This window comes from Nocardia sichangensis (assembly GCF_047200615.1).
GTDB lineage: Bacteria > Actinomycetota > Actinomycetes > Mycobacteriales > Mycobacteriaceae > Nocardia > Nocardia sichangensis.
The window spans coordinates 57,672-115,342 of record NZ_JBJZOK010000021.1 but is presented as its reverse complement, the minus strand read 5'-3'; the positions used below and the strand labels follow the sequence as shown (position 1 = coordinate 115,342).

The 57,671-nt window shown below is 69.9% G+C and carries 27 protein-coding genes (2 of these 27 cut by a window edge); 16 read left to right on the top strand and 11 right to left on the bottom strand.

What is annotated here, in order from left to right; all coding sequences use genetic code 11:
• The 3 genes from ACL03I_RS26490 to ACL03I_RS26480 all read right to left on the bottom strand — a co-directional run.
• Positions 1-1,213 carry the 5' portion of a PucR family transcriptional regulator gene (locus tag ACL03I_RS26490; protein WP_355078416.1) on the bottom strand. The gene continues 50 nt to the left of window position 1, outside the view, so 1,213 of the gene's 1,263 nt are visible here — the first part of the coding sequence; the start codon lies at positions 1,211-1,213; its stop codon lies off the left edge, out of view.
• Positions 1,214-1,441: 228 nt separating this feature from the next.
• On the bottom strand, positions 1,442-1,570 hold the full coding sequence (locus tag ACL03I_RS26485) for a hypothetical protein (RefSeq protein ID WP_355078415.1): 129 nt from the start codon (positions 1,568-1,570) through the stop codon (positions 1,442-1,444).
• A gap of 331 nt (positions 1,571-1,901) precedes the next feature.
• Positions 1,902-2,699 (bottom strand): SAM-dependent methyltransferase, encoded by a 798-nt coding sequence (locus ACL03I_RS26480; RefSeq protein WP_355078414.1) that lies wholly within the window; start codon positions 2,697-2,699, stop codon positions 1,902-1,904.
• 326 nt (positions 2,700-3,025) lie between these two features.
• On the opposite strand from ACL03I_RS26480, the gene ACL03I_RS26475 reads away from it, so the two are divergent.
• Together ACL03I_RS26475 and ACL03I_RS26470 are read left to right on the top strand one after the other, a co-directional pair.
• Positions 3,026-3,247: a DUF397 domain-containing protein gene (locus ACL03I_RS26475; RefSeq protein WP_039797917.1), complete on the top strand. Its 222-nt coding sequence runs from the start codon at positions 3,026-3,028 to the stop codon at positions 3,245-3,247.
• 90 nt (positions 3,248-3,337) lie between these two features.
• Positions 3,338-4,225, top strand: coding sequence for a helix-turn-helix domain-containing protein (locus tag ACL03I_RS26470; protein WP_355078413.1), 888 nt, complete (start codon positions 3,338-3,340; stop codon positions 4,223-4,225).
• 158 nt (positions 4,226-4,383) lie between these two features.
• Here ACL03I_RS26470 and ACL03I_RS26465 read toward each other — a convergent pair whose 3' ends face one another.
• The 4 genes from ACL03I_RS26465 to ACL03I_RS26450 all read right to left on the bottom strand — a co-directional run bounded on the left by ACL03I_RS26465 (position 4,384) and on the right by ACL03I_RS26450 (position 6,536).
• Positions 4,384-4,611: a hypothetical protein gene (locus tag ACL03I_RS26465; protein WP_355078412.1), complete on the bottom strand. Its 228-nt coding sequence runs from the start codon at positions 4,609-4,611 to the stop codon at positions 4,384-4,386.
• Positions 4,612-4,905: 294 nt separating this feature from the next.
• Positions 4,906-5,208, bottom strand: coding sequence for a putative quinol monooxygenase (locus ACL03I_RS26460; RefSeq protein ID WP_043690427.1), 303 nt, complete (start codon positions 5,206-5,208; stop codon positions 4,906-4,908).
• A 64-nt stretch (positions 5,209-5,272) separates the two neighbouring features.
• Entirely contained in the window at positions 5,273-5,932 is a 660-nt protein-coding gene (locus ACL03I_RS26455; protein WP_355078411.1) for an SDR family oxidoreductase, read from the bottom strand.
• 34 nt (positions 5,933-5,966) lie between these two features.
• Entirely contained in the window at positions 5,967-6,536 is a 570-nt protein-coding gene (locus ACL03I_RS26450) for a DUF2599 domain-containing protein (RefSeq protein ID WP_412807195.1), read from the bottom strand.
• 117 nt (positions 6,537-6,653) lie between these two features.
• Here ACL03I_RS26450 and ACL03I_RS26445 point away from each other — a divergent pair, with 117 nt between their 5' ends.
• Positions 6,654-7,763 carry an alpha/beta hydrolase gene (locus tag ACL03I_RS26445; protein ID WP_412807216.1) on the top strand — a complete coding sequence of 370 codons (1,110 nt, stop codon included), beginning with the start codon at positions 6,654-6,656 and terminating at the stop codon, positions 7,761-7,763.
• A gap of 10 nt (positions 7,764-7,773) precedes the next feature.
• On the opposite strand, the gene ACL03I_RS26440 is transcribed toward ACL03I_RS26445, so the two are convergent.
• Positions 7,774-8,016, bottom strand: coding sequence for a hypothetical protein (locus tag ACL03I_RS26440; protein WP_355078408.1), 243 nt, complete (start codon positions 8,014-8,016; stop codon positions 7,774-7,776).
• Between the two features lie 344 nt (positions 8,017-8,360).
• On the opposite strand from ACL03I_RS26440, the gene ACL03I_RS26435 reads away from it, so the two are divergent.
• From ACL03I_RS26435 to ACL03I_RS26405, 7 genes are all read left to right on the top strand, one after another.
• Positions 8,361-9,536 carry a lipase family protein gene (locus ACL03I_RS26435; RefSeq protein WP_355078407.1) on the top strand — a complete coding sequence of 392 codons (1,176 nt, stop codon included), beginning with the start codon at positions 8,361-8,363 and terminating at the stop codon, positions 9,534-9,536.
• 232 nt (positions 9,537-9,768) lie between these two features.
• Positions 9,769-11,142 (top strand): lipase family protein, encoded by a 1,374-nt coding sequence (locus ACL03I_RS26430; RefSeq protein ID WP_355078406.1) that lies wholly within the window; start codon positions 9,769-9,771, stop codon positions 11,140-11,142.
• A 187-nt stretch (positions 11,143-11,329) separates the two neighbouring features.
• The gene (locus ACL03I_RS26425) at positions 11,330-12,394 is read left to right on the top strand and encodes a fused (3R)-hydroxyacyl-ACP dehydratase subunits HadA/HadB (RefSeq protein ID WP_355078405.1); all 1,065 of its coding nucleotides are present in this window, start codon (positions 11,330-11,332) and stop codon (positions 12,392-12,394) included.
• A 329-nt stretch (positions 12,395-12,723) separates the two neighbouring features.
• Positions 12,724-13,668: a helix-turn-helix domain-containing protein gene (locus tag ACL03I_RS26420; protein WP_355078404.1), complete on the top strand. Its 945-nt coding sequence runs from the start codon at positions 12,724-12,726 to the stop codon at positions 13,666-13,668.
• A gap of 85 nt (positions 13,669-13,753) precedes the next feature.
• Positions 13,754-14,704 carry a helix-turn-helix domain-containing protein gene (locus ACL03I_RS26415; protein WP_356968210.1) on the top strand — a complete coding sequence of 317 codons (951 nt, stop codon included), beginning with the start codon at positions 13,754-13,756 and terminating at the stop codon, positions 14,702-14,704.
• 139 nt (positions 14,705-14,843) lie between these two features.
• Positions 14,844-15,503, top strand: coding sequence for a TetR/AcrR family transcriptional regulator (locus ACL03I_RS26410; RefSeq protein ID WP_355078402.1), 660 nt, complete (start codon positions 14,844-14,846; stop codon positions 15,501-15,503).
• Positions 15,485-16,066, top strand: coding sequence for an Rv1733c family protein (locus tag ACL03I_RS26405; protein WP_355078401.1), 582 nt, complete (start codon positions 15,485-15,487; stop codon positions 16,064-16,066). Before ACL03I_RS26410 ends, ACL03I_RS26405 begins: the two co-directional genes overlap by 19 nt.
• 215 nt (positions 16,067-16,281) lie before the next feature.
• Here the strand turns inward: ACL03I_RS26405 and ACL03I_RS26400 are convergent, their stop codons facing one another.
• Positions 16,282-17,832: an acyl-CoA carboxylase subunit beta gene (locus tag ACL03I_RS26400; RefSeq protein ID WP_412807194.1), complete on the bottom strand. Its 1,551-nt coding sequence runs from the start codon at positions 17,830-17,832 to the stop codon at positions 16,282-16,284.
• A gap of 564 nt (positions 17,833-18,396) precedes the next feature.
• On the opposite strand from ACL03I_RS26400, the gene ACL03I_RS26395 reads away from it, so the two are divergent.
• Genes ACL03I_RS26395 through ACL03I_RS26380 form a run of 4 tightly spaced genes read left to right on the top strand, consistent with a single transcriptional unit; the run spans position 18,397 to position 22,449 of the window.
• Positions 18,397-19,341, top strand: coding sequence for a transcriptional regulator (locus ACL03I_RS26395; protein ID WP_412807193.1), 945 nt, complete (start codon positions 18,397-18,399; stop codon positions 19,339-19,341).
• Positions 19,342-19,398: 57 nt separating this feature from the next.
• The gene (locus ACL03I_RS26390) at positions 19,399-20,349 is read left to right on the top strand and encodes an acyl-ACP desaturase (protein ID WP_355078398.1); all 951 of its coding nucleotides are present in this window, start codon (positions 19,399-19,401) and stop codon (positions 20,347-20,349) included.
• A gap of 8 nt (positions 20,350-20,357) precedes the next feature.
• Positions 20,358-21,374 carry an alpha/beta hydrolase gene (locus ACL03I_RS26385; protein ID WP_355078397.1) on the top strand — a complete coding sequence of 339 codons (1,017 nt, stop codon included), beginning with the start codon at positions 20,358-20,360 and terminating at the stop codon, positions 21,372-21,374.
• Between the two features lie 40 nt (positions 21,375-21,414).
• Positions 21,415-22,449: an LLM class flavin-dependent oxidoreductase gene (locus ACL03I_RS26380; protein ID WP_412807192.1), complete on the top strand. Its 1,035-nt coding sequence runs from the start codon at positions 21,415-21,417 to the stop codon at positions 22,447-22,449.
• 15 nt (positions 22,450-22,464) lie between these two features.
• Here the strand turns inward: ACL03I_RS26380 and ACL03I_RS26375 are convergent, their stop codons facing one another.
• Together ACL03I_RS26375 and ACL03I_RS26370 are read right to left on the bottom strand one after the other, a co-directional pair.
• Positions 22,465-23,502, bottom strand: a complete 1,038-nt coding sequence (locus ACL03I_RS26375; protein ID WP_355078395.1) for a fused (3R)-hydroxyacyl-ACP dehydratase subunits HadA/HadB — start codon at positions 23,500-23,502, stop codon at positions 22,465-22,467.
• 44 nt (positions 23,503-23,546) lie between these two features.
• Positions 23,547-24,152 carry a YdcF family protein gene (locus tag ACL03I_RS26370; RefSeq protein WP_397074697.1) on the bottom strand — a complete coding sequence of 202 codons (606 nt, stop codon included), beginning with the start codon at positions 24,150-24,152 and terminating at the stop codon, positions 23,547-23,549.
• 1,655 nt (positions 24,153-25,807) lie between these two features.
• Between ACL03I_RS26370 and ACL03I_RS26365 the strand changes: the two genes are divergently transcribed.
• Together ACL03I_RS26365 and ACL03I_RS26360 are read left to right on the top strand one after the other, a co-directional pair.
• Positions 25,808-42,502, top strand: coding sequence for an SDR family NAD(P)-dependent oxidoreductase (locus ACL03I_RS26365; protein ID WP_412807191.1), 16,695 nt, complete (start codon positions 25,808-25,810; stop codon positions 42,500-42,502).
• Positions 42,503-42,555: 53 nt separating this feature from the next.
• Positions 42,556-57,671, top strand: partial view of a type I polyketide synthase gene (locus tag ACL03I_RS26360; RefSeq protein WP_412807190.1) — the 5' portion only. The gene runs 1,318 nt beyond the window's last position; the window shows 15,116 of its 16,434 coding nt (coding positions 1-15,116); the start codon lies at positions 42,556-42,558; its stop codon lies off the right edge, out of view.

The following is a 57,671-nucleotide window of genomic DNA, read 5'->3' as shown; positions in this document are numbered from 1 at the left end:
TCGCCGCCTGTGAGATGCCCGCCGAGGTCGCCAGGTCGATCGAGGTGAGCTGGGCGATGCGGCGTAGGCGGTAGTCGACGGTGTTCGGGTGCACGAAGAGCTGGCGCGCGGTGAGCTGCCGGTTCATGTCGTTGCCCAGGTAGGCGCGCATGGTGTCGAACAGCTCGGGATGGGCGTCGAGCGGGTCGAGGATGGTCGCGATCCGGCGCGTGGCCGGGCCGCTGCGGGTGAGCTGATACTCCACCGCCAGATCCGACATCTGGTAGAGACCGGGCGGCCGGACGCCGACGCGCACGAGATTGAGCAGCTCGTGTGCCTGATCGGCCGATTCGGGGATCTGATCGGTGTCGGTCGGCACCACGGTCGCGGTGAGCGGGACCTCGGCGGCGACGGCGAGCAGCTCGAGCGTGGCGGCCGTGAGCACGGTCTCGGCCTCGTCGCCCGACGGGATGAGCAGTGTGCCGCCCTTGGCGCTGAGCAGCGCGAGCGCGCGGGAGGCGAACACGGTGGCCAGCTCGGACTGTAGCCGTCGCAGTTTCCGGCGCGCGGCGACGTTCCCGTCGACGCGCGGATCGCGCTCGTCCGGATGCTCCGGAATCGACAGGGCGACAACCTGATACGCCTCCGCGATCGGAATACCCGTCTGGCGGGCCAGAGCCGAGCTGCCGCGCCCGCTCAGCAGCGCCGAGGCGAGCGTCTGCGCCGCCGTCTGATGCTCCTTGGCGACCAGGTGCTGTTCGTCGACGTAGGCATCGGACACCGCCGCGGTGATCGCCTCGAGCAGTTCGAGGAGCAGATCGGCTGCGACCAGCACCTCCTCGACGTCGTCGGCCTCGGCGGGCGCGGTGACCAGACCGAAGGCGATGCGCAATCCTTCGTGGTAGGCGCGCAGGATGGTGCTCAACGGCACTCCCTCGCGCGCCCAGCGGGCGGCGGCCGCGCGCACCGGGCCGAGTTGCTCCTCGTCCGGCACGGTGCGCCGGTCGAACATCTCGGCGGCGAGGTTCAGGCAGCTGCGGGTGAGTTTCGTGACGTCACCGCGGATCTGCTCGCCGGGCAGGGTGCGGCAGGGCGCCATGACGTTCTCGAAATATCCGACCATGTGCGAGGCCACGCTGTCGGTGTTCTGCAAAGGCACCGAAGCCGGCTGTCCACCGATTTCCAGCACCGGGTCGGACGAGTCGGCGGACAGATCCAACGCGGAGTAGGTCATGACGAGTTCGCTCCCCAATGCCACGTCGGGCGTGCGAGAAATCGCGCCCGAGTCGATCGATCACTATACGAAAGGGCTGTGTGGACCGGGAGTGATCTGTGAGATCGCTCGGGATCGCTCCGCATTCCATAGTGACCCGATGACGGACGCGCAGCACGCGGCCCGGATTACGGTGCTGGAGCAGGGTTTACGAAGCGGCGAGGCATTCGCGCGCCGGGGTGTGGCCTGTTATTCGTCGTCCAGCCCGGCTGACAGATACGCGGCTGCCGCCAGCCACTGCCTGCACTGCGGACCGTGGACCTCGTGGGCGTAGAGGATGTCGCGGGCCTGCCGGTAGGTGAGGCCGCGGGGCTCCACACTGCAATCCGTCGCGGCGAACTCGGGCGCAGGGTACTGACGGAAGGGCTCGGCGCCGGCGCCATCGATGACGGCAACCCGGGGGGAAGTTCGAAATGGCTCGATCATTCGACTACCCCTCGCGTCCGACGTGCGGCGGGGAGGCCGACGTACTGGTAGCGCAGACTCGAACTCCCTGCGTACCTCCCCGATTTCGAGTTCGAGTCTATTCCTCCGTCGCTTGCAAATGCAAGTACATCTGCACGATCGGTCAGAGAAAAAAACCGGCGGCGGCCGCCGGTGGTGACCGGCGACCGCCGCTGTGCCGCTTGCGGTTTGGCGTTCAGGGGCCTTACGGCTTGCGCGCGACAGCGCCGTAGGCGGAGATCGGACGGGACTCGCCCACCTCCGTGGCGCCCGAGCGCCACTGCGTGATGGACACGAAGCCCGGCTCGACCAACTCCAGGCCGTCGAAGACGGCCTTGATCTGAGCCTGCGGGCGGGGGACATAAGGAGTGCCACCGGTGCCGGTGTAGTTCTCGCACAAGGTGACATACGCCTTGCTGTCGTCGGTGCCGTCCCACATCACCAGGTAGCTGCCCGACGGCACGGCGTCCAGCACGGTGCGCACGATGCGCAGCAACTCGTCGTAGGTCTTGGCGTGGCCGAGCACGCCCATGAACATCACGGCGATGGGCTCGTTGAAGTTCAGGACGTGCTTGGCGTCGGTGATGATCCGCTCGGGATCGTGGTAGTCGGCGTCGATGTAGGTGGTGACGCCCTCCGGCGTGGTGGAAGTGAGCAGCGCCCGCGCGTGCGTGAGCACCAGCGGATCGTTGTCCACGTACACGATCCGGGACTCCGGCGCGACGCTCTGGGCGACCTCGTGGGTGTTCTGCATGGTGGGCAGGCCGGTCCCGATGTCGAGGAACTGGCGGATGCCCTGCTCCCCGGCGAGGTAGCGCACCGCGCGGATGAGGAACTGGCGCGACTGCACCGCCATGGTGGTGATGTCCGGATCCACCTCGATCCCGGCATCGCCTGCGATGCGGTCGATCTCGTAGTAGTCCTTGCCGCCCATCCAGTAGTTCCAGATGCGCGCGGAGTGGGGTATGTCGGTTCGGATGAGGGGGCTGTGGTCTTCGGTCATGGGGTTGTACTCCTAGGCAGAAACGGGTCCGCGGCACTGCCGTGCAGGTGGGTGCGTGGGGTTGTCGCGAATGACTGGTACATCCGATGTGCACTGTGACAGTACAAGATTCGCGCGCGTCCAGAGGGGTGGATCGGGGAGCTGATCTCGGTGTTTCCGGGTCGAGGTGATCGTGTTTCAGATCTGTCGCCCGATGACGCCGATCCGCGGGCGCACAGAGGGCGAACTTCGTGCTATCGTCCGGTGTCGGTGCAGATGCAAGAACGTTTGAACGTGCATCTGCACGAACCGAATCGCCTGACTGCGGTAACGGAGGAGTGGGGAAGATGTCGGATACATCCACCAACGAGATCATCGGAACTTGGCGAAAGAGTTCCTTCAGTAATCCGAGCGGCAACTGCGTCGAGGTGGCCGAAACGGCCAACGGCCAGGTGGCAGTACGTAACTCGCGGGACCCGGAAGGTGGGGTCTTGATCTACACGCGTCCGGAGATCGACGCGTTCGTCCGCGGCGCGAAGGCCGGGGAGTTCGACTATTTGACTAGCTGAGCGGTAACATTAGCGGTCGGTGCGGTGTGTCTCGCGACAGGTGGTTGTGACACACTGTGGGCAACCCCCGGAGTATCGGAGACGAACTCGATGATCGCTGAACCCGATGACGATGGTCATGTGCAATCCGTTGTCGCGGAACGTGGTCCGACCGTGCTACGCATCGCATTGGGCGGCCAGCTGCGCAAGCTTCGGGAGAAGAAGGGCATCACCCGTGAAGCGGCGGGTGATGCGATCCGGGGATCGCACGCCAAGATCAGTCGTCTCGAGTTGGGCCGTACCGGCTTCAAGGAACGCGACATCCGCGACCTGCTGACCCTTTACGGCGTTCACGATGCCGAGGAGCGCGAGTCGTTCCTCGAGTTGGCCAGGCAGGCCAACGAGCCCGGCTGGTGGCATCGCTACAGCGACCTGCTGCCGCAGTGGTTCGGCACCTACCTCGGCCTGGAACAGGCCGCGAGCAAGATCCGCACCTACGAGTCGCATCTTGTTCCCGGACTGCTGCAAACGCCCGAATACGCCCGGGCGGTCGTATCGCTCGGGTACGAGGACGCCGACACGGATCGGCGGGTCGCGGTGCGTCAGCGCAGGCAGGAAATCCTCTTCCGCTCGGACCCGCCGGTGGTGTGGGCGGTGCTCGACGAGGCCGCGTTGGTGCGGCCCGTCGGTGGCGCGCAGGTGCATCGAGAGCAGATGCTGCATCTGGTCCGGCTGGCGAAGCTGCCCAATGTGACGATCCAGGTGCTGCCGTTCACCGCGGGGGAGCACGCCGCGGCGGGCAGTTCCTTCAGCATTCTGCGTTTCGCCGAGGCCGAACTGCCGGACATCGTGTATCTCGAACAGTTGACCAGCGCGTTGTATCTCGAGCGGCGGCAAGACCTGGCGTTGTACCTGTCGGTGATGGACCGCCTCAGTGTGCAGGCCGAGCGCCCGGACAAGTCGATCGCGATCATGGAGAAGTATGCCGAAGGGCGCTGAGGCCACGCGGTAGTCTCGGCGCCGCCGAAGACCCGATACGCCGAGCGGCCACCTCCCAGATCGGAGGTGGCCGCTCGGTTTTTCTTTGCTGTCCAATCGCTCGGCGGTGGTAGCCGCCGAAAATTTCGTTATCCGCCGGGCTCGGACGGCGGGATGATCTACTGCTTGATGAAGCTGGAGGCGATTCGCCAGAATGTAGCGGGCTGCAATGCCTCGAGATCCCAGTCGTCGGCCATCGCGTGCGCGGTGGTGACGATGCGGTCGATATCGAAATCGTGCCGAGTCGCCGCCCCGGTGGATTCGACGGCATCGATCACGTATGCCACGGCGGTTTCTCGGGAAAATGCGGTATCGGTGTGGCCGCTGTGGGCCGATAATGTGCTCATATGTCTACCGTTCGCCGGCTGGTCGGCCAGTGCGGTGTCGGCTGATCCGAACCGGCCGCCGGTAAGTGGATGTTCCATTCGAATGCCCCTGTTTCTGGCGGCGGCAAACCCATGGCGGCTTCGGCCTTCGGCTCGCCCACGCGGCCTCCCCTGGTGGTCCCCTGTAAAGCGTTGCGGGACCGAGTTTATGCCGCCGTACCTTTCAGATGCAAGCACATCTGCACGATCGATTGCACGTGCGCACTGCGTATTTCGCGGCCGGAAGTTTGCGGAAACGGTGCCCGACGCGAAATTTCAGTCGCGGCCGAATAGGACGTCCGTGCTGTAATCGATCTGTGTACCCGGCTCGACGAATTGGTCCGCCGCGGCCCGCCAAGCAAGAAAATGTTCGGTGAAACGGTGTGCTTCCGCCGCCTCGTCGTCGGTGTAGAGCTGATAGAGAAAGAATCGGTGGGGGTCCACCCGATCTGCGCAGATGTCGAAGCGCAGACAGCCGGGCTCGGTCCGGACGGAGGCGTCGGCGCTGCGGGATATGGCTGCCAGGAACTCGGCGCGGGAGCCGGGGCGGATCTTCATCGAGACGATTCGACTGAACACGGTTGTTCTCCCATCGTGACCGTTGCGGTCGATCGGCAAGGGCGGTAGCGGGGTGCGCGACAGCTCAATCGGTCAGATGTGCAATTGCCTGGCTAATCGGAGTGTCACCCGAGACGAGTTCGAGGGTCAGCCCGTATGCGGGCGCGGCGGGCAGCAGTCCGGCCAGTACGGCCGCCACATCGGCGCGCGGGACCTCGCTGCGCCCGACCGGGGCCGGCGCGAGAGTCACCAGACCGGTGCCGGGGGAGTCGGTCAGGCGGCCGGGGCGCACAATGGTCCAGTCGAGATCTCTCTCGCGCAGATCGTCTTCGGCCTTGGTCTTCGCGTCGATGTACGCCGCCCACACGTCGTCGGAACCGGGAGCGACCGGCTGCCCCGCGCCCATCGTGGAGATCTGCAGGAAGCGGCGCACTCCGGTGCGCTCGGCGGTCTCGGCCAGCCGGACGGAGCCGCCCAGGTCGACGGTGTATTTCCGGTCCACGCCGCTGCCCTGCCCGGCGCCGGCGGCGAAAACCGCCGCGTCGCCGCCTTTTACGACATCCGCCACCTCGTCTGTGCCCGCCTTCTCCAGATCGCACAGCACCGGTTCGGCGCCGGTGGCGCGTACGTCGGCGGCGTGCTCGGGGTCGCGGATGAGGGCGGCGACCTCGTGGCCGTTCGCGGTGAGCAATGGGGCGAGCAGCAATGCGATCTTCCCGTGTCCGCCTGCGATGACGACGCGCATGGATCGCTCCTTCCGGTCGGGGCGGCGCCCGCGCTCAGCGCTCGGGGCCGCCGGGATTACAGCGCGCTTCGACGGTGGCCTGGTAGCCCACCGCCGGGCGCCACGGTTCCAGGTTCCAGCTCTGCTTGTCCGGCTGGACCAGCCGGGCCCACGCCCAGTGGCAGACGAACTGATCGCGCATGCCCGGTGCGTCCGCGTCCGCCGACTCGGCCACGACCTCCTGCCACGCCCGTTCGTCCGAGCCGGGAAAGGTGGTCCGCCGACCGGCCTGCGTCGGGAAGACGAGCAGCCGGGGTCCGTCGATCGCTTCGGTCCAGGCGACGTGATCGATCAGCGGCTGTCCCGCGTAGGGGTCGACGGACGGCACGGCGGCCGGCGGTATCGATATCGGCGCGGTCGGCACGGTGGTGGTCGTGGTGCCTGCGGTCGTGGTCGTGTCCGCCGAAGGATCGGGCGAATCGTTTCCACAGGCGATCGGCAGAGGCAGCAGCCCCGCCGCGAGCAGTACGGCGGCGCGGCGCCGGGTGACGAGGCGATACGGGTACCGCTGCGCCACGGTCGAGCCTCCTGTGTTCTCCTCGGCACCGGTTTCCGGCGTGCTCATCCGAGCCTAGCGAGCCAGGGCGGTCCCGGCGAGGTCGCCCGGCCGGGCCACCGATTGTGGTGGCTTGCCGGTGCGGCCGCGGCTGGGGATAGTCGGCCGGTGCGGTGTGGACGGTTCATGGTGGGGGCGGCGGGCGTCGTGGTCTCGGTGACGGTCGCGTTGGCCGGGCCCGCGGACGCCGGGGTGGACGAGGCGCCCGGCACCGTGACGGACCTGGCGGAACTGACGGACCGTCTGCACGTGGCAGGGGCGACGACCGCCGAACGGCTGACGTATCGGTCGCGTGGCCCGCGCGGGCCCATGCTGAGCACCGGAGTGCTCTATCTGCCCGAAGGCGCTCCGCCGCAAGGGGGTTGGCCGATCGTCGCCTACGCGCACGGCACTTCCGGGATCGCCGACGAGTGCGCGTTCACGCTGCGACCCCGGGACTACTACCTGACGTCGGTGTACCCGGATCTGCTGCGCGCGGGCTATGCGGTGGTGATCTCCGACTATGTCGGACTCGGCACCCCCGGCGTGCATCCCTATCTGGACGGTCCCGCCCAGGCCCGCAGCATCATCGACGGCGTGCGCGCGGCACGGGCGGTCGCCCCTTCGCTCGGTACCCGCTGGGCGGTGTTCGGTCAGTCGCAGGGCGGGCACGCGGCGCTGTTCACCGCCCATCTCGCGCCCGGCGACGCACCGGAACTCGATCTGCGCGGCGCGGCCGCGACCGGCGCACCGTCGAATCTGGACGTGGTGTTCCCGCTGGCGGGGCCTTGGCTGCCGCGGCTGCCGCTGCAGAAGACGACGACCTATTTCGGCATGCTGCTGGCCGGGTTGCGCGCCAGTGCGCCGGAGCTGGACATCGACGGCTACCTGACCCCGGTGGGCCGGGACGTCCTGCGCATCGTGGAAGCGGACTGCGCCGCCGAGGCGGACGCGCAGGTGTCCGGTATCGGCATCGGGGCCATGCTGTCGCGGCCATTGGACGACCCCGCGCTGCTGGCCGCGGTGCGCGCGATGTTGAAGGTGCCGACGAGCGGCTACTCGGTGCCGTTGTACCTCGGTCAGGGGCTGACGGATCTGGAGGTGCCCGCGCCGCTGACGCTCGAGCTGGTCGCCGAGCTGCGCTGCGCGGGCACCGATCTGCGGGTGGACTGGTATCCCGGCGATCATCTCGGCGCGGCGCGCGAGGCGTTTCCCGACGCGCTCGACTTCCTGCGTGGCGTGCTCGATCGGCCTTGAGTCCGCTCACTCAGCGCCAGAGCGAATGGCACGGTAGCCTGCGCAGGCCGGGACGGACCTGGCCGTCGACGGTGACGGTGAGCCCGGCGTGTGCGGCGGCCGAGGTGAACTCCCACGCCTCGGTTTTGGTGGCCGCGTATTCGAGGACCAGCGCGTCCTCGGGAGTGGGCCCGTCGAAGTAGACGGTGATACGCCGGGTCGGCGGTTCTCGGGTGTCGTCGCGGTCAGCGAGTCTGCGCACAGTGCCGTCCATGCCACTGTCTCCTTCCGGCCTGCGCGGCAGCCGCGCCGGTAGGACTGACGGTAAAGGGCCGCCACTGCTGAGAACATGTTGCAGGTTATCGGCTGGAAATGTCACAGAACGGACGCGGCGTCGTGGGGTACAGTCACCAGCCGGGGCGCATCGCGGGCACAGCCCGGGCGACCCAAACTTGTGAATTGTCAACATGATCGCGTCGGGCGGTACCCAGCGCGGGTGATGTTGCCGAGGATGAGCACAGCGTCGGACGATTCAGGAGGCACACGTCGATGAGTCAGGGCCCACGTTCGTTGGGTAGGGGAGTGGGGCGAAGACGTCTCGCACGTGCGATCGGAGCGATGGCCGCGGGGCTGGTGCTGATCGCGAGCATGGCCGGCGCGGCGACCAGCGCGCCGCTGTATCCCGAACCCGATCCGGATCCCTTCTACGCGACGCCCGCGGACATCGCCGACCGCAAGCCCGGCGACGTGATCGCGACCAGGGTGATGCCGCCGCTGGCGATCTTCCCGGAGACCACGGTGACCGTGATCCGGTTCCGGTCGACGAGTTCGGAGGGGAAACCGATCGCGGCGACCACCACGGTGCTGACGCCGAAGGCGCATCGCGCGGACGGTCCGCTGCTGTCGTTCCAGCACATCATCAACGGGCTCGGCTCGGAGTGCTCGGTCTCCCGGGTGCTCTACACCGGTGACCCGAACCTCGTCGTGCGGGAAGCGCCCGGCTGGAACGTGCTGCTGGCGCGCGGCTGGAGCGTCGCGCTGCCCGACCACCTCGGCCCGAATTTCGCCTACGGCGCCGCGAAGCTCGGCGGGCAGATCACGCTCGACGGGATCCGCGCCGTCAAGCAGGTCAACGAACTCGGGGTGCAGCGCAGCCCGGTGGCGATGGTCGGATACTCCGGCGGCGGGATGGCCACCGCGTGGGCCGCGGCTCTGCAGCCGAAGTACGCGCCGGAACTCGACATCGCGGGCGCGGCCATGGGCGGCGTGCCGATGAATCTGGTGAAGATGCTCGAGGGGCTGGGGCTCAACCCGCACCCGGTGTTCGGTCTGGCGTTCGCCGCCGGGTTCGGGCTGGAACGGGAGTACCCGACTCGCTTCCCGCTGAGCGACCAGCTGAACGAACGTGGTCTGGCCGCTCGCGCGCAGATCGCCAACAGCTGCACCAACGACATCCTCTCGACGGGGGCGGGTCACGGTGCGCTGGACTTCGCCAAGACGACCTCGATGATCACCGACAACACCGCGCGCGCCGTGGTCGAGGAGAACAGCCTCGAACTCTACGACGGCGTGCCGAAGACGCCGGTGTTCGAATGGCATTCGCCGATCGACGGCCTCATCCCGATCGACGCGGTGGTCAACACCGACAAGCGATGGTGTTCGGCGGGCGCCAGGGTGCAGACCGAGGAGATCCCGGTGCCGGACCATTTGACCGCGGCGGTGCTCGGTATTCCCGCGGCACTGAACTGGCTGGACGCTCGTTTCCGAGGGGAGCCGGCGCCGAGCAATTGCTGAGCGACGATACGAGAACGGCCGAGCCGGGACCCACTCTCCGGAAAGGGTCTCGGCCGGTTGTTGCGATATGGATACGCGACAACACAACTCGGACGCTTTACTGCGTCCAGTCCAGGGCGCTGACGTAGCCTGACGTCCTGGCTCCCGGTCTGACAGGGGACATTTCGGGGGTCGAAGGCCAGTGCGCCCGGGTGCCAGACGACGTTGCCGTTCGCACCCGAAGGCGTGTGCCATGAAGATTTCGCGTGCCATTGCTGTGGCATTGCTCGCCGCCAGCTCGGTCCTGGCCGTCCCCGCCGCCGCAGAGCCGCCGCCCGCGCCGCCGCCGGGCGGGTTGCTGCCCGCGCTACAACAACTCATCGATCAGGTGATCCCGCCGCCGCCGATCGCGCCGCTGCCGGAGCCGATTTCGCCTGCGCACGAGGCGACTACGCTGTCGCCGTCGCTGGCCGCGCTGCGCTCGGCCACGCTGCCCTCCGCCGTCGGCGACCCGATGTTCGACCTACGGCCCGCGAATCTCGACGAATCGGCCGAGGGACAGGTCATCGAGGTCCGCGACGTGCGCGCGACGGCCGCGCCGTTGCTGCTGCTGCCGATCCAGCGTGCGCTGCTGGTGAAGTACCGTACGACGGACGCGCACGGCGCACCGTCGTACGCCACGGCGACGCTGATCGTTCCCGCCGCACCGTGGCCAGGGCCCGGTCAGCGGCCGGTGGTGGTGAACAACCTGCCCATCGATGCCCTCGGCCGTACCTGCACGCCGGGATACACCCTCGCGCACGGGCTCAACCCCGATACCAGCACCACCGACTTCCTGCCGCCTACGACGCATCTGGCGGCGCTGCGCGGGTACGCCGTGCTGATCCCGGACCACGAGGGCCCTTCGATGGCCTACGCCGAACCCATCGTGGCCGGGCACGCCGTACTCGACTCGATCCGGGCGGTGCGCGGGCTGCTGCCGGAGGAGTTCGGCGCCGCGAAGTTCGGCCTGGCGGGATATTCCGGCGGCGCGATCGCGACGCACGGGGCGGTGAAGCTGATCGACGGCTACGCACCGGAATTGGCGGACGTGATCGTGGGCGCGGCGCTGGGCGGCGTGCCCGCCGACTTCGAGATCCTGGCCCGCAGCATGAACGGCAACCTCGCCTCGGCGATATTCATGGGCGCCGTGTTCGGCATCGGCCGCGAGCGGCCGGAGATCCTGGCCGGGATGAACAATCTCGCCCGATGGGTGGCCACCTCGCCGGTGAAGAACATGTGCGGCAGCAGCTTCGGAGCGATCGGCGTGCTGATGCTGCCGATCGACATCGCCGCGAATTTCCCCGATCCGCTGCATTCGGCGCTGGCCGCGGACATCTATCGGGTGACGAAGATGGCCGGGATGCGGTCGGCGACTCCGCTCTACGTCTACAACGGCGAGCAGGAGTTCTGGATCCCGGCCGAGGGCGCGCGCGATCTCTATCTGGAGCAGTGCGGCCTCGGCGTGCCCGCGGTGTACCGCAGTGTGCTGGGTGAGCACATCATCGCCGGTGCGCTCGGTTATCCGGAAGCCATGATCTGGCTGGACGACAGGCTGCGGGGAGTGCCTGCGCCAGACGAGTGCTGACCGTGTGACGGCGCTCGGGGGAATCCGGTAACGCGGTGCGCCCGCGATGGCGATCAAGACTGTGTCCCCCTTCGGCCCTTCGGTTGGTATGCCCAGATCTGGCGAGGGCGCTCCTGCGGCGTCGTCGCGGCTTCGGTACGGTGGGCCGGGCCGGTCGGGGGTGACGGCGGATTCCCGAGAGAGGCACATGAACGACATCACGACCACCGCGTCCGAACAAGCCAAGGCACTGGTGGGGCGGCAATATCGCCTGACCGACTCATACGAGGTGGGGCGCGAGAAAATCCGGGAGTTCGCGCGAGCGCTGCAGGACGGCCATCCCGCCCACCGGTACGAAGACGCCGCGGCGGAACTCGGCTTCGACGGGCTCGTCGCGCCGATGACGTTCTCGTCGATCGTGCTCATGTTGATGCAGCGCAAGATGTTCGAGTCCGTGCTCACCGGGTACGACCTCGGCCAGGTGCTGCAGACGGAGCAGACGATCCGGGTGCACCGGCCGATCGTCGCGGGCGACCAGGTGCGGTGCGAATCCTACATCGAGTCGTTCCGGCAGTTCGGTGACAAGGACTTCATGGTCACCAGGAACGTGCTGAGCAACCAGCACAAGGAAGTGTTGCAGACCGCGCACACCACGGCGGTGGCGCAGACCGGGGTGGACCTCGCCGCCGATCTGCGCGCGGCGGTCGAGGGCGTGATCATGACCGGGCAGTCGGCCGCCGACCGTGCGAACGCGGCGGCCGGGCGCGGGTCCGGCGACGACGGCGGGCTGGTCGAGAGCTTCGACGAGGCGTTGCAAGCGGACACCCCCGACGAGTCGCGCACGCCCCGCACCGTCCCCGCTTTCGAGGACCTGTCCGTCGGCATGGAACTGGCCCCGCGAACAGTGCTGCTGTCTCGTGGTGATCTGGTGAATTACGCAGGCGTCTCCGGTGATTCGAACCCGATCCACTTCAGCGACGTGGTCGCGCGCAGCGCCGGACTGCCCGACGTGGTGTCGCACGGACTGCTGACCATGGGCATCGGCGCCGGGTATCTCACCTCGTGGCTCGGTGATCCGGCCGCCGTCACGCGGTACGGGGTGCGGTTCGCCGGGTTCGCCCCGGTTCCGGCGACCAGGGCGAGCGCGATCGAATTCCGCGGTCGGGTCAAGCAATTGGACCCACAGCGCCGCGCGGCCACCATCGCTTTGACCGCGACCTGCGGTGACCGCAAGCTGTTCGGTCGCGCGACGGCGGACGTAGTGCTGCGCTGAACCGAGCGGCCCGCCGTCACCGGAGTCGGCGGCGGCGGGCACCGGGTCGTGCGGTCATCGCTTCGGTGCGCGGGTCGCGCAGCGGAACTACTCGGCCGCAATGGTTTTCGGTATCGCCGCGCGCCCCGCGGCCAACTCGTCGCTTTGCCTTCCGTAGTTCGTCTGCTGCCGGACCGATGGTCGCTGCTGGCGGTACTCGGGCTGCGGGACGAGCAGTCATCCCGGCGACCTTGAAAATGATCTTGCGGATGTGCTTGCACCTGCGCATACGCTGCCGTTCGTGGGGTTCGGTGCTGGAGTGCGGGCACCGCACATGCGAGACTCGGTACATGCGTGCTTCGGTAGTGCGGCCTCAGAACGAATCCATCGCTCGTGGAACGGCTCCCGCCGCCGAGGGCGGCCCGACCGCCCTACGGATGATCCTCGGCGGGCGGATGCGTCGGCTGCGTGAGGCGTGCGGCATCTCACTGGAGGAAGCGGGCGAGGCGATCCGTGGCTCGCACTCGAAGATCAGCCGCTTGGAACTGGGGCGTACCGGCTTCCGGGAGCGGGATCTGGTGGACCTGCTCGCGCTGTACGGCGTCACCGACGAGGAGGAGTGCGCGGAGTTCAAGCGGCTGGCCAAGCAGGCGAACACCTCGGGATGGTGGCATCACGACGCCGACTGGCTGCCGAAGTGGTTCGACACCTATCTCGGGCTGGAGCATGCCGCCCAGTTGATCCGCTGCTACGAGCCGCGGGTCGTTCCGGAACTGCTGCAGACCCCCGAGTACGCCCGCGCGCTGTTCGTGCTCGCTCATCCGCACGAGGACGAGGAGTCGATCGAGCGGCGCGTGGCCCTGCGGATGCGCCGCCAGGAGATCCTGACCAGGCCGGACCCACCTCAGATGTGGCTGATCGTCGAGGAAGCGGCGCTGCGGCGCAGAATCGGAGGATCGCAGGTGTGGTTGGCCCAGCTCGACCACCTGCTGCGGGTCGCGGACGCGCCGAACATCACCGTACAGGTGCTCGCCGATCACGTCGGCGGCCCCGCGGTCTCCGACGGCGCGTTCACCATGCTGCGTTTCGCCGAGGCGGATCTGCCGGACATCGTGTATCTCCAGCAGCTCACCGGCGCGCTGTACCTGGACAAGGACGCCGATCTCGCGGCTTACCGGGCGGTGGCGAATCTGCTGTCGGTGCACGCCGCGCCCCCCGAGTACACCCGCGACCTCATCGCGGCCTTGCGTGAGCGTGAGCCGCAGATCGTCGAGCTGCCGTCCGGCCCGGCCTGACCGGCCCGGTGGAACCACGAATGCGCGGCGGTACAGGGACTTTCGGCCGTAGATAACGACTGGGACAACATGGCAGACTCGGGGCATGCGTCCTTCGAACGTGCGACAGGCGGCCGATGCGGCGGGGTTCGGCGCTCAGCCGGTGTCCGGAGGCGGGCCGACGGTGCTGCGGATGGTTCTAGGCGGCCGGCTGCGTCGCCTGCGCGAGGACCGGAAGATCACCAGGGAAGCGGCGGGTGAGGCCATTCGCGGGTCGCATTCGAAGATCAGTCGGCTGGAGCTCGGGCGCACCGGCTGCCGGGAACGCGATCTGGTCGACCTGCTCGACTTCTACGAGGTGACCGACCCCGCCGAACGGGATCGATACCTGGAACTGGCCAGGCAGGCCAATGCGTCGGGCTGGTGGGCGCGAGACAACGACTGGTTGCCGAAGTGGTTCGACACTTACCTCGGGCTGGAACAGGCGGCCCGGCTGATCCGCTGCTACGAGCCGCGGGCGGTCCCCGAATTGCTGCAGACCCCGGAGTACGCCCGCGCGCTGCTCACACTGTCGCATCCGGGCGAGCCGCAGGACGCGATCGAACGCCGGGTCGCGCTGCGCATGCGCAGGCAGGAGATCCTCGCCGGTCCGCACCCGCCGCAGGTGTGGATGCTCATCGAGGAGGCCGCGCTGCGCCGCAGGATCGGCGGCTCGACCGTCTGGCGCGCGCAGCTGGACCGCGTGCTGCACGCGGCGGCGCGGCCGAACGTCACGATCCAGATCCTGGCCGATCACGTGGGCGGCCCCGCGCTCACCGACGGCGCGTTCACCGTCTTGCGCTTCGCCGAGGCCGATCTGCCCGACATCGTCTATCTCCAGCAGCTGACCAGCGCGCTGTATCTGGACAAGATCGCCGACCTGGACGTGTACTACACGGTGCTGAACCAACTTTCGCTGCTGGCCCCGTCACCGGAGCATTCCGGCCAGCTGCTCCAGATCTTGCGCGACGGCATTCCGCCGACCGTCGACGAACCGGTGGACAACCCGAGAAGCTGACCGGCCGCCGGCCGCCCTCCCGACGTCTTCCCGGGCGATTCGGCGCGCCCGAATCGGGCATCTTCTCTGCGAGGTGATGCGCATGCCGGGCAAGAGCAAAGTATTGTCCCATTGGGACAATAGGGGTATGCTCAGGTGCATGAGCGACGACGGTGTCGGTCTGGACGGCCGTCGGCTGCGCACTCGGCGCAGCCGTGAAGCGCTGTCGCGCGCGGCGTTCGACCTGCTCACCGAGCGGGGGCTCGACGCGGTGGCCGTCGAGGACATCGCGCTGCGGGCCGGTGTCACCCGGCGCACGTTCAGCAGGCACTTCGCGTCCATCGAAGAGGCGATTCTCGGCGATGTCGACCAGGATGTGCACCTGTTCAACGAAGCCCTGAGCCACCGTCCCCTTTCCGAGCCGCCCCTGATCGCCTACCGCGGCGCCGTCCACGACTGGCTCGCCACCGAGTACGGCGGGGCCCGTGCGTCGCTGCTCGCCCGCCGCTGGGCGCTGTTCCAGCGCTTCGAGGACGAACCGGAACTGTTCGCCGGCTATCAGCGCATCCGCATCGACGGGCAACGCGAGTCCGTCCGGATCATCGCGGCACGGCTCGGCGTGGATCCGCAGACCGATCCGCGTCCGGCCGTCGCCGTCGGCGCCGGTGCGGGCATGCTGCTCGCGGCGCTACAGAGTTGGGCGGCGGGCCCTGATCCGATGGGCCTGCCCGGCCTCGTCGAAGAGTTCTTCGACACCCTCGTCACCCTCACCGCCGAAATTCGCAACGAGGAGTCACCGTCATGCCTACCGGGTCGGTGAACATGTACCGCCGGACGTGCCGCCGCGTCGGCTTGGATCGCAATCCGCTGCGCCGCAGTGAAGATCGTGTGCAGACCGGTGTCGCGGTGCTGCTGGCCCTGGTGTTCCTGATAGTCGTGCCCATACTCGCGCTGACCGTCGGCGGCCGGGTGTACCGCGTCGAGACGGCCGCGGTACGGGCCGAGACGGCACGCTTGCATCGAGTCGACGCCACCGTGATCGAAACCGGGAAGGCGCCGCTGTACGCGCCGGTGGTGCCCGCGCGTGTGTCCTGGAAGGATGCCGACGGCGTGGCCCACACCGGCGACTATCAGTCGACCACGGTGGTCGAGCCGGGTTCCACCGTGCCGATCTGGCTGAACGAACGCGGCGCGATCGTGGAGCCGCCGTCGTCGACCCAGCCCGCCAGCAAGGCGGTGATGCTGACCGCCGGTGCGGTGTTCGGCGTTTCGATCGTGCTCGTCGGCAGCTATCTGCTGCTGCGCCGAGGTCTCGATCGGCGGCGGCTGCGCAGGTGGGAGACCGAGTGGGTGGCGGCCGATCTCACCTGGGGGCACGGCTGAGCCTTGGTGCGGCGTGCCCGCCGGGCGAGGGTAGGGAACAGGCGCAGCGGGCACGTCGCGTGCCGCGCCGCTACGCGGCGAACGAAGCGGGCCCGGCACTGACCTGAGATTAAGGCATCGGCGTGCCGGACGGCCCGGTTCGCCGCTGATCGCCGGAGATCCCACCACATAGACCCGGTTACGTTGTGACACAGCATAACCGGGTCCGCTGCGCCTCAGACCGGAAAAAGACTGTGCTTGCGGGGGTTGGGCTCGGCGCTCGCCTCTTTCTCGCGCAGCAGACGCAGCGCCCGGCGGATCTCCAGTCTCGTCTGCGAAGGCTCGATCACCGCATCGATGTAGCCGCGCTCGGCGGCGATCCACGGCGTGGCCACCGTCGTGTTGTACTGCTCGATCATGGCGTCGCGCACGGCCGCGCGGTCTTCAGGGGCCACCTGGGCGAGCTGCCGTTTGCCGACGATGCTCACCGCGCTCTCCGCACCCATCACGGCGATGCGCGCGGTCGGCCAGGCCAGGCTGACGTCGGAGCCGAGTTGCTTGCAGCCCATCACGGCGTAGCCTCCGCCGTAGGCCTTGCGGACCACGACGGTCACGATCGGGACGGTCGCCTCGATCACCGCGCGGAAGAACCGCCCGCCGCGCTTGATCACTCCGCTGCGCTCTTCCTCCACGCCGGGCAGCACGCCGGGGGTGTCCACGACGAAGATCAGCGGCAGCCCGAAGACATTGCACAGCCGGATGAAGTGCGTCGCCTTGTCCGAGCACTTGGCGTCGATCGCGCCGCCGAGGACCAGCGGCTGATTCGCGATCACCCCGACGCTGCGCCCGTCCACCCTGGCGAAGCCGGTGATCAGGTTCTGCGCGGTCGCCGCGCTGATCTCGTGGAAGTCGCCGTCGTCGAACAGGCGCAGCAAGATCTCGTGCATGTCGTAGCCCTGCCGATCGGAGTCGGGAACGATCGAGTCCAGCTCCAGATCGTGCGGCGTGACCTGCGGCTCCAGGCCCGGATTGACGACCGGGCCCGGCTCGAGGCAACTCGACGGCAGGTAGCCCAAATAGGTCCTGACCCAGTCGAAAGCGTCCTGCTCGGTGGCGGCGACATGGTGGACGGTGCCGTTGGCCGCCTGCGCCTGCGCGCCACCCAGTTCCTCCATGGTCACCTCCTCGCCGGTGACCTCCTTGATCACCTCGGGGCCGGTGACGAACATGTAGGACTTCTCGGTCGCGATCAGGATGTCGGTGTTGACCGGTGCGTAGACCGACCCGGCCGCGCATTTGCCCAGCATGATCGACACTTGCGGGACGAAGCCCGACAGTCGTTCCTGGCGGCGGCTCATCAGCGCGTACCAGGCCAGCGAGGTGACCGCGTCCTGGATGCGGGCGCCGCCGGAGTCGTTGATCGCGACGACCGGGCAGGCGTTCCTGGTGGCGAAATCCAGCGCCGCGGCGACCTTGCGGCCGAACATCTCGCCGACGGAGCCGCCGAAGACCGTCTGATCGTGGGCGATCACCACGACGGGCCTGCCGTCGATCCGCCCGCGGCCGGTGACCACGCCGTCGCCGTACATGGCTCCCGGGGTGCCCGGCTGGCGCACCAGCGCGCCGGTCTCCACGAAACTCCCCGGGTCGAGTAGCGCGCGCACTCGCTCCCGCGCGCTGGGAATGCCCTTGGTCTTGCGCTTCGCGATGCCGTTTTCGCCTGCGGGCTCTTCGGCCAGTTCCAGAATCCCCCGCAGCTCGTCCAGCTTGTCTCGCGTACCGCTCATATGTGTTGTCGCCCTTCGAAACTCGTCGCGACGCCGTACGGCAGCGCGGCGCTCGATGCTATCGGCGGTGCGATCTGCTGCACAGCGGTTCGGATGATCTGATGGAACAGCTCACAGGTTTGCCTTTCGATGCCTCGGTTCATAGCACGCGACGCCCCGGCTCACGGCGACGACACGGACTGTGTGACGTCCCAATCGTGGCCGTGGGTCGCGATGAACCGTCCCCAGAGCGCCGGAGGGGACTACTCAGGGCGGTGCCGACGGATCTAGGGTGATCTCGACGCAGCGCCGGAAATGCGCGGACGGCGCTGCGTCACACACTCCGGAAATCGGTGCGCCCGCGAAGACATCGGGCCGGATCCGAAAATAGCGGTGCCGCAGCGGTTCTGCCTGTGCGGGACGCGGGCTGCGCGAATTCCAGCGAAAGTTGTGATTGCGCCCAACGGGTCGGGCGGCCGCTGATGACTTACCCGATGCGGCGGAACATATCTCGATTCCATCACGATCCGACGCTAACCTTCGGGAGGCATGATGGGCAGGCAGTCGAGAACGAGTACCGAGACGTTGACATCGAAACTCGTCGCACACCTGGCCGGGCGCTCCGGCCGCGACGCGTCCGGCGATGTCGCGACGACCGCACGGAATTGTCTGGCGGCCGCTGTCGAACTACTGGCTCCGCGTCCGGCGCCCGCGACGGTCCGGCCGCCGGAGATCGCCGGTTTCGCCTCGCGCTGGGCGCGGGAGGGCATCGCACTGGAAACGGTGCTCGGCGCATATCACGAGGAAATCCGTAGCGGCCTGGAATTCCTCGCCGACGAGGTCGCCGACGAGCGAACCGATCATTTTCTCGCGGGTGCGCGATTGGCGGTCCACGTACTGGAGATGGTGACCGTGGCGGCGTCGACCGCTTATGTCGACGAGCACCGCGCGGTCGCGCGGGAACATCAGACCGCGGCTCAGACGCTGGTCTCCGCGCTGCTGGGCGGGCACGCGGTCGGCGAACTCGCCAGGGCGACAGGCATTCCGATCGCACGGTCGTATCAGGTCGTCGCGCTGGGCATTCCGGCGCATCCGGACGAGCGAAGACCCGGCACGGGCACGGACGCGGCCCGGCGCAAGCTCCGTCGCGTGCAGGCCGCGCTGGCCGGTCCGCTCGGCTCACGGGCCTTGTCGGTGCTGTCCGCCGCGGGCGGCACGGTGCTGGTGCCGCTCGACGACGTGCCCGCCCGCACCGGAACATTCACCATGACCGACGACGTGCTGGCCATCGTCGGTGAGGCCGCCGAGGTCCCGTTGACGGCCACGGTGGCCACCGGCCGCACCGCGCGCATCCCGGAACTGGCCGGTCGCGCCCACGATCTGCTGGACCGGCTGCGGGCGGCGGGCGGGCCGCCGGGGCTGTATCGGGTGGCCGACGCGGGCGATGCCCCGGCTTGTGAACTGCCCCAGCCGGGCCATATGGCCATCGTCACCTCGCCCAACGATCGCGTGATCGGCCGTTCTGCCTGATATTCCGCCGCTATCGTCGACTGTGCCCTGATCTCGAGGGTGAGCAAAGGAGTTCGAGTGACCACCGCGTTGACCGATCGCGATATTCTGCGCGAACTGGAGCCCACCGCCGAACGCCTGCTCAACGACCATCTGCGCAAGGCGAAATCCTGGAATCCGCACGATTACGTGCCGTGGGACGACGGCCGCAATTTCGCCGCCCTCGGCGGAATCGATTGGGAGCCGGGTCAATCCGCGCTTTCCGAGGTCGCGCAGACCGCCATGATCACCAATCTGCTCACCGAGGACAATCTGCCGTCGTATCACCGGGAGATCTCGGAGGCGTTCTCGCTGGACGGGGTATGGGGTACCTGGGTGGGCCGGTGGACCGCCGAGGAGAACCGCCACGCCATCGTGATGCGCGACTATCTGGTCGTGACCCGCGCGGTCGATCCGGTGCTGCTGGAGCAGGCGCGGATGGCGCATATGACCACCGGTTTCGCCACACCCGGCGAAGAGGAGCGGTTGCTCCATTCGGTCGCTTACGTCACGTTGCAGGAACTCGCGACCAGGATCAGCCACCGCAATACGGGAGCGGCCTGCGGGGAACCGGTCGCCGAGCGTATGCTGCAGCGAGTTGCCGCCGACGAGAACCTGCACATGATCTTCTACCGGAACATCAGCGCCGCGGCCCTCGACCTGGTGCCGAACGAAGCGCTGCGCGCCATCACCAGCGTGGTCACCCGATTTCAGATGCCTGGGCTGACCCAGCCGAATTTCCGGCGCAACGCCGTGCTGCTGGCCAAGCACGGCATCTACGACTTGCGTCAGCATCTCGATGTGGTGGTGCGTCCGGTGCTGCGCGCGTGGCACGTCTTCGAACGCGACGATCTGACCGGCGACGGCGAACGAGCCCGCGAGGAACTGCACGCCTACCTCGAAGACCTGGAGATCCGCGCGCGCCGGTTCGAGGAACAGCGTGAACGCGCCGCGGCCAGACAAGCGGAACGGGCCGCCGCAGCCGGATGAGCCCACGTATGCCGATCACCGCGGTGGCGATGGCCCTCATCGCCACCGCTGCCGCTGCGCCCGTACTCGCCGATCCGGTGCCGCAGACCCCGCCGCCCGCCGTCGACCCCGCCATGACCCGCACCGGGCTGCTCTCGATCGAGGACCTGGGCGGGGGGCACGAACGGCTGTCGATCGCCTCGGCGGCGATGCGCCGGATCATCACCGTCGACATCCTGCGCGGCAGCGGCGCGGCGCCGCGCCCGGTGCTGTACCTACTCGACGGCGTCGACGGCGATGCCACGTCCGCATGGCTGACCAAGGGCGCGGCAGCCGAGTTCTTCGCGGGCAAGCCGGTGGACGTGGTGCTGCCCGGCGGCGGCACCGGCAGCATGTACAGCGACTGGGTCCGGCAGGACGCCGCACTCGGACTCAACCGCTGGGAGACGTTCCTCACCACCGAGCTCCCGCCCATCGTGGAGTCGCTGCTGCGCACCGACGGGCGTCGCGCCATCGCCGGGGTGTCGATGGGCGCGCAGGCGGCGATGATGCTCGCCCAGCGCCATCCGGGCTGGTATCGCGCCGTCGCCGGGATGAGCGGGTGCTACTCCACCGCCGACCCGCTGGGGCACGCGGTGACCACCATCACGGTCGCCTCGCGCGGCGGCAACGTGAACAATCTCTGGGGCCCGCCGACCTCACCGGAGTGGGCCGCGCACGACAGCCTGCTGCATGCGGAGAACCTGCGCGACACCGCCGTTTACCTCTCGGCGGCCACCGGGCTGCCGACGGGAGCCGATCTGGTGTCGGTCGCGAACTCCCCGTCGGTCGCGGAAGCGCTGCAAACCGCAGGCGGCGGTGCTGCGCTGGAAGCGGGCGCCCGGGCCTGCACCGAGCGGTTCGCCGACCGCCTGTCCCAGCTGAACATCCCCGCCACCCTGGAGTACACCGCGGCGGGCATGCACACCTGGCCGGACTTCCAGGCGCAGCTGCCGAAGGCGTGGCGGGTGCTTGCGCAGGCACTGGGGCTGCCCACGCCGTCGTGAATCGGCGGAATGAGAACGGCGCGCTCGCGTTGACACCGACATGACCTCGGCGCTGTCCCCTGTCCGGTTCTCCGTTCTCGATCGCTCGCGCGTCCGGCGCGGTCAGAGCCATCCGGCCGCGTTACGGGAGACCGTCGAGTTCGCCCAGCTCGCCGAACAGTGGGGCTATCACCGTTTCTGGGTGTCGGAGCACCACAGTGTGCCCGGCGTGGCGGGCTCGGCGCCGACCGTGCTCGCGGCCGCGGCGGCGGGAGCGACCGAGCGGATCCGGATCGGCACGGGCGGTGTGATGCTGCCCAACCACCAGCCGCTGGTGGTCGCCGAGCAGTTCGGCGTGCTGGAATCGCTCTACCCGGGACGCATCGACATGGGTCTCGGCCGCTCGGTCGGGTTCACCGACGGCGTGCGGCGAGCGCTGGGGCACGACAAGCGCGACGCGGAGGACTTCGACGCCCAGCTCGCCGAGCTGCTGGGGTACTTCGCCGAGGGCAGACAGGGGGTGCACGCGTGGCCCGCCGAAGGGCTGCGTATCCCGGCGTTCCTGCTGGCCACCGGGTCCGGCGCCGAGCGGGCCGCCCGCTTCGGGCTGCCGCTGGTCATCGCCGCGGTCGGCGGGGAGGACCGCATGGTGGAGGCTATCGAGCGCTATCGTGCCCTGTTCCGCCCCGCCGCGGTGGGCGCGGCGCCTTACGTCGTGGTCTCCGCCTCGATCGTGATCGCCGACAGCACTCCCGAAGCGCATCGGCTGCTGCTGCCGGAGGCGTGGTCCGGCGCATACGCGCGCACCCATGGCGAGTTCCCGCCCCTGATACCGCCCGTGGAAATCGAAGCGCGCACCATGACCGATCGGGAGCGCCGGATCTTCGACGAGGGGTTGCGCGGCCACCTGTACGGAACCGAGGACGAGGTCGCCGGCCGACTGGAGCGGCTGGTGGGCAGGACGGGCGCCGACGAAATCCTCGTACACACCAGCACCTACGATCGCGACGCGCGGCTGGATTCGCATCGCCGCCTGGCGTCGCTCGTCGGCCTGTCGCGCGTGGCTGTCCGCGATCGGGCCGGTACGGCGGCCTGATCAGCCGGTGCTCGCCTACGGGAAGCGCACTTCGGCGGCGGCATAGCCGAACAGTCTGCGTCCCTCGGCGCGTGCGTCGACCGCGATGGTCGCCCGCCGCCTGCGCGGGTCGATGGAGGTGACCCGGCCGCGGAATTGGATCACGCCGGTGCCGACCGGTGGTATGCGCAGGTGCTGCGCGTTGTGCGCGAACTGCACACGAAACCGGGTGAGAGCCGCGGGGTCGCCGAGCCAGGAGCTCAAGAACGAGGTGGCCAGACCCAGTTTGAGCATGCCAGGAGCGACCACGGTCGGCAGGCCGCTGGCGACCGCGACCCTTTCGTCGAACAGCACCGGATTGGATTCGCCCGTCACCCCGGCGTAGTTGACCAGGTCGCCACGGGACAGGCGCATGGTGCGAAGGGGCAGTTCGGCGCCCACCGACAGGTCGGCGAAAGCGACGCGCGGACGCGGTATCCGGCGCAGCGGCGTCGGCGCGAGGTGATCCGCCGCGGCCGGGACGACGGCGCTGCCCCGAGCCGGTGCGTCCGGGGAGCGATGGCCCATGGCGACCTTGCGTACGGCGTCGGCCAACCACGGATCGCGACCGCCCACCCGGGCGAGCAATGCGCTGGAGCCGGTCTGCACCACGGTGCCGTGCTGGTCGATGAGCACGCTCTTGATCGCGAGGACGTCGTAATCGCCGAAGTGCCGGAACGATTCGAAATAGACGTCGCAGGTCAGGCGATCGCCCGCCAGCAACGGCCTGCCGAAGTCGAAAACTTGGTCCGCGTGCAGGATCCGGGTCGGGTCGTAGCCGGTGATCAGCGTGTCCAGAATTTCGCGGTGCACTCTGGTGAGGATTATCGAGCTGAATGTGGCGGGCGCGATGAGCCCGGGAAAGCCGAGTTCGGCCGCGGCGTCCTCGCTCCGATGCGCGGGATGGGAATCCTGGACGGCGCGGGCGAATTCCCGGATCTTTTCCCGTTCCACCTCATAGCGGAGAGTGGAACGGTAACGATGGTCGATGAGTGATCTGGCCTGATCGGCCGGATTCACCGCGGTCTCGTTCATGGTTGCTCCTGTATCGCGAAATGGTGGACGACGGCGCGCTCTCGTCACGAGAGCGGACCGAACCGCCAGACCAGGGGCGGCATCTGCTCGGGAGTCACGGTGCCGACGACGTCCACCCCCGCGTCGTGGAAGGTGCCCACCGCGCGGTCGAGGTGGTCGGCCGAGGTGATCAACACGACGTCGCGCGCGCCGATCGCGCGCATGATCGTCGCCGAGCGTTCGGCGTTCTGCACGGTCGTGGCCGCCTCCGGTTCCAGATGGATGCGCGCCGCGGGTACGCCGCGAGCGATCAGCCAGTCCGCCATCGCCCTTGCCTCGGTGACACCGTTGTGCGCGTTGCCGCCGGTCACGATGATCGGCGAGAAGGGAGCCAGCAACGCCTGCAGGTATCCGGCGTGCAGGCGGTCGACCAACTCCGGGCGCATGGCGCCGTCGGGCAGCAGCCCGTAGCCGAGCACGACGATGGCGGTCACCGGTCCGCGCGGTGTGGGCATGGGCGCGGGGACCGGCGCCTGTGGTCCGGCGGTCACGGATCCCCAGTCGGCGGAGCCCGAGCCCTCCGCCGCGGCGGAGGGGAGATGGGTCGCGGCGGCGGCGACGGCGACCACGCCCAGCAAGGTGCGGGCGAGACGAACCACGATGGCGGACATGGAATCTCCAAGCGGTTAGCCACCGGATGGCCACCGATGGCTGGGGTGCAGCGTCCGTCCATGATGCGGCCGCAGGCCGTTGCGGAACCGTAATCGTCTGGTGATCTGGACAATTCACCGTTCGCGAGCCGCTCGCTTGTGCCCGACGACCTCGTCGGCGAATTCCGGGAGTGGTCTTCTTCGCCTTCTTTGTGCCGCTTCCCTAGCCGCGTCGAGCACGTTCGTGAGGTCTCCAGACCCGGCCGCGGCGGGTGGGCGGGTCGTGTTCGCCAGTTCTAGCGTTGATCCGGCTTCGGTGCCGTCGATCGGCGTGAACGGCCATCGAATGACCTGTTTCCGTCGAGCGCGTGGCTCGTGCCCTGACTCGCCCGCGGGCTCGACGGAAGCACCGACCGCCACGCGTTTCGCTCGCCGGACGGGATCTCTCGACCCGCCTCTGTCCGGCGCGCACGTCCCCGGCGCGCGGCGGTGTGCCCACCGAGCGGATCCTCGCACCCTCCGCTCGGTGGGCATCGGGGCGTGCCGGTCCCGGCCGACCACGCTCGGCGGCTGCCGTGCCGAGTCTCCGCCGTCATGGCCATTCGTGTCCGAGATGTATCGATTCGATCGGCTCGAATTACTTTTGTTCAGGTGAACAAAACTGCGCTGCCATAATGTTGATGCCGACTCACCGCGACAACTCGGGTGTCGACCGGCGGGGTGGGAGCGTGCTTCGGTTATTCGTGCTGCACGCGAGTAATCGTGCAATGGCGGATATTAAATTCGGTTCGGACCCCGTACCTCTTCCGGCGCTTCCAAGTGGCCTCGTGGTATCTGTCTACTTCAATGAATTGATGGGGACCATTCGGTCGGTTCGAAAATGGCAATGGACTTTTCGGTTTTGATTTCGGTATCGGTGGCCAGCAACGGGGTTTGTTACGCTTCTTCGCCGGACGGTACGTAGACGGACCGCATGCTTCGCCTCGTCCCGTGCCGGGTCGATGCTCGGGAACCGCAGCGACGTCGAATGTCTCGGCGGTGGTTTGCCCATCGAGTCGGACGGTGCGCACTCGCGGCATTCACACACGACATCGATGCAAGCGGCCCGCTGCCGAGCATTCGCCCCTCCTCGTTCCGTGTGCCGGTAGGGGGCTCGATTCGCCTGCGGTGGCCCGGCCGGTCCGTGTTCGATCTGTGAAACACGGGAGGTCCGCGTATCACTTGCGGGAAACCGGAACGGCTGGCAGGCTAACGCTCAGCACGCGACTGGACGGTCGTCCTGTCGCTTTGCTCTGCCGAAGAAAGATTGTGCGTGTGCCATGGGTTCGTCTTCTCAGCAATGGGAAACAGAGTGTTCGCCGCGAATAAAGAATCGTGGTATATGAAGTGCTCTATGGTGTCGGATTTACCGTCAGTGAAGGTGGCCTCGAGATGTCCATCTCGGTAACCGCCGAGAAACATTCTCCTGCCGAAAAACGCGGTCGGGCCGGCGAGCACGGGCGAGCCAACCCGCTCGCGGGTACCTCGACCGGCTGCTTCGTCACCGATACCTGATCGAACTACTCGGTAGTTCTCGCCGACCCGCGCCGCTGCTCGCGACGCCGGGTTTCTTCGTCGACCCTGCGATACCCGGGATGTGAAACGTGGACTCGAGCGCTGGTGAATCGTCCGACCGCATGTTGGAGTACCTGAAGAAGGTCACCGTCGAGCTCATGACGACTCGCGACGATCTGACCCAGTTGCGGGAGAAGATCGACGAGCCCATCGCGATCGTCGGCATGAGCTGCCGCTATCCGGGCGGCGTCGAATCGCCGGAGCAGCTGTGGGAGCTGGTCGCGGCGGAAGTGGACGCGGTGGGCGGGTTCCCGGCGGACCGGGGCTGGGACCTCGAGGGGCTGTACGACCCGGATCCGGACCGCTTCGGCAAGGTGTACACGCGGGAGGGCGGCTTCCTGCGCGGCGCGGGCGACTTCGACGCGGGATTCTTCGGCATCGGCCCCCGGGAGGCGGCGGCGACCGACCCGCAGCAGCGGCTCCTGCTGGAGGCTTCCTGGGAGGCCCTGGAGCACGCCGGTATCGCCCCGACCTCGCTGCGCGGCAGCGATACCGGCGTGTTCGCCGGTGTCATGTACGAGGACTACGAGCACACCGCCAGGGCCGCCGGACCGATCGCGGAGGGCTACGCGGGTATCGGTTCGACGGGCAGTGTGGTCTCGGGCCGGGTGGCCTATACGTTGGGCCTGGAAGGCCCTGCCGTGTCGGTGGACACGGCGTGTTCGTCGTCGCTGGTGGCCATCCACCTGGCCTGCCAGGCGCTGCGGCGCGGAGAGGCGTCGCTCGTGCTGGCGGGCGGCGTCACGGTGATGTCGACACCGTTCCTGTTCGTCGAGTTCTCCCGGCAGCGAGGTCTGTCGCGGGACGGTCGATGTAAGGCGTTCTCGGCGGCGGCCGATGGGGTGGGCTGGGGCGAAGGCGTGGGCGTGCTGGTGCTGGAGCGCCTGTCGGATGCGCGGCGCTCGGGGCACGAGGTGCTCGCCGTGATCAGGGGCTCGGCGGTGAATCAGGATGGCGCGAGCAATGGTTTGACCGCGCCGAACGGTCCGTCACAGGAGCGGGTGATCGCCTCGGCGCTGGCCGCGGCGGGGCTGACGCCCACTGATGTGGACGCGGTCGAGGCGCACGGTACGGGCACGTCGCTGGGAGATCCGATCGAGGCGCAGGCCCTGATCGCCGCGTACGGACAGCAGCGGGACGAGCCGCTGCGAATCGGTTCCCTGAAATCGAACATCGGTCATGCGCAGGCGGCGGCGGGGGTCGGCGGTGTGATCAAGATGGTGCAGGCGCTGCGCCACGGAGTGTTGCCGAAGACGCTGCACGTGGATGCGCCGTCGCCGCACGTGGATTGGTCGGCGGGGGCGGTGCGGCTGCTGACCGAGGCGGAAGCATGGCCCGCGTCGGCGCAGCGGGTGCGCCGTGCGGGTGTGTCGTCGTTCGGGATCAGCGGCACGAACGCGCATGTGATCGTGGAGGAAGCGCCCGCGCCGGTAGCCGGGTCCGACGGCGAGTCCGCCGATACCGAAGCCGGTCCGGCGTGCGCGGCAACCGTCGTTCCGTTGCTGGTGTCGGCGAAGACCGATGACGCGCTCCGCGCCCAGGCGGCGCGGCTGCACGCGTGGCTGCTCGAACACCCGGACGCCGACCTGTGGAGCGTGGCGTCCGCGCTGATCGAAACCAGGGCGCAATGGAATCGGCGCGCCGCGGTGGCCGGTAGCGATCGTGACCAGTTGCTGTCCGGGTTGGCGGAGTTGGCGGCCGGTACGTCCGCCGGTGCGCTCGAAGGTGTGGCCGGATCGGGGAAGACGGCCTTCCTGTTCACCGGTCAGGGTGCGCAGCGGGTGGGCATGGGGGCAGGGTTGTATGCGGCGTTTCCGGTGTTCGCCGCGGCGTTCGACGAGTTGTGCGCCGAATTCGATCGCTTGCTCGGGCCGGGCGTCTCGCTGCAGGACGTCGTCTTCGGCGCCGCGGGTGCGGATTTGCTGCACCGCACCGAGTTCACGCAGCCTGCGCTGTTCGCGTTCGAGGTGGCGTTGTTCCGGCTCGTCGAGTCGTTCGGCCTCACTCCCGATGTGCTGATCGGTCATTCGATCGGTGAGTTGGTGGCGGCGTATGTGGCGGGTGTGTGGTCGACGGCGGATGCGTGCGCGTTGGTGGCGGCGCGTGGGCGGTTGATGGGGGCGTTGCCCGAAGGCGGCGCCATGCTCGCTGCGGCGGTCACCGAGCAGCGGGCCGTCGAGATCACGGCTGCGCACGAGGGTCGACTGTCGGTGGCGGCGGTGAACGGTCCGTCGTCGGTGGTGTTCTCCGGCGACGCGGACGCCGTCGGCGCGGTCGAGCGGCAGTTGTCCGATGCGGGGGTCACGGTCTGGCGGCTGCGGGTCAGCCATGCGTTCCATTCCGCGCGAATGGATCCCATGCTCGCGGAATTCCGCGCAGTCGCACAGCGGCTGACGTACCGGATGCCCACGATCGCGGTGGTGTCGAATGTCTCCGGGGCGCTCGCCGGGGCCGAATTCACCGACCCGGGTTATTGGGTCGAGCAGTTACGCGGTTGCGTGCGGTTCGCGCCGGGCGTGGACGCTCTCGTGGCCGCCGGTGTCCGCCGCTTCGTCGAAGTCGGCCCGGACGCGGTGCTGGCCGCGACGACACGTCGCTGCCTGGCCGAACACCCGCGGATCGAAGCCGAGTCGATGGTGACGGCCGCGTCGCGCCGTTCGGGCGACGAGGTGACGCAGTACATCACCATGCTCGCGCAAGCCCACACCGCCGGTGTCGAGGTGAACTGGCGCCCCCTTTTCAGCGGGCGGACACCAGAACGTGTGTCGTTGCCGACGTACGCGTTCCAGCGGCAGCGGTACTGGTTGGAGCCGCTCGCGATCGAGGCGTCACTCGAGTCATCGGATCATCCGATGCTTACCGGCGCCGTGCCGTTGGCCGGTCGGGACGAATGGCTGTTCACCGGTCGGCTGTCGTTGCGGACGCACCCGTGGCTGGCCGAGCACGCCGTTTTCGGGTCGGCGCTGCTGCCCGGCGCCGCGTTCGTGGAACTGGCGCTGACCGCGGGGGCCCGGCTCGGTGCCGGGTTCGTCGAGGAACTGCTGCTGGAAGCGCCGCTGTCGCTGACCGACGACGTCGCGATCGACGTGCAGCTGACCGTCGAACCCGCCGACGACGCGGGCGCGCGCCGGTTCGTGATCTATTCGCGTGCGGTGGCGCCCGGGGAAACCGAAGCGAGCGAGTGGATTTCACACGCCAACGGTGTCCTCGTCGCCGCCGCGGAGAGTGTGCCCGCCTGGGTCGAATCGGGATGGCGCGCCGCGCCGGAGGACGGGCGATGGCCGTCGAGCGGGGCCGAACCGGTGCCGGTCGACGGACTCTACGACCGGTTGGCGCGGCTCGGCTTCGGCTACGGTCCGCTGTTCCAAGGCGTCACCTCGGCTCGGCGCGACGGCGACGACCTGCTCGCCGAGGTGTCGCTCGCTACCGAGCCCGATGCTCAGGGACCGGCCTTCGGCATCCATCCCGCCCTGCTGGACGCCGCCTTCCACACCGCGATCACCGAACTGGCCGACGACATGCCCGCGGGCAGGCTGCCTTTGCCGTTCTCGTTCGGTGGGGTCCGGCTGTATCGCGCCGGGGCGACGGCGCTTCGGGTGCGTCTGGAACGGGTGGGGGCCGGACGCATCCGGGTGGCCGCCTTCGACGACACCGGTGCGCCCGTGCTGAGCGTCGAAGCGCTGACGGCTCGCCCGGTGGATGCCAAGGCACTCGAGGGTGGGGCCGCACGCCGCGCGTCCCTGTCGGACATCGAATGGGTGCCTGCGGCCGCCGTCGCGGGCGGCGCGTCGGGCACGATCGCGCTGCTCGGGGAGGCGAGTGTCGCGGGTGCCGATCGCCGCGGGACGGCACCGGCCGATCTGCTCGGCGACCAGGCGCCGCCGGAGATCGTCGTGTGGTCGCCGGACGGACCGGCCGATGGCGACGTGACCGCGCGGACGCGCACCTGGCTGCGGGCGGCGCTGGAGTTGATACGGGAATGGCAGGCCGAGGAACGATGGCACGATTCGCGGCTGGTGATCCTGACGCGGGGTGCCGCGGGCCTGCCGGGCGAGAACCCTGACCCGGCCGGGGCCGCGGTGTGCGGTCTGGTGCGCAGCGCCCAGGCCGAACACCCCGGCCGGTTCGTTCTCCTCGACGCCGCACCCGAGGACGACCTCACGACCGAAGTGATGGCCGCGGCGGTGCGGTCGGAGGAACCGCAGTTGGTCGTGCGCGGCGGAGAACTGCGCGTCCCGCGGCTGCGCAGGCAGCACGCGGCGGCGGACGGCAACGGTCTCGGTGCGGGTGCGGTGCTGATCACCGGTGGCACCAGCGGACTGGGAGCCGAGGTGGCGCGTCATGTCGTCGCCACCCACGGCGTGCGGCGGCTGGTGCTGGTGTCGCGGCGCGGTGAACAGGCCGACGGGGTGGCCGATCTGGTGAGCGAGCTGACCGCCGCGGGCGCGCGGGTGCGGGTGGCGGCCTGCGATGTGGGCGACCGGGCCGAAGTGGCGGCGCTGCTGGCGGATCTGTCGGACGAGTTCGCGCCCAGCGCGGTGATCCATTCCGCGGGCGTGCTCGATGACGCCACCATCGAGACCCTGACCGCCGAACAGCTCGACCGGGTGCTGGCGTCGAAGGCCGACGCCGCCTGGCATCTGCACGAACTGACCGGCGGCCTGGGACCGGCCGCCTTCGTGCTGTTCTCCTCGGTCGCGGGTGTGGTCGGCGCGTCCGGCCAAGGGAATTACGCGGCGGCGAACGCGTTCCTGGACGCGCTGGCAGCAGGGCGGCGGGCGGCGGGGCTGCCGGCGGTATCGATCGCCTGGGGATCGTGGAACCAGGGCATCGGCATGACCAGTGGGCTGGGCGGCGCGGCGATGGCGCGGATGGGTCGCCTCGGCGTGCGGCCGTTGGAAACGGCGGATGGCTTGACGCTGTTCGATCGCGCCGTCGCCGCGGCGTCGCCGGTCGTGATCGCGACGGAGTTCGACACCGAGGCACTGGCGGTGCAGGCCAGGGAAGGGTCGCTGCCGCGACTGCTGCAGTCGATCGTCACGGTGCCGGTGCGGCGGGCCGCCGAGACTAGTGGGACGTTGGCGCGGCGGCTGGCCGCCGCGCCCGCGCAGGAGCGTGCGGCGATCGTGCTCGACGTCGTCCGCGAACAGGTCGCCGGTGTGCTCGGCCATATCTCCGGCGACGCCATCGATCCGACGGCGCCGTTCACCGAACTGGGCTTCGATTCGCTCGCCGGTGTGGAGTTCCGCAATCGCCTCGCCAAGACGACCGGCGTGCAACTGCCCTCGACACTGGTGTTCGATCACCCCACCGCCGCGGCGGTGGCGGCCTTCGTGCGCTCGCGGCTGGGCGAGGCGACCGAAACCGACGCCGGGCGGCCCGCGCGGGTGACGCGCCGGATCCGTGCCGACGAGCCGATCGCGATCGTCGGGATGAGCTGCCGGTACCCGGGCGGTATCGAATCGCCGGATGGACTGTGGGACCTGGTGGCCGCCGGTGCGGACGCGATCGGCGCGTTCCCCGTCGATCGCGGGTGGGATCTGGATCGGCTGTTCGATCCCGACCCCGACCACCCGGGAACCTCCTACCTGGACCGAGGTGGATTCCTTTCCGGCATGGCCGATTTCGACGCGGGCTTCTTCGGAATCGGTCCGCGCGAGGCGGCGGCGATGGATCCGCAGCAGCGGTTGCTGCTGGAGGCGTCGTGGGAAGCGCTGGAGCACGCCGGTATCGATCCGTCGGTATTGCGCGGCAGTGACACCGGCGTGTTCACCGGGGTCTCCTATCAGGACTACGAGGAGATCGCCAAGGCCGCGGGTTCGGTAGCCGAAGGTTATATCGGTACCGGTTCCACCAGTAGCGTGCTCTCCGGTCGCGTGGCATACACCTTCGGATTCGAGGGTCCGGCGGTCACGATCGACACCGCCTGCTCCTCCTCGCTGGTGGCCATCCACCTGGCCTGTCAGGCGCTGCGCCAAGGGGAGAGTTCGCTGGTGCTGGCCAGTGGCGCCCAGGTGATGTCGACGCCGTTCATGTTCGTCGAGTTCTCCCGGCAACGCGGTCTTTCCCGGGACGGGCGGTGCAAAGCCTTCTCGGCCTCGGCCGATGGTGTCGGCTGGGCCGAAGGCGTCGGTGTGCTGGTGCTCGAGCGGCTGTCGGACGCGCGCAGGCTCGGTCACGACGTGCTCGCGGTGATCCGGGGTTCGGCGGTGAACCAGGACGGTGCGTCCAACGGGCTGACCGCGCCGAACGGTCCGTCGCAGGAACGGGTGATCGCGGCGGCGCTGGCCACCGCGGGGCTGGCTCCCGAGGACGTGGACGCGGTGGAGGCGCACGGCACGGGCACTCCGCTGGGCGACCCGATCGAAGCGCAGGCGTTGATGACGACCTACGGGCAGGGCCGGACCGAGCCGCTGTGGGTCGGTTCGCTGAAGTCGAATATCGGGCACGCCCAGGCCGCCGCCGGGATCGGTGGCGTGATCAAGATGGTGCAGGCGTTGCGGCACGAGATGCTGCCGAAGACGCTGCACGTGGACGCTCCGTCGCCGCACGTGGACTGGTCGGCTGGGGCCGTGCGGTTGCTGACCGAACAGCGGCCGTGGTCGGCCTCGGTCGAGCGGGTGCGCAGGGCGGGGGTGTCCGCGTTCGGGATCAGCGGAACCAACGCGCACGTCATCGTGGAGGAAGCGCCGGGAGCCCCGCAGCGCGCGGCGGTGACGAAACCGGCGGACGCTTCGCCGGGAATGCCGCTGCTGCTGTCGGCGAAAACCGAGGCGGGACTGCGGGCGCAGGCCGCTCGGTTGCGCGAGTGGCTCGCGGCCAGGCCCGACGCAGACCCGGTGGACGTGGCCCATTCGCTGCTCACGACGCGGGCCCGATTCGATCGGCGCGCAGCGGTGGTCGCGGGCGACCGCGCGGCCGTGCTGGCCGGGCTGGCGGATGTGGCGACCGGTGCGGGGTCGCCGGGAGTGGCCGAGGGCGGCCCCGTCGGCGGGAAGATCGCGTTCCTGTTCACCGGGCAGGGGGCGCAGCGAGTCGGCATGGGCGCTCGGCTTTACGCGACTTTCCCGGTCTTCGCGGCGGCGTTCGACGAGCTGTGCGCCGAATTCGACGGTCTGCTCGAATTTCCCGAGCCTGGAATGTCGCTGCGGGACATCGTCTTCGGTGCCGCGGGTGCGGACCTCCTGCACCGCACGGAGTACACCCAGCCCGCGTTGTTCGCCTACGAGGCGGCGATGGTGCGGTTGATCGAGTCCTTCGGGATCACGCCGGACGTGCTGATCGGGCATTCGATCGGCGAACTGGTCGCGGCGTACGTCTCGGGGATGTGGTCGACCGCCGACGCGTGCGCGTTGGTGGCGGCGCGGGGGCGGTTGATGGGCGCGCTGCCCGAAGGCGGCGCGATGCTGGCCGCGGCCGTCCCGCCGGAGCGAGGGGCCGAGCTCATCGCCGGATTCCGCGGCGAACTGTCGATCGCGGCGGTGAACGGACCCTCCGCGATCGTGATCTCCGGTACCGAAGGTGCCGTCGCCGAGGTGGAATCCGTGCTGACGGCGGACGGGATCAAGACGTCACGGTTGCGGGTCAGCCACGCGTTCCACTCGGCGTCGATGGAACCGATGCTGCCGGAATTCGAGGCGATGGCCGCCGGTCTCGACTACCGGAGCCCGCTGCTGCCGGTGGTGTCGAACGTGTTCGGCGTCGTGGGGGGCGAAGCGCTTTCGGATTCGCTGTACTGGGCCGGTCATGTCCGCGACACCGTGCGCTACGCCCCGGGGGTCGACGCGCTGGTGGACCTCGGTGTCCGGAAGTTCTTCGAGGTTGGCCCCGATGCGGTGCTGACGGCGATGACCCGTCAGTGCCTGCCCGACGAGGTCGGGTCCCGGTCCGTCGTGGCGGCGGCGAGCAGGCGCGGCGTCGACGAGGTCACCCAGTTCCTTGGCTTCCTCGGGCATGCCTGCAACGCCGGTGTCGAGGTGAACTGGGAGCCCTTGTCGGAGGGGCGGTCCCCCAAGCGTATTCCACTGCCCACCTACGCCTTTCAGCGTCGGCGCTATTGGCTGGACGTGGTCCGGCCGGTCGCGGCGGGCGCCGTCGACCATCCGATCCTGCTGGACGCAGTGCCGGTGGCGGGCAAGGACGAATGGCTGTTCACCGGGCAGCTGTCGAATAGCAGGCAGCCGTGGATCGCCGATCATGTGGTGTTCGGTACGCCGGTGGTACCGGCGACGACGTACCTGGAACTGATGTCGGCGATCGGCGATCGGCTCGGGATGCGCTCGGTCGAGGAGATGCGGCTGGACATCCCACTGGCCCTCGGTGAGCGCGCCGTCGACGTGCAGGTGTCGGTGGGTGCGGCCGAAGCGGACGGGCGGCGGAGCTTCACCCTGTACTCCCGCACCGCGGACCTCGACGACGCCGAGGCATGGGTACCCCATGCCGGTGGCGTGCTCGCCGCCGACCCCGGCCCCGAACTCGCCACCGGCTGGGATCGGGTATGGCCGCCCGCGGGCGCGGAACAACTCGACGACGAGGCGATCTATCGGCGGATCGCGCGTCTGGGAATGGAATACGGTCCCGCCTTCCGTGGGATGCGCGCGGTGTGGCGGCGCGGCGACGAGGTGTTCGCCGAGGTAGCGCTGGACGACGCCACCGCCGCGGCGGCGTCGGGTTACGGCATTCATCCGGCGTTGTTCGACGCCTGTCTGCACCCCGCGCTCGACTTCGTCATGGACGAGCTGCCCGCCGGGCGGGTTCCGCTGCCGGTCACGGTCGGGGGCCTGCGGCTGGCCCGGTCCGGTTCCGGGCCGGTCCGGGTCCGCGCGGTGCTGTCGGGCGACTACCGGATCCGGATGGATGTGGTGGACGAGACCGGCGCACCGGTGCTGGGCACGGAATCCGTCGTGGTGCATCCGGTGGAGCGGCGCACGGTGGAGCGGGTCCGGTCGAATACGGCGCCGGTGCCGCTGCACGGTCTGGAGTGGGTGCCGGTGTCCGCCGTCGCCGCCGAGCCGACGGGATCGATGGCGGTGCTCGGTGCGGGAAGCGTGGCGGGAATCGACCTGCGCGTCACCGACCTGAGCGAATCGATCGACGCCGATGAGGACGCGGCAACGATCGTCTGGGTGGCCGAGACCGCGGAAGCGGGCGCGGACCCGGCGCGAGCGGGCAGGCAATGGGTCACGCGGACACTGGAACTGACGCGGTCGTGGCTGACCGACACGCGGTACGACCGGGCGCGGCTGATCGTGGTGACGCGGAACGCGCTCGGATTGCCGGGCGAGTCGCCCGACCCGGCGGCCGCTGCCGTCGCGGGCCTGCTGCGCAGCGTGCAGGCGGAGCATCCGGGCCGGATCGTGCTGCTCGATCGGGACGGCGAGATCGATGCCGGAGTGGTGGCTGCGGCGCTGGCCGCGGACGAACCACAGGTCGCGGTGCGCGACGGCCGGTTGTCGGCGCCACGGGTGCGCCGGATCGCGGCCGCACCGGACCCGGGGGCGATGTCGTTCGGGACGGGTACGGTGCTGGTGACCGGCGGCACCAGCGGGCTGGGCGCGCTGATCGCGCGACATCTGGTGACCGAGCACGGAGTTCGGCGGCTCTTGCTGGTCTCGCGACGCGGTCGCGACGCCGCCGGGGTCCCGGAACTCCTCGCGGAGCTGTCGGCGCTGGGCGCGCGAGTGGATGTCGAGTCGTGTGACATCGCCGATCGCGACGCGCTCATCGCGGTACTGGCGTCGGTGCCGGAGCGGTTCCCGTTGTCCGGCATCGTGCATGCCGCCGGCGTGGTGGACGACGGCATCGTCGAGACCCTGACCACGGAGCAAGTGGATCGGGTGCTGCGCCCGAAGGTGGACGGCACCTGGCTGCTGCACGAGGCGACGCGGGACGCGAATCTTTCGGCGTTCGTGGTGTTCTCGTCGCTCGCGGGGCTGGCGGGCTCGCCGGGCCAGGGCAACTACGCGGCGGCCAACTCGTTCGCCGACGCGGTGGTCCGGCTGCGCGGTGCCGCGGGCCTGCCCGCGGTGTCGGTGGCCTGGGGGCCGTGGAACGCGGGCACGGGAATGACTGGCGACCTCGGTACGGCGGGGTTGGAACGACTGCGGCGCTTGGGTTTCCGCCCGCTCGGCGATACGACGGGACTATCCCTCTTCGACGCCGCACTCACCGCGGGCTCGGCGCTGGTGGTCGGCGCGGAATTCGATCGATCGGGACTGGCGGAGCAGGCCGAGGCGGGAGCGCTCCCGAAACTGCTGAGTGCGCTGGCGCCCTCGTCCACGCGGACCGCTCGCGCCGGTGGGGATCCGGTCGGTCGGCTGGCGTCGGCCGCGCCCGCCGACCGTGCCGAGGTGGCCCTCGCCGTGACCAGGGAGCAGGCGGCGGCCGTGCTCGGGCACGCCACCGCGGAGGCGATCGACCCCGATACCGCGTTCACGGAGTTGGGTTTCGACTCGCTGGCCGGTGTGGAATTCCGCAACCGGCTGGCCGAGGCCACCGGGCTGTCGCTGCCCTCGACCCTGGTATTCGACCATCCGAGTTCCCGCGCGGTGGCGGGTTTCCTCGTCTCCAGGCTCGGTGACGCTCCGGCCGCGCGACCACGTCCGGTGCGGGTGACGTCGCGGACTCGCACGGACGAGCCGATCGCCATCGTCGGCATGAGTTGCCGTTATCCCGGCGGCGTGAGTTCCGCCGAGCAGCTGTGGCAGCTACTGGTCTCGGGTACCGACGCGATCACGCCGTTCCCCACGGACCGGGGCTGGGACCTCGATCGGCTGTACCACCCGGACCCGGACGAACCAGGCACCACCTACGTGCGCGAGGGTGGCTTCCTCACCGACGCGGGCGCGTTCGACGCCGCTTTCTTCGGGATCGGCCCCCGGGAAGCGACGGCCATGGATCCGCAGCAGCGGCTGATGCTGGAGGCCGCCTGGGAGGCGTTGGAAGACGCCGGTATCGATCCGACCGCGCTGCGCGGCAGCGACACCGGAGCGTTCGTCGGGGCGACCCCGTCCGGCTATTCCGAGCGGGTGGTCGGCGCGTACGAGGGATTCCGGATGACCGGGAACTCCGACAGCGTCACCTCGGGACGGGTGGCCTACGTCCTGGGCCTGCAGGGTCCGGCCATGACGGTGGACACGGCATGCTCCTCCTCATTGGTGGCGCTGCACTTGGCCTGCCAGGCGCTGCGAAACGGGGAAACGTCGCTGGCGCTGGCCGGCGGTGTGACGGTGTCGGGCAGCCCGGAGCTGTACGTGGACTTCGCGCGGCAGCGGGGGCTCGCGCCCGACGGGCGGTGCAAGTCGTTCGCCGCGGGCGCGGACGGCGTCGGCTGGTCGGAAGGGGTCGGCGTGCTCGCCCTGCAACGGCTTTCGGACGCTCGGCGATCGGGCCACGAGGTGCTGGCGGTGATCCGGGGGTCGGCGGTGAATTCGGACGGTGCGTCCAACGGCCTGACCGCGCCGAACGGTCCCTCGCAGGAGCGGGTGATCGCGTCGGCACTGGCGGCGGCGGGCTTGGAGCCGGCCGACGTCGACGCGGTGGAGGCACACGGCACGGGAACTCCGCTGGGCGATCCGATCGAAGCGCAGGCGCTGATCGCGACCTACGGGCAAGGGCGGACCGAACCCGTGCGGATCGGTTCGTTGAAGTCGAATATCGGCCATTCGGTGGCGGCCTCGGGCGTGGGCGGCGTGATCAAGATGGTGCAGGCCCTGCGGCACGAGATGCTGCCGAGGACGCTGCACGTGGACGCTCCCTCGCCGCACGTGGATTGGTCGGCGGGGTCGGTGCGGTTGCTGACCGAAGCGGAGCCCTGGCCCGCGGGGCAGCGGGTACGGCGGGCGGGGGTGTCGTCGTTCGGGATCAGTGGGACGAACGCGCACGTCATCGTGGAAGAAGCGCCCGCACGCGACGAACGGCCCGCCGTGCGGGACCACCGCTGCGATCCGGACGGTGTGATCGCGTGGGTGGTGTCGGCGAAATCGGAGGCCGGTCTGCGGGCGCAAGCGGAGCGGCTGCGCGCCTGGGCGGCCGAGCATCCCGACGCCGACGCCCGTGCTGTCGGACGCTCCCTGGTGGAGACCCGCGCGCAGCTGGAGTGGCGTGGCGCCGCGCTCGGCCGTGATCGGCGGCAATTGCTGGCGGGACTGGCGGAATTGGCCGCGGGTACCGGTTCCGGCGTGGTCGAAGGGACGGCCGGATCGGGTAGGACCGCGTTCCTGTTCACCGGACAGGGCGCGCAGCGCGTGGGCATGGGCGCCGAGCTGTACTCGGCCTACCCCGTGTTCGCCCACGCGTTGGACGAGGTGTGCGCCGAATTCGATCGGCTGCGCGAGAACTCGGCCGACGCGGCGCGTTCGCTTTCGGTGGGCGATCCCGTGCCGTCGTTGCGGGAGGTGATGTTCGCCGATCCGTCGGGTGTGCTGGACCGGACCGAGTGGACGCAGCCCGCCTTGTTCGCGTTCGAGGTGGCGTTGTTCCGGTTGGTGGAGTCGTTCGGGATCACCCCGGACGTGCTGATCGGGCATTCGATCGGTGAGTTGGTGGCCGCGTATGTGGCGGGAGTGTGGTCGTTGCCCGACGCCTGCGTGTTGGTGGCGGCGCGGGGACGGTTGATGGGGGCGCTGCCGGAAGGCGGGGCCATGCTCGCGGTATCCGTCTCCGAAACCGATGCGGCGCGACTACTCACCGGCTTCGGCGACCGCGCGTCGATCGCCGCGGTCAACGCGCCGGAGGCGGTGGTGATCTCCGGCGACGCGGACGCGATCGACGAGCTGGAACGAACTTTCGCGGCCCAGGGCCGCAAGACGACGCGGCTGCAGGTCAGCCACGCGTTCCACTCCGCGCGCATGGAACCCGCGCTGGCCGGCTTCCGCGCGGTCGCCGAGAAACTGACCTACCGGGAACCCATGCTGCCGATCGTGTCGAATGTGACCGGAGCGGTGGGGGAGACCTTCACCGACCCGGAGTACTGGGTCGGTCAGATCCGCGCGGCCGTCCGGTTCGCGCCCGGCATCCGGGCGCTGGCCGACACCGGCGTGCGCCGGTTCCTCGAAATCGGTCCCGACGCCGTACTCACGACCATGACCCGCGGCGTCATCGGAGACGAGCCAGGGAGCGGATGGTTGACGGCCCCGGCGGCCCGTCGCGTGGGAGCGGAAGCGCGCCAGTTCGTGACGTTCCTGGCGCGTGCGCACGTCGCCGGAACGACGGTGGACTGGCGGCCGTTGTGGGAGGGCGGCTCGTCGCGGCGAATCCCCCTGCCCACCTACGCGTTCCGTCACCAGCGGTATTGGCTGACCGCCATCGAACACACCCCCGACGTGCGGTCCTCCGGCCTGGACGATGTCGACCATCCGCTGCTCGGCGCCGCGGTCTGGCTGCCCGACTCGCACGGTGTGGTGGCGACCGGCCGGTTGTCGCTGTCGAGCCATCCGTGGCTGGCCGACCACATGATCGGCGGGACGGTGCTGTTGCCCGGCACGGCCTTCGCCGAGCTGGCGCTGTACATCGGCGCGCTGACCGGCACCCCGCGCCTGGCCGAGCTCGTGGTGACGGCGCCGCTGGCGGTGCCCGCCGACGGCTCGGTCGAATTGCGCGTGCTGGCGGACGGCCCCGACGACACCGGCGCGCGTGCGGTGTCGGTGTATTCGCGCCCGCGTCGTTCCGGCGCGCCGGAACAGGCGGAATGGATCCGGCACGCTACCGGAACCCTTGTCGCGCAGACGCCGTCGGCCGAGGCGAACCCGACGACGGAAACCTGGCCGCCTGCCGGGGCGCAGCCGGTCGATATCAGCGATATGTACACCGAGTTCGCCGACCGCGGCTACGGGCACGGGCCGCTGTTCCAGGGACTGACCGCACTGTGGCGGCGCGGCGAAGAGGTCTTCGCCGAGGTGCGCCTGCCGGAACAAGAGCATTCGGCGGCCGATCGGTTCGGGCTGCATCCGGCGTTGCTGGACGCGGCACTGCACGCGATCCGGTTCACCGGGCTCACCGGAGAACCCGCTCCGGACGAGATCTACGTGCCCTACTCGTGGGAGAACGTGGACCTGCACGCCGTGGGCGCGGGCGCGGCGCGGGTACGGCTGACCGCGGCCGAGTCCGGATCCGGTGACCGGGACAACCAGCCGATCGCGGTGACGCTCACCGATCCGCACGGGGAGCGGATCTTCCGGATCTCGGCGTTGACCATGCGCCCGATTCCGATCGACACGCTGCGTTCCGCAGGCGCCGCCCCGACCGGGCACGACCCGTATCGGCTCGGGTGGGTCCCGGTGCCGGTGGCGGAACACACCGGACTCGTCGCGGACGAGCACTGGACACGCGGCGGCGCCGACGAGTTCGTGCGCGTCGACGGAGGTTCCGTCGCCGTGATCCAGGTCGAAGAGACACCGGTGGACAGCGATGTGCCCGGCGTGGTGCGCACCCGGCTCGCCGAGACGGCGGAACGGGTCACCGGACTGCTGACCCGCCACGATCGCGTCGTCGTGGTCACCCGCGGTGCGGTCGCCGTGACGCCCGCCGCGCCGGTGGACCTCGCGGGCGCGGCGGTGTGGGGCCTCCTGCGCAGCGGGCAGCACGAGAACCCGGGACGGATCGTGCTGGTCGACGTGGCGGACCGGTCGGGATACCGCCGTGCCGTCGCGGCCGCGCTGGCCATGGCCGAGGAATCCCAGGTGGCCGTGCGCGATGGTGCGGTGTACGTGCCGCGGTTGAGCCGGGGCGGGGCGGACCGGACACGGCCGCCGCGGCCGAATCCCGACGGCACGGTGCTGATCACCGGCGGCACCGGAAGCCTTGGTGCGCTCACGGCCCGGCACCTGGTCGTCGAGCACGGTGTGCGCCGGGTGCTGGTGGCGAGCAGGCGCGGCCCGGACGCGCCGGGTGCCGCGGAACTGGCGGCGGAACTGACCGAACTGGGCGCACATGTGGAGGTGCGGTCCTGTGATGTGAGCGATCGGGCGGCCGTCGACCGGCTGCTGTCCACCGTGGCGCCGGAACATCCGCTCACCGCGGTCGTGCACACCGCGGGCGCTCTCGCCGACGGTCTCCTGACCGACCTCACCTCGGCGCGGCTCGCGACGGTGCTGGGGCCGAAGGCCGACGCGGCCTGGTATCTGCACGAAGCCACCGCCGATCTCGAACTGTCGATGTTCGTGCTCTTCTCCTCGTTCGCGGGGACGATCGGCAGCCCGGGCCAGGCCGACTACGCGGCGGCGAACGCCTTCCTCGACGCGCTCGCCCAGCACCGGCACCACCGGGGATTGCCCGCCACGTCCATCGCGTGGGGACCGTGGCGCGCGGAGAGCGGCATGACGAGCACCCTCACCGAGACCGGCATCGCGCGGATGCGCCGTGAGGGCCTGATACCGCTGGACGACGACTACGGAATGGCGTTGCTGGACAGCGTGCTGGCCGCGGGCGAGCCGACCGGTGTCGGCGTGCGTCTCGATTCCGCGGTGCTGAACGCACTGGCCGCATCGGGTGCGTTGCCCAGGATGCTCGGTTCCCTGGTCACCGCGGCGCCGCGACGGGCAGGCGGGGTGCGTTCGCTGGCACAGCAGCTTGCCGCGACCGCCGAAGCGGAGCGCGCAGGCGTCGTACTCGCCGCCGTTCGGGAGCACATCGCAGCGAGTCTCGGCCACACTTCCGGCGACGTGATCGATCCGCGTGCTCCGTTCACGGAGTTGGGATTCGACTCGCTGGCCGGCATCGAGTTCCGCAATCGCCTCGCCAAGGCCACCGGGCTGGCGCTGCCGTCGACACTCGTCTTCGACCATCCCACCGGCGAGGCCCTGGCGGCGTACCTGGGTTCCCGGATCGCGGAGATGGTGCCCGTGGACGAGCCCGCCGCCGCGCCCGCGATACCCGTGGAAACCGGGGCGAGGGGTGCGCTCACCGAGCTGGTCCTGGCAGCGCACCGGCGTGGCCGGGTCGGCGCCGCGATACCGATGCTGCTGGAGAGCGCCGAACTCGTCGACACTTTCACCGCTGCGGCAGGGTCCGGTGATCCGGCGCCGATCCCACTGAGCAGGGGCGCCGGAGCGGCGACACTGCTGTGCGTTCCGTCGTTCGTGGTCGGCACCGGGCCGCACCAGTTCGCCCGGCTCGCCAGGGAACTCGGCGGCGATCGGTCGATCGCGGCGCTGCGCCTGCCCGGTACGCAGCCGGGCGAGGCGCTGCCCGAGTCGTGGGATGTGCTGCTGGATCACTTGGCGGCGGCGGTGCGCAACCGCGGAGACGACCGGCCGGTCGTGCTCCTCGGCTACTCGGCGGGCGGCGCGATCGCGCATGCGCTGGCGCATCGGCTCGAGCGGGACGGGCGCGGACCGTCCGCGGTGATCCTGCTCGACACGTATTCACCCGACGACCCGGAACAGAACCGCCGGGTGCTGCTGAGCGCGATCGGCTCCGTACTCGACCTCGGCCACGAGGTCACCGAGATCGGTGATCACGGCTTGGTCGCCATGGCGAGATACGCGCGCCTGTTCGAGCAGCGCAGGCCGTTGTCGATCACCGCGCCGACGTTCGACCTGCGGGCCGCGACACCGCTGCCGGGGCTCGACCTCGCCGAGCCGGTGCCCGCCTGGCTGCACACCGGCGAGACGGTCGAACTCGACGCCGACCACTTCTCGATCATCGGGGCGGCGACCTCGGCCGTCGCGGCCGAGATACGGCGCTGGCTGAGCGAACTCGATGACAAGGAGCCGATCCTCGCGCGGTCGGCGGCAGGCAGTGACGGAGATCCGCGATGACCGCCGGGCGGGCGTGGCACGCGGCATCGAAGCGGCGAGACAGAGGAAATCCCATGGTCGAAGCGGCGAATGACATCGCTATCGTCGGAATGTCGTGCCGGATGCCGGGCGCTTCCGACCTGGAGAAGTTCTGGCGGTTGCTGCGCGAGGGCCGCGATGCCGTCGGGCAGGCGCCCGCCGACCGGCCCGGTCTCGAGGAGACCGCGGGATTCCTCGACTCGGCCACCGAATTCGACGCCGGATTCTTCGGCGTCCCACCGAACGAGGCGAACGCCATCGACCCCCAGCAGTTGCTCGGGCTCGAGCTCAGCTGGGAGGCGTGGGAGGACGCCGGTCTCGGGGACGCGACGGGGGCGCGGGCTGGCGTGTTCCTCGGCTGCACCGGCACCGATTTCGCCGAAATCGTTGCCGCGCAGGGCAGCACCGGCGTCGGTCGGCATTCGCTGTGGGCCGTCGGACGAGGGGTCATCGCCAACCGGATCTCGAACTACTACGGGTTCACCGGGCCGAGCATGGTCGTCGACAGCGGGCAGTCCTCGTCCCTCGTCGCGGTGCACCTGGCCTGCGAATCGATCCGCGGCGGCGAATGCGAGGTGGCCGTGGCGGGCGGGCTTAATCTCATCCTGTCTCCGTTGAGCGGCGAACGGTACGAGCAGTTCGGCGCGCATTCGGCGTCGGGGAAATGCCACACCTTCGACGACCGGGCCGACGGTACCGTCCGCGGCGAAGGCGGCGGCATGATCGTGCTCGAGCCGGTGGAGCGTGCGATCGCCGCGGGACACCGGATCTACGCCGTGATCCGTGGCAGTGCCGTCAACAACGGCAACGAGCGGCAGGTATTGAGCGCCCCGAGCGGCGCTGCCCAGGCCGCCGTCATCCGGGCCGCGCTGACGGCGGCCCGGGTCGACGGCGCATCGGTGCAGTACGTGGAATTGCACGGCACCGGCACGCCCGCGGGCGACCCGGTGGAGGCGGCGGCGCTGGGCGAAATCTACGGCGCGGGCCGCCCGGCGGGCCGGCGGCTGGCCGTGGGTTCGGTCAAGACCAACATCGGGCATCTGGAAGGCGCCGCGGGAATCGCGGGATTGATCAAGACCGCACTGTGCCTGCGGCACGGGCAGCTCGCGCCCAGCCTGAACTTCCGAAACCCCAATCCCCGTATCCCGCTGGACGAGTTGGGCCTGCGGGTGCAGACCAGCACGCAGCCGTGGACAGGCGACGCGCGTCGCCGGGCCGGTGTCTCGTCGTTCGGGATGGGGGGAACGAACGCGCACGTGATTCTCGAGGAGGCGCCCGCGACGGCTGCCGTCGAGGTGACCGGCGAGACCCGGCCCGCGGTGTGGCTGCTGTCGGCCCGGAACCGGGAAGCCTTGCGGGAGCAGGCTGTTCGTCTGCGGGAGTGGCTGGCGGAGCACCCGCGAGCCGGTACCGCCGAGGTAGCGTACTCGCTCGCCCACACCCGGACGCCGATGGAGTGGCGGGCAGCGGTGGTGGGCTCCGGCGCCGATCGGATGCGTGCCGGGCTCGCCGTCTTGGCCGACCCGGCACCCGACCTGGTCGCCGCTGATCCCACGGTGGTGTCCGGCCGGGCCGCGGCGCGCCGGGTGGTGTTCGTGTTCCCTGGCCAGGGCAGCCAGTGGGTGGGAATGGGCGCCGGACTGCTGGCGTCGGACGAGGTCTTCGCGGCGTCGATCGCGGAATGCGAGGCGGCGCTGGCGCCGTTCGTGGACTGGTCGCTGACCGATGTGCTGCGCGGGACGCCGGGAGCCGCCTCGCTGGATCGCGTGGACGTGGTGCAGCCGGTCCTGTTCGCGATGCTGGTATCGCTGGCAAGGCGGTGGCAGGCGGCCGGTGTGCGGCCGTCCGCGGTGGTGGGGCATTCGCAGGGCGAGATCGCGGCCGCGGTGGTGGCCGGTGGACTGTCGCTCGCGGACGGGGCGCGCGTGGTGGCCCTGCGATCGCGCGCGGTCGCGGAACTGCTCGCGGGCTCGGGCGGTATGGCGTCGGTCGGCTTGCCGGGTGGCGCGGTCGCCGACCGGCTGGCGGCCTTCGGCGGCCGATTGTCGGTCGCGGCGGTGAACGCGCCCGGTCAGACCGTGGTGTCCGGGGCGGCCGACGCGATCGAGCGGTTCCTGGCCGAGTGCGCGGCGGAAGGGATCTGGGCGAAACGTATTCCGGTGGACTACGCGTCGCATTCGGCGGCGGTGGAACGTATTCGCGACCGCGTGCTGGCCGACTTGGCGCCGATACAGCCGAAAGCCGGTGCGATTCCGTTCTTCTCGACGGTGACGGCCGAGTTCGTGGACACCTCCGGCCTGGACGCGGCGTACTGGTATCGCGGGTTGCGCGAGCAGGTGCGATTCGCCGAGGCGATCGAGGCGTTGCTGCGCGCGGAGATGACGGCATTCGTGGAGACGAGTCCGCATCCGGTGGTCGCCTCGGCGATCGAACTGGTGGCCGAGGCGTTGGGCGCGACCGACCGAGTGGCGGTGTGCGGCACGCTCCGGCGTGGTCACGGGGGCCCGGAGGAGTTCGCCACGGCGTCGGCCCGGGTCTACTGCGCGGGTGTCGACGCGGTGGCGGCGGAATTGGCTCCGCCGGCCGCGCGAGTCGACCTGCCGGTCTACGCGTTCCAGCGCCGCCGGTGCTGGACGCCGGAGGTCGGCGCGGGCGCGGCGGATCTGCGCCGTGCCGGGCTGGTCGCGCCGGATCATCCGATACTGGGCGCTGCGGTGCCGGTGGCGGAGCGCGACGAATGGCTGTTCACCGGGCTTCTGTCCCCCGACACCCAGCACTGGCTGGCGGATCACCTCGTCTTCGGGGCTCCCGCGGTGCCCGCGGCGGTCTGGCTCGATGTCGCGTGGAGCGTGGGCGCTCGGGTGGAGGCCGCGCAGGTCGAGGAACTGCGGATCGAGGCGTCGCTGCCCGCGAACACGCCGTGGACGATCCAGGTGCGCGTCGCGGCAGCCGACGGGAGTGGTCGGCGGACGTTCACCATCCACGCCCGGCCCGCCACCGGTGCCGCTGCGGAATGGTCTCGGTGCGCGCAGGGAGTGCTGGCCGGAGACCGAGACGAGATCCCCGCTCGGCCGGACGTCGAGTGGCCGCCCGCCGGAGCCGAACCGGTGGCCGCCGAGGAACTCTACGACCGGCTGGCAGGCCGCGGGCTCGGCTACGGTGTGGCATTCCAGGGCGTCACGGCGTCCTGGCTGCGCGGTCGCGACGCGTTCGCCGAGGTTTCGCTCGACGAGTCGGTCGGCGATCGAGGCCGGTTCGGCATCCATCCCGCGCTGCTCGATGCCATGGCGCACGCCGCGACGGATCTGCTCGCCCACGACGCACCCGCCCGGACGCCGATGCCTCTGTCGTTCACCGGCGCTCAGCTGTATCGCTCCGGCATCGCCGCCGCCCAGGTGCGGATCGAGCGGGTCGATGCGGACACCGTGCGGGTGACGGCCGTCTCCGAGGACGGCGAGCCGGTTCTGGTGATCGGCTCGCTTCGGCTGCGCATGGTCGATCGGGTGATGGACGACTCCCCGGCGGCGGTGCCCGTGTCCGCGCCGACGCGCCGCAGGCGCGCCGCGGTAGAGGGTCCGCTCGCGCCGCGGCTGTTCGCCGTCCCCGAGCCGGAGCGCGACGCGCTCGTGCTGAACGTCGTCGCCGAACAGGCCGCCGCAGTACTCGGCTACGAGTCTCCCGAGGCCGTGCCCGCCGATCTGCCGTTCACCGCCTTCGGATTCGACTCGCTGAGCGGCGTCCAGTTGCGCGACCGGCTGGCCGCGGCCACCGGACTGACGCTGCCCGCGACGCTGATGTTCGACCACCCCACGCCCACCGCGGTGGCGCGGCTGGTGCGCGCTCGGCTCGAAGGGACCGATCCCGCCGCGCCGCGTACCGTGCGCCGCGCCCGATCCGACGAGCCGATCGCCATCGTCGGGATCGGCTGCCGCTTCCCGGGCGGTGTCGGATCGGCCGAGGACCTGTGGCGTCTGGTCGCCTCCGAAACCGACGCGATCACGCCGTTTCCCGAAGACCGGGGATGGGACCTGGAGCGGCTGTTCCATCCCGATCCGGACGAGCCGGGCACGGTCTACATCCGCGAAGGCGGATTCCTCTCCGGCGCGGCGGAATTCGACGCCGGGTTCTTCGGCATCGGGCCGCGGGAGGCGGCGGCGATGGATCCGCAGCAGCGGCTGATGCTGGAAGTCGCCTGGGAGGCGTTGGAAGACGCGGGCATGGACCCCGCCGCGCTCCGCGGTACGGATGCCGGTGTGTACGTCGGCGCCTGCGCCTCCGGCTACGCCGACGGCGTGACCGGGGAGTACGAGGGTTTCCGGCTGACCGGGACGTCGCACAGCGTCATCTCCGGCCGCGTGGCCTACGCCTTCGGCCTGGAAGGTCCCGCGGTCACGATCGACACCGCGTGTTCCTCGTCGCTGGTCTCACTGCACCTGGCTTGTCAGGCGCTGCGCCAGGGCGAGACCTCCCTGGCGCTGGCCGGTGGGGTGAGCATCTCGGCGAGTCCGGCGCTGTTCGTCGACTTCGCGCGTCAGCGGGGGTTGGCGGCGGACGCGCGGTGCAAGCCCTTCTCCGCCGCGGCCGACGGCGTGACCTGGTCCGAGGGCGTCGGCGTGCTGGTCGTCGAACGCCTCGCCGACGCCCGTCGCCTCGGGCACCGGGTCCTGGCGGTCGTGCGCGGTAGCGCGATCAACCAGGACGGTGCGAGCAATGGCCTGACCGCGCCGAACGGTCCGTCGCAGGAGCGGGTGATCGCGGCGGCGCTGGCCGACGCGGGGTTGCGGCCCGCTGATGTGGACGCGGTGGAGGCGCACGGAACCGGTACCGCGCTGGGCGATCCGATCGAAGCGCAGGCGCTCATCGCCGCCTACGGCGCCGAGCGAGCGGAACCGCTGCGCATCGGATCGGTGAAATCGAATATCGGTCACGCCGTCGCGGCCGCCGGTGTCGGTGGCGTGATCAAGATGGTGCAGGCGTTGCGGCACGAGATCCTGCCGAAGACAGTGCATCTCGATGCGCCGAGTCCGCACGTGGACTGGTCGGCGGGTTCGGTGCGGCTGCTGAGCGAGCCGGAGCCCTGGCCTGCGGGCGACCGGCGGCGTCGTGCCGGGGTGTCGTCGTTCGGTATGAGCGGGACGAACGCGCACCTGATTTTGGAAGAAGCTCCGTCGCAGGCGATTTCGGCAGAGACGCCTTCCGCCGCAGATGATCCGGGTGATGGTGATCGCGGTGTCCGGACGTGGACGGTGTCCGCGCGCACCCCGGAAGCATTGCGTGCGCAAGCGGTTCGGCTCACCGAATGGCTCACCGCGCAACACGACGTGAACGTGGCGGATGTGGCGCACACACTGCTGCGGCACCGCGCGCAGCTGGAGTTTCGCGCCGCGGTGGTCGGGCGCGAACTCGGGGATCTGCGGTCCGGGCTCGCGAGTCTGGCCGAAGCCTCCGACAGCGATTCCGTGGTCACCGGCCGTGCCACGGCGCGGCGGGTGGCGTTCGTGTTCCCGGGTCAGGGCAGCCAATGGCCCGCGATGGGCGCCGAACTGCTCGCCACGCATCGAGTTTTCGCGGAGTCGATCGCGGACTGCGAGGCGGCGCTGGCGCCGTTCGTGGACTGGTCGCTGACCTCCGTCCTGCGTGGGGAGCCGGGCGCGGCATCGTTGGACCGGGTGGATGTGGTGCAGCCCGCGCTTTTCGCGGTGCTGGTGTCGCTGGCGCGAGTGTGGCGGGCGAGCGGTGTGGAGCCCGCCGCGGTGGTGGGGCATTCGCAGGGTGAGATCGCGGCGGCTGTGGTGGCGGGCGGGCTTTCGCTCGCCGACGGCGCGCGTGTGGTCGCCGTCCGGTCCCGGATCGTCGCGGAGGAACTGGCGGGCGCCGGTGGCATGGTGTCGGTCGGGCTGGCGGCAGAGGCGGTCGCGGACCGCTTGGCCGGGTTCGGGGACCGGTTGTCGGTGGCGGCGGTGAACGGGCCGGGGCAGACCGTGGTGTCGGGGGAGACCTCCGCCGTGGACGAATTCCTCGCGGCCTGCGCGGCCGACGGTGTGTGGGCGAAACGGATTCCGGTGGACTACGCGTCGCATTCGGTCGCGGTGGAAGCCATCCGCGAACGAGTCCTGACGGAGCTGGCTCCGGTCGCGCCGGTATCCGGTTCGGTGCCGTTCTTCTCGACCGTGTCCGCGGACTATGTCGACACCGCGACGCTGGACGCCGCCTACTGGTATCGCGGCCTGCGCGAGCCCGTCCGGTTCGCCGAGTCGGTCGCAACGCTGCAGCGAGCGGGTGTGAACGCCTTCATCGAGGTCAGCCCGCACCCGGTTTTGACCGTAGGGATCGAGCTGGCGGCGGATGCGATCGGCATGTCCGGCCGCGTCGCCGTGCTGGGCACCCTGAGACGCGAACTCGGCGGGCCGGAACAACTCTCGCTCGCGCTGGCGCGCGCCCACTGTGCCGGTATCGACCTGGCCGCACGGGCATTGGCGCCCGTCGCCACCCGGGTGGACTTGCCGCGGTACGCGTTCGAGCGCAAGCGGCACTGGCTGGCGCCTGGCGGTGTGCCGAATATTCGGCAGTCGGGTCTGGACGAGGCGGCGCATCCGTTGCTGGCGGCGATGGTCCGGCTGCCGGACAGCGACGAGGCGGTGTTCACCGGCCGGCTGTCGCGTTCGGCGTATCCGTGGCTGTCCGATCACGCTGTCGCGGGTGTGGCGTTGCTGCCCGGAACCGCCTTCGTGGAGCTCGTCCTGCACGTCGGCGCGGTGGTCGAGTGCACGCGGGTGTCGGAACTGGTGCTCGAGGCGCCCTTGGTGGTGCCGTCGTCGGGGACCGTCGAGCTACGGGCGGTGGCCGCCGCACCGGACGAGTCGGGCAGGCGCAGGGTGTCGGTGTACTCCCGGTCGGACGAGGCCGCATCCCGTGTCGGGCACGATGCGGCCGACCGGAGCTCGGGCACGCCGTGGGTCCGGCACGCCGTCGCCACGATCACCGCCGAAGCGGATGCGGACGAGGCGTCGGTCGTGGCCGTCCGCCCACCGGCCGCTGTGGCCGCGATCGATATCTCCGCTGTCTACGCGGAGTTGGCCGAGCGGGGCTACGAATACGGTCCGGTGTTCCAGGGACTGACCGCCCTGTGGCGCGGTGACGGCGAAATCTTCGCCGAAGTGACACTGCCGGAGCCCGGCCGCGCCGGCGCCGAATTCGGCGTACATCCGGCGTTGCTGGACGCGGCGCTGCACGCGGTCCTGCTCGGCGGGCTCGTCTCCGACGTGCCGGATGGGACGGTCGCGGTGCCGTTCTCCTGGGAGAACGTCAGGCTGTACGCGACGGGAGCGACCGCGCTGCGGGTCCACGCGTCCCTGTCCGGCTCCCCGTCCGCCGGACCGCGGATCGCGGTGACCCTCACCGATACCTCGGATCTGCCGGTGGCCGAGGTGGGCTCGTTGACCATGCGCCCGATCCCGGTCGAGGCACTCGGACGGTCCCGGCCGCGCAGCGAGGGACTCGGCTACCGGGTGGAGTGGGTCGCGTCGTCCGCGCCGGAAGTCGCGGCCGCCGGGGTCTGGAGCGAAGCCGAAGACGGCGACACCGTGCGCGTCGAGGGACGGGTGGCGACGGTGATCCGGCTCGACGAGGCCGCGGGCGGCACTGTGCCGGAATCGGTACGGAATGTAGTGACCGCGGTGACCACGCGGGTGCAGCGGCTGCTGGAGCGGAAGACGCCTATCGTCGTGGTGACTCGCCAGGCCGTGGCGGTGCATCCCGGTGAATCGGTGGATCCGATCGCGGCCGCGGCGTGGGGATTGCTGCGCACCGCCCAGAGCGAGCACCCGGACCGAATCCTCCTCGTCGACGTCGACGACTGGACCGCATACCGGGAGTGCGTCGGCCTCGTGATGACCACGAGCACCGAACCCCAGTTCGCCGTCCGCCGTGGTGTCGCGCACGTTCCGCGCTTGCACCGGGCAGCGGGCGACGTCGGGAACGCGAGCGTGGCGACGCGTGCTTCGGCGTGGGCGCTGACCCACCATGGCAAAGGTGCGCTGACCGGCGACAACCTGACGCTGATCGAGACGCAGGAGGCGTCGCGGCCGCTCGGCCCCGGTGAGGTCCGGGTGGCGCTGCGGGCGGTCGGTCTCAATTTCCGCGATGCCCTCATCGCCTTGGGGATGTACCCCGATCCGGACGCTGTGCTGGGTGTGGAGGGCGCCGGTGTGGTGGTCGAGGTGGGTTCCGAAGTGCCGAATCTCGTGCCGGGTGAACGTGTTTTCGGGTTCTTGACCGGTGTGGGGTCGGTGGTGGTGGCGGACTGCCGGTTGTTGGTGCCGATTCCCGCGGGGTGGTCGTTCGCGGAGGCGGCGGCGGTACCCGCGGTGTTCGCGACGGCGTTCTACGGATTGGTGGATGTGGCGGGGGTTCGGGGCGGGGAGCGGGTGTTGGTGCATGCCGCGACGGGTGGGGTGGGTATTGCCGCCGTGCAGTTGGGGCGGTGGTTGGGTGCGCGGTTGGTGGTGACGGCGAGTCGTCCGAAGTGGGATGTTCTGCGGGGGTTGGGTTTCGGTGACGAGGAGATCGGTGATTCGCGGTCGCTCGATTTCGAGGGGAAGTTCCGTGCGGGGCTGGGTGGAGTGGATGTGGTGTTGGATTCGTTGGCGGGTGAGTTCGTGGATGCCTCCCTGCGATTGCTGGGGGCTGGTGGCCGGTTCGTGGAGATGGGGTTGCTGGATCGGCGTGATCCCGAGCGGGTAGCCGCCGAACACCCCGGGGTGCGGTACGACAGCTTCGTCCTGCTGGATGTCGCGCCGGAACGGCTGCGGGAGATCCTGACAACGGTCGTGGAACTGTTCGAGGCCGGGATCTTGACGCCGTCCCCGCTCACCGCATGGGACCTGCGGCAGGCGCCCGAGGCATTGCGTTTCATGAGTCAGGCCCGGCATATCGGTAAGAACGTGTTGACTGTGCCTGCACCGTTGCGGCCTGAGGGCACGGTGTTGATCACGGGTGGTACCGGTGGGTTGGGTGCGTTGGCTGCTCGTCATCTGGTGACCGAGTACGGGGTGCGCAGGCTCGTGCTGGCGAGCCGACGCGGCCCGGATACACCGGGTGCGGCCGAACTCCGCGAAGAGCTCGAGGCTCTGGGTGCGCACGTGGAGGTCGTCGCCTGTGACGCGGCGGACCGGGACGCACTCGAGACGACGCTCGCGGCGATCCCGTCCGAGCATCCCCTGACCGGCGTCGTCCACGCCGCGGGTGTGCTGGCCGACGGCCTGTTCACCGGCTTGACGGCGGAGCGGGTCGCGGAGGTGTTGCGGCCGAAGGTGGATGCGGCGTGGAATCTGCACGAGGCGACGCGGCATCTGGATTTGTCTATGTTCGTGTTGTATTCGTCGGTCGCGGGTGTGATCGGTAATGCGGGGCAGGCGAATTACGCGGCGGCGAATGTGTTCCTGGACGCGCTGGCGCAGCATCGGCGGGTGAACGGCCTGGCGGCGACCTCGATCGCGTGGGGACTGTGGAGTCGCAGCACCGGTATGACGGGCGCGTTGGGTGATGCCGATATCGCCCGTTTGCGGCGGGAGGGTTTCCCGCCGTTGGGCGAGCGCGAGGGGATGACTCTGTTCGACGCGGCACTCGCGGGCGGCGCATCGTCGTTCGTGGCTGTCCGCGTCGACCGTGACGCACTGGCGGAAACCAAATCCCGTGCCCTGACAAGCGATTTGGTGCGGCCGTCCCTCCGCCGGGTCGCCGGTGCGGTGGCGCAGCGGCCGGAACTGGCCACGCGGCTGGCGGGTCGCTCGGCTGCCGAACAGGACCGCGTCGTCCTCGATCTCATCCGCGCCCAGGCGGCGGCGGTGCTGGGGCATACGAGCGCCGAGTCGATCCCGGCGGACAAACCGTTCCGCGACATCGGCTTCGACTCACTCGGTGTCATGGAATTCCGCAACAGACTGTCGGAAGCCACCGGTCTGCAACTGCCGTCGACGCTGGTCTTCGACCATCCGACCGCCACAGCTATGGCGAAGCTGGTGCGCTCTCTGGCGGCGCCGACCGCCGCCGAGCAACCCGCCGAACAGGCGCCACGCCGGGACCGCGCGGTCGACGAACCGATCGCCATCGTGGGCATGAGCTGCCGCTTCCCCGGCGGGGTCACCTCACCGGAGAGTCTCTGGGACCTGCTGGTCGCCGGCGTGGACGCCAGCGGAGACTTCCCCACCGACCGCGGCTGGGATCTCGAGCGACTGTTCGACGCCGACCCGGACAAACCGGGTACCTCCTACACCCGCCGCGGCGGATTCCTCGCGGACGCCGGTGATTTCGACGCCGGTTTCTTCGGCATCGGTCCCAGGGAGGCGTCCGCCATGGACCCCCAGCAGCGCTTGCTGCTGGAAGCGACCTGGGAGGCGCTCGAGAATGCCGGTGTCGACCCGGTCGCGTTGCGTGGCAGCGATACCGGCGTCTTCGCCGGAGCGTGCTCATCCGGCTACGGCGACCGGGTCACCGGAGAACTGGAGGGCTACCGCCTCACCGGCACCACGCACAGCGTGATCTCCGGCCGGGTGGCCTACGTCTTCGGTTTCGAAGGCCCGGCCGTCACCGTGGACACCGCGTGCTCCTCGTCGCTGGTCGCCCTGCATCAGGCCACCCGCGCCCTGCGCGACGGAGAGACCTCGCTGGCACTGGCCAGCGGTGTGACCGTCGCGGCCGATCCGTATCTCTACGTCGACTTCGCCCGCCAGCGCGGCCTGGCGCCCGATGGACGCTGCAAATCGTTCTCCGCCGACGCCGACGGCGTCGGATTCGCCGAGGGCGTGGGGGTGCTCGTGCTCGAACGGCTGTCCGATGCCCAGCGCCTCGGGCACTCCGTGCTCGCTCTCGTGCGCGGTAGCGCGATCAACCAGGACGGTGCGAGCAATGGCCTGACCGCGCCGAACGGTCCGTCGCAGGAGCGGGTGATCGGGGCGGCGCTGGCCGACGCGGGGTTGACGCACGCGGATGTCGACGCGGTGGAGGCGCACGGAACCGGGACGACGTTGGGCGATCCGATCGAGGCCCGGGCCCTGATCAATGCCTACGGGCGCGACCGCGCCGGTCGCCCGCTGCTCATCGGGTCGGTGAAATCCAATCTCGGCCACACCATCGCCGCCGCGGGCGTCGGTGGCGTGATCAAGATGGTGCAGGCGCTGCGGCACGAAACCCTGCCGAAGACACTGCACGCGGACGAGCCGAGCCCGCATGTGGACTGGTCGGCGGGCGCCGTGCGACTGCTGACCGAGGCAGAGGCGTGGCCCATCGGGGACCGGGTCCGCCGGGCGGGCGTGTCGTCCTTCGGCGTCAGCGGCACCAACGCGCACGTCATTCTGGAAGAGGCGCCCGCGGCGGGGCTGTCACCGATCGTGCCCGCTCCCGGGCCACGCATCGAGACGGTCGTGCCCTGGCTGGTGTCGGCCGAATCCGAGTCGGGCCTGCGGTCGCAGGCCGAGCGGCTACGGCAGTGGTCGATCCGCCACCCCGACGCCACACCATGGGACACCGCCCACGCGCTGCTCACCACCCGTGCGCAACTGCCGTGGCGCGGCGCCGTCGTCGGACGCGACCGGGACGAACTGCTGGCCGGGCTGGCCGAATTGGCCGCAGGCAGCCCGGGCGCGATCGCGGCGAAGACGAATGGGGCGGGCCGGACGGCGTTCCTGTTCACCGGGCAGGGCGCTCAACGCGCCGGGATGGGCGCCGGTCTGTACGCGGCGTTCGGCGTGTTCGCCACGGCCTTCGACGAGATCTGCGCCCATATCGATCCGCTGCTCGGCCGGTCGCTGCGGGAGCTGGTCTTCGACCCGGACGGCGCCGGTCTGCTGGAGCGGACCGAGTTCACCCAGCCCGCCCTGTTCGCGTTCGAGGTGGCGCTGTTCCGGCTGCTGGAATCGTTCGGCGTCGTTCCGGACGTGCTCATCGGACATTCGATCGGCGAACTGACCGCCGCGTATCTCGCCGGGGTGTGGTCACTGCCGGACGCGTGCGCGCTGGTGGTGGCGCGTGGGCGGTTGATGGGCGCATTGCCCGGCGGCGGCGCGATGCTGGCCGCGGCGATCCCCGAAGAACAGGCGGTGGATCTGCTCGAGGAGTTCGCCGGTGAGGTTTCGCTGGCCGCGGTGAACGGTCCGGGAGCGGTGGTGTTCTCCGGCGCGGCCGCCGCGATCGCCGCGATCGCCGACCGGCTGGCCACGGCGAACGCGCGGACTTCACGGCTGCGGGTGAGCCATGCGTTCCATTCGGCGGCGATGGAACCGATGCTGGACGAATTCCGCCGGGTGGCCCGAGGCTTGACCTACCATCGGCCGTCCCTGCCGATCGTGTCGAATGTGTCGGGCGCCCTGATCGATGCCGAACCGACCGACCCGGACTACTGGGTCGCCCAGGTGCGCGGGTGCGTCCGGTTCGCACCGGGGATCGCCACCCTGATCGACGACGGCGTCCGGCGGTTCGTCGAGGTCGGCCCGGATGCCGTGCTGGCCGCCATGGTTCGGCAGTGTCTGGCCGAAAAGCCCGACGCGGAAGCGGAATCGATCGTGGTCGCGGCCGCTCGGCGCTCGACCGACGAGCCGGACCAGCTCGTGACCGCGCTGGCGCAGGCCACCGCCGGAGGAGTGCCGGTGGACTGGACGCCGCTGTTCGCGGGCCGCGCGGTCGAGCGGGTAGCACTGCCGACCTACGCGTTCGAGCATCGGCGGTACTGGTTGCCACCGGTCCGGGTGGCGGATGTCTCGCGCTCGGGACTGGACGACGCGGGTCATCCACTGCTGGGCGCTCTGGTGCGGTTGCCGGATTCGCCGGATGTCGTGTTCACCGGGCGATTGTCCGGAGCGGATCATCCGTGGCTGGCCGATCACGCGGTCGGCGGGGCTGTCGTGTTCCCCGGCGCCGCCTTCGTCGAACTCGTCTTGCACGTGGGCGCGGCAGTGGACTGTCCCGCGGTGTCGGAGCTGGTGATCGAGGCGCCCTTGCCGGTGCCCGCGGCGGGTGCCGTCGAATTGCGGGTGGTCGCCGGTGGGCCGGATGAATCCGGTGCACGGGCGGTCACGGTGTATTCGCGGTCGCGGGACGGCGAGGAGCCCGGTGCCGACTCTGCCGAGTGGGTACGTCACGCGACCGCGACGGTGGCCGCGCGAGCGGATGGCCCGTCAGCCGCGTCGGTGGCGACGAGCTGGCCACCGGCAGGCTCGACCGCGCGTGAACTCACCGGCGCGTATGCGGATCTGGCCGAGCTCGGCTACGAGTACGGCCCCGCGTTCCGGGGGCTTTCCGCGCTGTGGCGCGGCGACGGTGAGGTCTTCGCCGAGGTCGTGCTGCCCGAGTCCGCTCGATCGCAGATCGGCGGGTACGGAGTGCATCCGGCGCTGCTGGACGCGGCGCTGCACTCCGTCCTGCTCGGTGGGCTGGCCGAATCGGAGGACGGCGCGGTGGCCGTGCCGCACTCGTGGGAGAACGTCAGGTTGTACGCGGCCGGAGCGACCACGGTGCGAGTCCATGCCGCCGTATCCGCCGTAGCGGCGGGAGAAACCCGAATCGCGGTGACGCTCAGCGATGTCTCGGGGCGGCCCGTGGCCGTGATCGGTGCGTTGAGCCTGCGCAGGCTCTCGGCCGATGTGTTCGCGTCGGTGCGCCGCCGCGCCTCCGGCTACGGCATCGACTGGATCGCACTGCCCGCCGTCGAGCCGAGCCTGACCGCGGCCTGGGAAGTCGCAGGTGATCTCGAGACCGTGCAGGTCGCGGGCGCGGACGCGACGGTGGTCCGCCTCGAAACCGAGGCCGAGAAGGGTGAGCTGCCCGCGATTGTGCGAGCGGTGGTGACCGCGACGACGAGTCGCGTACGAGAGCTGCTGGAACGAGAGGGTCGGGTCGTGGTGGTGACCCGGCGGGCGGCGCCGGTCCATGCCGGTGAGTCCGTCGACCCGGCCGCGGGAGCGGCGTGGGGAATGCTGCGCACCGCCCAGAGCGAGCACCCGGAGCGGATCCTGCTCGTCGACGTCGGCGACTGGGCCGATTACCGGGAGAGCGTCGTCCTGGCGCTGACTCTGAACGCCGAACCGCAACTCGCCGTCCGCGGCGGCATTCCGCACGCACCGCGTCTCCACCGTGCCGGGCGCGCGGATGACGCCCGCCTGCGTGGCGCGGAGCTATTGGTCGCCGGGACTTCCGACCACCGGGAATGGTCGTTCGCGCCGACCGGGAAAGGCACCCTGACCGCGGACAATTTCGGCCTGCGCGTACTTCGGGACGCCTGGGAGCCACTGGCTCCGGGGCAGGTGCGGGTGCGCACGATGGCGGTGGGCCTGAACTTCCGGGACGTACTCGTCTCGCTCGGCACCTACCCCGATCCGGACGCTGCGCTGGGTGTGGAGGGCGCCGGTGTGGTGGTCGAGGTGGGTTCCGACGTGACGAACCTCGTGCCGGGAGATCGAGTCTTCGGGTTCCTGCCGGGTGTGAGGTCGGTGGTGGCGGTTGATCGCCGATTGGTGGTGCGGATGCCTGCGGGGTGGTCGTTCGCGGAGGCGGCGGCGGTGCCTGCGGTGTTCGTGACGGCGTTTTATGGGTTGGTGGATGTGGCGGGGGTGCGTGCTGGGGAGCGGGTGTTGGTGCATGCGGCGACGGGTGGGGTGGGGTTGGCTGCGGTGCAGTTGGGGCGGTGGTTGGGTGCGCGGTTGGTGGCGACGGCGAGTCGTCCGAAGTGGGGTGTGTTGCGGGGGTTGGGTTTTGGTGAGGGGGAGATCGGTGATTCGCGGTCGCTCGATTTCGAGGGGAAGTTTCGTGCGGGGCTGGGTGGTGTGGATGTGGTGTTGGATTCGTTGGCGGGTGAGTTCGTGGATGCGGGGTTGCGGTTGTTGGGGCCGGGTGGCCGGTTCGTGGAGATGGGGATGCTGGATCGGCGTGATCCGGCACAGGTAGCCGCCGAACATCCCGGAGTCGCCTACACCGGTTTCATGCTCATGGACCTGGCGCCCGATCGGCTCCACGAGATCTTGACCCGCATCGTCGATCTGTTCGAGGCGGGTGTCCTCACTGCGTCTCCGCTCACCGCATGGGACATCCGGGATGTGCCCGAGGCATTGCGATTCATGAGTCAGGCTCGGCATATCGGCAAGAACGTGCTGACGGTGCCCGC

Excerpts from the sequence above, each read along its gene's own strand:
- ACL03I_RS26455 (WP_355078411.1), bottom strand. The coding sequence starts at position 5,932 with ATGCGCGTCGTCATCGCAGGCGGACACGGGAAGATCGCATTGCTGCTC.
- ACL03I_RS26415 (WP_356968210.1), top strand. The coding sequence starts at position 13,754 with ATGCGTCCTTCGAACGTGCGACAGGCGGCCGATGCGGCGGGGTTCGGC.
- ACL03I_RS26380 (WP_412807192.1), top strand. The coding sequence starts at position 21,415 with ATGACCTCGGCGCTGTCCCCTGTCCGGTTCTCCGTTCTCGATCGCTCG.
- ACL03I_RS26385 (WP_355078397.1), top strand. The coding sequence starts at position 20,358 with ATGCCGATCACCGCGGTGGCGATGGCCCTCATCGCCACCGCTGCCGCT.
- ACL03I_RS26465 (WP_355078412.1), bottom strand. The coding sequence starts at position 4,611 with ATGAGCACATTATCGGCCCACAGCGGCCACACCGATACCGCATTTTCC.
- ACL03I_RS26440 (WP_355078408.1), bottom strand. The coding sequence starts at position 8,016 with ATGGACGGCACTGTGCGCAGACTCGCTGACCGCGACGACACCCGAGAA.
- ACL03I_RS26400 (WP_412807194.1), bottom strand. The coding sequence starts at position 17,832 with ATGAGCGGTACGCGAGACAAGCTGGACGAGCTGCGGGGGATTCTGGAA.
- ACL03I_RS26370 (WP_397074697.1), bottom strand. The coding sequence starts at position 24,152 with ATGTCCGCCATCGTGGTTCGTCTCGCCCGCACCTTGCTGGGCGTGGTC.
- ACL03I_RS26480 (WP_355078414.1), bottom strand. The coding sequence starts at position 2,699 with ATGACCGAAGACCACAGCCCCCTCATCCGAACCGACATACCCCACTCC.
- ACL03I_RS26365 (WP_412807191.1), top strand. The coding sequence starts at position 25,808 with ATGTTGGAGTACCTGAAGAAGGTCACCGTCGAGCTCATGACGACTCGC.
- ACL03I_RS26375 (WP_355078395.1), bottom strand. The coding sequence starts at position 23,502 with ATGAACGAGACCGCGGTGAATCCGGCCGATCAGGCCAGATCACTCATC.
- ACL03I_RS26425 (WP_355078405.1), top strand. The coding sequence starts at position 11,330 with ATGAACGACATCACGACCACCGCGTCCGAACAAGCCAAGGCACTGGTG.
- ACL03I_RS26430 (WP_355078406.1), top strand. The coding sequence starts at position 9,769 with ATGAAGATTTCGCGTGCCATTGCTGTGGCATTGCTCGCCGCCAGCTCG.
- ACL03I_RS26405 (WP_355078401.1), top strand. The coding sequence starts at position 15,485 with ATGCCTACCGGGTCGGTGAACATGTACCGCCGGACGTGCCGCCGCGTC.
- ACL03I_RS26435 (WP_355078407.1), top strand. The coding sequence starts at position 8,361 with ATGGCCGCGGGGCTGGTGCTGATCGCGAGCATGGCCGGCGCGGCGACC.
- ACL03I_RS26450 (WP_412807195.1), bottom strand. The coding sequence starts at position 6,536 with ATGAGCACGCCGGAAACCGGTGCCGAGGAGAACACAGGAGGCTCGACC.
- ACL03I_RS26475 (WP_039797917.1), top strand. The coding sequence starts at position 3,026 with ATGTCGGATACATCCACCAACGAGATCATCGGAACTTGGCGAAAGAGT.
- ACL03I_RS26470 (WP_355078413.1), top strand. The coding sequence starts at position 3,338 with ATGATCGCTGAACCCGATGACGATGGTCATGTGCAATCCGTTGTCGCG.
- ACL03I_RS26420 (WP_355078404.1), top strand. The coding sequence starts at position 12,724 with ATGCGTGCTTCGGTAGTGCGGCCTCAGAACGAATCCATCGCTCGTGGA.
- ACL03I_RS26445 (WP_412807216.1), top strand. The coding sequence starts at position 6,654 with ATGGTGGGGGCGGCGGGCGTCGTGGTCTCGGTGACGGTCGCGTTGGCC.
- ACL03I_RS26410 (WP_355078402.1), top strand. The coding sequence starts at position 14,844 with ATGAGCGACGACGGTGTCGGTCTGGACGGCCGTCGGCTGCGCACTCGG.